General features: G+C 72.9%; 51 protein-coding genes. 17 read left to right on the top strand and 34 right to left on the bottom strand.

Features of this window, described 5'->3' with window-relative positions; genetic code table 11:
* Positions 1 to 168: 168 nt before the first annotated feature.
* Positions 169 to 630 carry an ankyrin repeat domain-containing protein gene (locus tag IEX22_RS11800; RefSeq protein ID WP_188668610.1) on the top strand — a complete coding sequence of 154 codons (462 nt, stop codon included), beginning with the start codon at positions 169 to 171 and terminating at the stop codon, positions 628 to 630.
* Positions 631 to 657: 27 nt separating this feature from the next.
* Here the strand turns inward: IEX22_RS11800 and IEX22_RS11795 are convergent, their stop codons facing one another.
* From IEX22_RS11795 to argC, 6 genes are read right to left on the bottom strand one after another with little or no spacing between them, the layout of a single operon-like run.
* The gene (locus IEX22_RS11795; protein WP_188668609.1) at positions 658 to 1,182 is read right to left on the bottom strand and encodes an arginine repressor; all 525 of its coding nucleotides are present in this window, start codon (positions 1,180 to 1,182) and stop codon (positions 658 to 660) included.
* Positions 1,179 to 2,159, bottom strand: a complete 981-nt coding sequence (argF, locus tag IEX22_RS11790; protein WP_188668608.1) for an ornithine carbamoyltransferase — start codon at positions 2,157 to 2,159, stop codon at positions 1,179 to 1,181. The genes IEX22_RS11795 and argF overlap by 4 nt, the downstream gene beginning before the upstream one ends.
* Before the next feature lie 4 nt (positions 2,160 to 2,163).
* A complete protein-coding gene (locus IEX22_RS11785; protein WP_188668626.1) occupies positions 2,164 to 3,492 on the bottom strand; it encodes an acetylornithine transaminase in 1,329 nt (442 codons plus the stop codon).
* A 47-nt stretch (positions 3,493 to 3,539) separates the two neighbouring features.
* Positions 3,540 to 4,496, bottom strand: coding sequence for an acetylglutamate kinase (argB, locus tag IEX22_RS11780; RefSeq protein ID WP_188668625.1), 957 nt, complete (start codon positions 4,494 to 4,496; stop codon positions 3,540 to 3,542).
* 52 nt (positions 4,497 to 4,548) lie between these two features.
* Positions 4,549 to 5,727 (bottom strand): bifunctional glutamate N-acetyltransferase/amino-acid acetyltransferase ArgJ, encoded by a 1,179-nt coding sequence (gene argJ / locus IEX22_RS11775; RefSeq protein ID WP_188668607.1) that lies wholly within the window; start codon positions 5,725 to 5,727, stop codon positions 4,549 to 4,551.
* Complete coding sequence (argC, locus tag IEX22_RS11770; protein WP_188668606.1) at positions 5,724 to 6,755, bottom strand: N-acetyl-gamma-glutamyl-phosphate reductase; 1,032 nt, start codon at positions 6,753 to 6,755, stop codon at positions 5,724 to 5,726. The genes argJ and argC overlap by 4 nt, the downstream gene beginning before the upstream one ends.
* A gap of 287 nt (positions 6,756 to 7,042) precedes the next feature.
* On the opposite strand from argC, the gene IEX22_RS11765 reads away from it, so the two are divergent.
* Together IEX22_RS11765 and IEX22_RS11760 are read left to right on the top strand one after the other, a co-directional pair.
* On the top strand, positions 7,043 to 8,434 hold the full coding sequence (locus IEX22_RS11765) for an AAA family ATPase (protein ID WP_188668605.1): 1,392 nt from the start codon (positions 7,043 to 7,045) through the stop codon (positions 8,432 to 8,434).
* Between the two features lie 4 nt (positions 8,435 to 8,438).
* The gene (locus tag IEX22_RS11760; protein ID WP_188668604.1) at positions 8,439 to 8,954 is read left to right on the top strand and encodes a hypothetical protein; all 516 of its coding nucleotides are present in this window, start codon (positions 8,439 to 8,441) and stop codon (positions 8,952 to 8,954) included.
* Between the two features lie 33 nt (positions 8,955 to 8,987).
* Here the strand turns inward: IEX22_RS11760 and IEX22_RS11755 are convergent, their stop codons facing one another.
* A complete protein-coding gene (locus IEX22_RS11755; protein WP_188668603.1) occupies positions 8,988 to 10,061 on the bottom strand; it encodes an aldo/keto reductase in 1,074 nt (357 codons plus the stop codon).
* Positions 10,062 to 10,214: 153 nt separating this feature from the next.
* Here IEX22_RS11755 and IEX22_RS11750 point away from each other — a divergent pair, with 153 nt between their 5' ends.
* The 4 genes from IEX22_RS11750 to IEX22_RS11735 all read left to right on the top strand — a co-directional run bounded on the left by IEX22_RS11750 (position 10,215) and on the right by IEX22_RS11735 (position 17,020).
* Positions 10,215 to 11,204, top strand: a complete 990-nt coding sequence (locus IEX22_RS11750) for a quinone oxidoreductase family protein (protein ID WP_188668602.1) — start codon at positions 10,215 to 10,217, stop codon at positions 11,202 to 11,204.
* A gap of 85 nt (positions 11,205 to 11,289) precedes the next feature.
* Positions 11,290 to 13,359, top strand: a complete 2,070-nt coding sequence (locus tag IEX22_RS11745; RefSeq protein ID WP_188668601.1) for a cellulose biosynthesis cyclic di-GMP-binding regulatory protein BcsB — start codon at positions 11,290 to 11,292, stop codon at positions 13,357 to 13,359.
* On the top strand, positions 13,356 to 15,074 hold the full coding sequence (locus tag IEX22_RS11740) for a glycosyltransferase family protein (RefSeq protein ID WP_188668600.1): 1,719 nt from the start codon (positions 13,356 to 13,358) through the stop codon (positions 15,072 to 15,074). The genes IEX22_RS11745 and IEX22_RS11740 overlap by 4 nt, the downstream gene beginning before the upstream one ends.
* A complete protein-coding gene (locus tag IEX22_RS11735) occupies positions 15,071 to 17,020 on the top strand; it encodes a glycosyltransferase (RefSeq protein WP_188668599.1) in 1,950 nt (649 codons plus the stop codon). The genes IEX22_RS11740 and IEX22_RS11735 overlap by 4 nt, the downstream gene beginning before the upstream one ends.
* 13 nt (positions 17,021 to 17,033) lie before the next feature.
* Here IEX22_RS11735 and IEX22_RS11730 read toward each other — a convergent pair whose 3' ends face one another.
* Genes IEX22_RS11730 through IEX22_RS11720 form a run of 3 tightly spaced genes read right to left on the bottom strand, consistent with a single transcriptional unit; the run spans position 17,034 to position 19,840 of the window.
* Positions 17,034 to 17,798, bottom strand: a complete 765-nt coding sequence (locus IEX22_RS11730; RefSeq protein WP_188668598.1) for a class I SAM-dependent methyltransferase — start codon at positions 17,796 to 17,798, stop codon at positions 17,034 to 17,036.
* 4 nt (positions 17,799 to 17,802) lie between these two features.
* Positions 17,803 to 19,428 (bottom strand): putative bifunctional diguanylate cyclase/phosphodiesterase, encoded by a 1,626-nt coding sequence (locus IEX22_RS11725; protein ID WP_188668597.1) that lies wholly within the window; start codon positions 19,426 to 19,428, stop codon positions 17,803 to 17,805.
* Complete coding sequence (locus IEX22_RS11720; protein ID WP_229659985.1) at positions 19,418 to 19,840, bottom strand: DUF7793 family protein; 423 nt, start codon at positions 19,838 to 19,840, stop codon at positions 19,418 to 19,420. Before IEX22_RS11720 ends, IEX22_RS11725 begins: the two co-directional genes overlap by 11 nt.
* A 231-nt stretch (positions 19,841 to 20,071) precedes the next feature.
* On the opposite strand from IEX22_RS11720, the gene IEX22_RS11715 reads away from it, so the two are divergent.
* The gene (locus IEX22_RS11715; protein WP_188668596.1) at positions 20,072 to 21,232 is read left to right on the top strand and encodes a GGDEF domain-containing protein; all 1,161 of its coding nucleotides are present in this window, start codon (positions 20,072 to 20,074) and stop codon (positions 21,230 to 21,232) included.
* A 123-nt stretch (positions 21,233 to 21,355) separates the two neighbouring features.
* Here the strand turns inward: IEX22_RS11715 and pheT are convergent, their stop codons facing one another.
* Together pheT and pheS are read right to left on the bottom strand one after the other, a co-directional pair.
* Positions 21,356 to 23,890, bottom strand: coding sequence for a phenylalanine--tRNA ligase subunit beta (gene pheT, locus IEX22_RS11710; protein WP_188668595.1), 2,535 nt, complete (start codon positions 23,888 to 23,890; stop codon positions 21,356 to 21,358).
* Complete coding sequence (gene pheS / locus IEX22_RS11705; RefSeq protein WP_188668594.1) at positions 23,890 to 24,987, bottom strand: phenylalanine--tRNA ligase subunit alpha; 1,098 nt, start codon at positions 24,985 to 24,987, stop codon at positions 23,890 to 23,892. Before pheS ends, pheT begins: the two co-directional genes overlap by 1 nt.
* 371 nt (positions 24,988 to 25,358) lie before the next feature.
* Here pheS and IEX22_RS11700 point away from each other — a divergent pair, with 371 nt between their 5' ends.
* The 3 genes from IEX22_RS11700 to IEX22_RS11690 all read left to right on the top strand — a co-directional run bounded on the left by IEX22_RS11700 (position 25,359) and on the right by IEX22_RS11690 (position 28,591).
* On the top strand, positions 25,359 to 25,835 hold the full coding sequence (locus IEX22_RS11700) for a hypothetical protein (RefSeq protein ID WP_229659984.1): 477 nt from the start codon (positions 25,359 to 25,361) through the stop codon (positions 25,833 to 25,835).
* Between the two features lie 17 nt (positions 25,836 to 25,852).
* Positions 25,853 to 27,400, top strand: a complete 1,548-nt coding sequence (locus tag IEX22_RS11695) for a DUF5129 domain-containing protein (RefSeq protein ID WP_188668593.1) — start codon at positions 25,853 to 25,855, stop codon at positions 27,398 to 27,400.
* 69 nt (positions 27,401 to 27,469) lie between these two features.
* Positions 27,470 to 28,591: an Rv2578c family radical SAM protein gene (locus IEX22_RS11690; RefSeq protein ID WP_188668592.1), complete on the top strand. Its 1,122-nt coding sequence runs from the start codon at positions 27,470 to 27,472 to the stop codon at positions 28,589 to 28,591.
* A 417-nt stretch (positions 28,592 to 29,008) separates the two neighbouring features.
* Here the strand turns inward: IEX22_RS11690 and IEX22_RS11685 are convergent, their stop codons facing one another.
* Entirely contained in the window at positions 29,009 to 29,464 is a 456-nt protein-coding gene (locus tag IEX22_RS11685) for a (deoxy)nucleoside triphosphate pyrophosphohydrolase (RefSeq protein WP_188668591.1), read from the bottom strand.
* 33 nt (positions 29,465 to 29,497) lie between these two features.
* Between IEX22_RS11685 and IEX22_RS11680 the strand changes: the two genes are divergently transcribed.
* Together IEX22_RS11680 and IEX22_RS11675 are read left to right on the top strand one after the other, a co-directional pair.
* Positions 29,498 to 30,757 (top strand): MFS transporter, encoded by a 1,260-nt coding sequence (locus IEX22_RS11680; RefSeq protein ID WP_229659983.1) that lies wholly within the window; start codon positions 29,498 to 29,500, stop codon positions 30,755 to 30,757.
* 154 nt (positions 30,758 to 30,911) lie between these two features.
* Positions 30,912 to 32,489 (top strand): amino acid permease, encoded by a 1,578-nt coding sequence (locus IEX22_RS11675; RefSeq protein WP_188668589.1) that lies wholly within the window; start codon positions 30,912 to 30,914, stop codon positions 32,487 to 32,489.
* Between the two features lie 100 nt (positions 32,490 to 32,589).
* On the opposite strand, the gene IEX22_RS11670 is transcribed toward IEX22_RS11675, so the two are convergent.
* Positions 32,590 to 33,567: a cation diffusion facilitator family transporter gene (locus IEX22_RS11670; protein ID WP_188668588.1), complete on the bottom strand. Its 978-nt coding sequence runs from the start codon at positions 33,565 to 33,567 to the stop codon at positions 32,590 to 32,592.
* A 170-nt stretch (positions 33,568 to 33,737) separates the two neighbouring features.
* On the opposite strand from IEX22_RS11670, the gene IEX22_RS11665 reads away from it, so the two are divergent.
* On the top strand, positions 33,738 to 34,019 hold the full coding sequence (locus IEX22_RS11665; protein ID WP_188668587.1) for a GlsB/YeaQ/YmgE family stress response membrane protein: 282 nt from the start codon (positions 33,738 to 33,740) through the stop codon (positions 34,017 to 34,019).
* 67 nt (positions 34,020 to 34,086) lie between these two features.
* Here IEX22_RS11665 and IEX22_RS11660 read toward each other — a convergent pair whose 3' ends face one another.
* From IEX22_RS11660 to infC, 4 genes are all read right to left on the bottom strand, one after another.
* Complete coding sequence (locus IEX22_RS11660) at positions 34,087 to 34,941, bottom strand: TrmH family RNA methyltransferase (protein ID WP_188668586.1); 855 nt, start codon at positions 34,939 to 34,941, stop codon at positions 34,087 to 34,089.
* A gap of 92 nt (positions 34,942 to 35,033) precedes the next feature.
* Positions 35,034 to 35,420: a 50S ribosomal protein L20 gene (gene rplT / locus IEX22_RS11655; protein ID WP_076704239.1), complete on the bottom strand. Its 387-nt coding sequence runs from the start codon at positions 35,418 to 35,420 to the stop codon at positions 35,034 to 35,036.
* Positions 35,421 to 35,491: 71 nt separating this feature from the next.
* Positions 35,492 to 35,686, bottom strand: a complete 195-nt coding sequence (gene rpmI / locus IEX22_RS11650; RefSeq protein ID WP_188668585.1) for a 50S ribosomal protein L35 — start codon at positions 35,684 to 35,686, stop codon at positions 35,492 to 35,494.
* Between the two features lie 109 nt (positions 35,687 to 35,795).
* Entirely contained in the window at positions 35,796 to 36,836 is a 1,041-nt protein-coding gene (gene infC / locus IEX22_RS11645; RefSeq protein WP_229659982.1) for a translation initiation factor IF-3, read from the bottom strand.
* A gap of 363 nt (positions 36,837 to 37,199) precedes the next feature.
* Here infC and IEX22_RS11640 point away from each other — a divergent pair, with 363 nt between their 5' ends.
* Positions 37,200 to 37,646 (top strand): DUF1844 domain-containing protein, encoded by a 447-nt coding sequence (locus tag IEX22_RS11640; RefSeq protein ID WP_188668584.1) that lies wholly within the window; start codon positions 37,200 to 37,202, stop codon positions 37,644 to 37,646.
* 56 nt (positions 37,647 to 37,702) lie between these two features.
* Here IEX22_RS11640 and IEX22_RS11635 read toward each other — a convergent pair whose 3' ends face one another.
* The 7 genes from IEX22_RS11635 to IEX22_RS11605 all read right to left on the bottom strand — a co-directional run bounded on the left by IEX22_RS11635 (position 37,703) and on the right by IEX22_RS11605 (position 43,893).
* Positions 37,703 to 39,022: an MFS transporter gene (locus tag IEX22_RS11635; protein ID WP_188668583.1), complete on the bottom strand. Its 1,320-nt coding sequence runs from the start codon at positions 39,020 to 39,022 to the stop codon at positions 37,703 to 37,705.
* Positions 39,023 to 39,066: 44 nt separating this feature from the next.
* Entirely contained in the window at positions 39,067 to 39,972 is a 906-nt protein-coding gene (locus tag IEX22_RS11630; RefSeq protein ID WP_188668582.1) for an SseB family protein, read from the bottom strand.
* Positions 39,969 to 40,739 carry a bifunctional 1-(5-phosphoribosyl)-5-((5-phosphoribosylamino)methylideneamino)imidazole-4-carboxamide isomerase/phosphoribosylanthranilate isomerase PriA gene (gene priA / locus IEX22_RS11625; RefSeq protein ID WP_188668581.1) on the bottom strand — a complete coding sequence of 257 codons (771 nt, stop codon included), beginning with the start codon at positions 40,737 to 40,739 and terminating at the stop codon, positions 39,969 to 39,971. The genes IEX22_RS11630 and priA overlap by 4 nt, the downstream gene beginning before the upstream one ends.
* Before the next feature lie 73 nt (positions 40,740 to 40,812).
* A complete protein-coding gene (gene hisH / locus IEX22_RS11620; protein WP_188668580.1) occupies positions 40,813 to 41,451 on the bottom strand; it encodes an imidazole glycerol phosphate synthase subunit HisH in 639 nt (212 codons plus the stop codon).
* Positions 41,448 to 42,056, bottom strand: coding sequence for an imidazoleglycerol-phosphate dehydratase HisB (gene hisB, locus IEX22_RS11615; RefSeq protein WP_188668579.1), 609 nt, complete (start codon positions 42,054 to 42,056; stop codon positions 41,448 to 41,450). Before hisB ends, hisH begins: the two co-directional genes overlap by 4 nt.
* 138 nt (positions 42,057 to 42,194) lie before the next feature.
* Entirely contained in the window at positions 42,195 to 43,331 is a 1,137-nt protein-coding gene (locus IEX22_RS11610; RefSeq protein ID WP_188668578.1) for a histidinol-phosphate transaminase, read from the bottom strand.
* 67 nt (positions 43,332 to 43,398) lie between these two features.
* The gene (locus IEX22_RS11605) at positions 43,399 to 43,893 is read right to left on the bottom strand and encodes a LysM peptidoglycan-binding domain-containing protein (RefSeq protein WP_188668577.1); all 495 of its coding nucleotides are present in this window, start codon (positions 43,891 to 43,893) and stop codon (positions 43,399 to 43,401) included.
* Between the two features lie 296 nt (positions 43,894 to 44,189).
* Between IEX22_RS11605 and lexA the strand changes: the two genes are divergently transcribed.
* Positions 44,190 to 44,870: a transcriptional repressor LexA gene (gene lexA, locus IEX22_RS11600; protein WP_229659981.1), complete on the top strand. Its 681-nt coding sequence runs from the start codon at positions 44,190 to 44,192 to the stop codon at positions 44,868 to 44,870.
* Here lexA and IEX22_RS11595 read toward each other — a convergent pair.
* Positions 44,867 to 47,017 carry an ATP-dependent DNA helicase gene (locus tag IEX22_RS11595; protein WP_188668575.1) on the bottom strand — a complete coding sequence of 717 codons (2,151 nt, stop codon included), beginning with the start codon at positions 47,015 to 47,017 and terminating at the stop codon, positions 44,867 to 44,869. The genes lexA and IEX22_RS11595 overlap by 4 nt on opposite strands.
* Positions 47,014 to 48,630 carry a GTPase HflX gene (gene hflX, locus IEX22_RS11590; protein ID WP_188668574.1) on the bottom strand — a complete coding sequence of 539 codons (1,617 nt, stop codon included), beginning with the start codon at positions 48,628 to 48,630 and terminating at the stop codon, positions 47,014 to 47,016. The genes IEX22_RS11595 and hflX overlap by 4 nt, the downstream gene beginning before the upstream one ends.
* A 233-nt stretch (positions 48,631 to 48,863) precedes the next feature.
* Between hflX and IEX22_RS11585 the strand changes: the two genes are divergently transcribed.
* Positions 48,864 to 49,469 (top strand): class I SAM-dependent methyltransferase, encoded by a 606-nt coding sequence (locus tag IEX22_RS11585; protein ID WP_188668573.1) that lies wholly within the window; start codon positions 48,864 to 48,866, stop codon positions 49,467 to 49,469.
* A gap of 34 nt (positions 49,470 to 49,503) precedes the next feature.
* Here the strand turns inward: IEX22_RS11585 and dapF are convergent, their stop codons facing one another.
* From dapF to IEX22_RS11550, 7 genes are all read right to left on the bottom strand, one after another.
* Positions 49,504 to 50,535 (bottom strand): diaminopimelate epimerase, encoded by a 1,032-nt coding sequence (dapF, locus tag IEX22_RS11580; RefSeq protein ID WP_188668572.1) that lies wholly within the window; start codon positions 50,533 to 50,535, stop codon positions 49,504 to 49,506.
* Positions 50,536 to 50,686: 151 nt separating this feature from the next.
* Positions 50,687 to 51,595: a tRNA (adenosine(37)-N6)-dimethylallyltransferase MiaA gene (gene miaA, locus IEX22_RS11575; protein WP_229659980.1), complete on the bottom strand. Its 909-nt coding sequence runs from the start codon at positions 51,593 to 51,595 to the stop codon at positions 50,687 to 50,689.
* Positions 51,596 to 51,624: 29 nt separating this feature from the next.
* A complete protein-coding gene (gene miaB, locus IEX22_RS11570) occupies positions 51,625 to 53,172 on the bottom strand; it encodes a tRNA (N6-isopentenyl adenosine(37)-C2)-methylthiotransferase MiaB (protein WP_188668570.1) in 1,548 nt (515 codons plus the stop codon).
* A 32-nt stretch (positions 53,173 to 53,204) separates the two neighbouring features.
* A complete protein-coding gene (locus tag IEX22_RS11565) occupies positions 53,205 to 53,714 on the bottom strand; it encodes a regulatory protein RecX (protein WP_188668569.1) in 510 nt (169 codons plus the stop codon).
* A gap of 136 nt (positions 53,715 to 53,850) precedes the next feature.
* Positions 53,851 to 54,912: a recombinase RecA gene (recA, locus tag IEX22_RS11560; protein ID WP_188668568.1), complete on the bottom strand. Its 1,062-nt coding sequence runs from the start codon at positions 54,910 to 54,912 to the stop codon at positions 53,851 to 53,853.
* Between the two features lie 281 nt (positions 54,913 to 55,193).
* Positions 55,194 to 55,415 (bottom strand): DUF3046 domain-containing protein, encoded by a 222-nt coding sequence (locus IEX22_RS11555; RefSeq protein ID WP_188668567.1) that lies wholly within the window; start codon positions 55,413 to 55,415, stop codon positions 55,194 to 55,196.
* Positions 55,416 to 55,533: 118 nt separating this feature from the next.
* Positions 55,534 to 55,974 (bottom strand): helix-turn-helix domain-containing protein, encoded by a 441-nt coding sequence (locus IEX22_RS11550; RefSeq protein WP_188668622.1) that lies wholly within the window; start codon positions 55,972 to 55,974, stop codon positions 55,534 to 55,536.
* Between the last annotated feature and the right edge of the window lie 424 nt (positions 55,975 to 56,398).

Below are 56,398 nucleotides of genomic sequence, written 5' to 3'. Positions count from 1 at the left end.
CTCGCGCGACGCCGCTCCACGACGGGCGGATCGGCCACCGGCCGGTCCGCCCGTCGCCGTTCCGGCTCCGTTGCCGCGACCCGGCACGCGTCGACAGATGAGGACGGGCCGACGGCCCCGTGTGACACCCGGCTCGGCGAGCCCCACCGCCGATGGAAGAATGGCCGGATGGATGCATCACGCGACGCGGGCCCGATCGAGGGGAGCCAGACCGACGCCGACCTGACCGACGCGGACCTGGAGCTGCTGAACTCCATGTTCGATCTCGCCCGCGACGGGGCGACGGAGCGGCTGACGGCGTTCGTCGACGCGGGCCTGCCGGTGAACCTGACCAACGCCAAGGGTGACACGCTGCTCATCCTGGCCGCCTACCACCGGCACGCCGACACCGTGGCGGCACTGCTCGAGCGCGGCGCCGAGACCGAGCGGGTCAACGACATGGGCCAGACCGCGCTGGCCGCCGCCGTGTTCCGGCAGGACGAGACAGCCGTGCGGGCGCTGCTGGACGCGGGCGCCGATCCGGAGGGCGGGCGGCAGACGCCCGTCTCGGTCGCTGCGTACTTCCAGCTGCCCGCGATGGCGGAGCTGCTGCGCTCCGCCGGGAACGCGTCCGGCGCCGCCGACGGCTGACCGGGCAGGCGCGTCCTGCACGCGCGGTCAGTCCGTGCCGGCGAGCTCGAGGAACCGCGCTGCCAGGTCCGGGCCGCCCGTGGGCTCCCGGCACACCAGCAGCACGGTGTCGTCCCCGGCGATGGTGCCGAGCACGGCCGGCAGCACCGAGTGGTCGATCGCGGACGCGAGGAACTGGGCGGCCCCGGGTGGCGTGCGCAGCACGACGAGGTTCGCCGACGCCTCGGCGGTGACCAGCAGTTCCTCGCACAGGCGAGCCAGCCGCGCGTCGAGCAGTTCCTGGTTCACGTCGCTGCGCGGCGTCCGGTCCGCGCCCACGGACGGCATGGCGTAGACCAGGCCACCGTCGGCCCCGCGCACCCGGACGGCACCGAGTTCGACGAGGTCGCGGGACAGGGTCGCCTGGGTGACGGCGAGCCCGTCGTCCGCGAGCCGCTGCGCCAGCTCGGCCTGGGAGCGCACCGCGGACCCGGCCAGCAGCGCCGTGATCCGCGCCTGCCGGGCCGTCTTCGTCGTGGGACGGGATCGGGCGCCCTCCGCCGCCGCACTCACGAGCGCGAGCCCGAGTCCGGCCCCAGCAACCCGGACCGTTCCATCAGCCAGTGCATGATCGCCTTCTGCGCGTGCAACCGGTTCTCCGCCTCGTCCCAGACGGCGGACTGGGGCCCGTCGATGACCCCGGCGCTGATCTCGTATCCGCGATAGGCGGGCAGGCAGTGCAGCACGACGGCGCCCGGTGCGGCGAGCGCGAGCGCGGCCTCGTCGATCGCGTACGGCCGGAACACGTCGGCCCGGTCGGTCTTCTCGTCCTCCTGACCCATCGACACCCACGTGTCGGTGGCGAGCACGTCGACACCGTCGAGCGCTTCCGCGGCCGACGTCGTCACCAGCACGGAGCCGCCGGTCGCCTGCGCCCGCTCCCGCGCGGCCGCGACGACGGCCTCGTCCGGCAGGTAGCCCTCCGGCCCGGCGACGCGCACGTGCATGCCGGCCGTCACCCCGGCCAGCAGGTAGGAGTTCGCCATGTTGTTGGCGGCGTCGCCGAGGTACGCCAGCGTCAGCCCGGCGGTGCGGCCGTGGTGTTCCCGGACGGTGAGCAGGTCGGCGAGCAGCTGGCACGGGTGGTAGTCGTCGCTCAGGGCGTTGATCACCGGGACCGCGCTGTGCCGGGCCATCTCCTCGAGACCGGCCTGCGCGTACGTGCGCCACACGATCGTGTGCACCATCCGCTCGAGCACCCGCGCGGTGTCCGCGACGGATTCCTTGTGCCCGATCTGCGCTTCCCCCGGGTTGATGATCAGCGGGTTGCCCCCGAGATCGGCGACCCCGGTGGCGAAGGAGACACGGGTCCGCGTCGAGGTCTTGTCAAAGATGACGGCGACGGTCCTGGAAGCGTGCGGGCCGTCACCGGTCGGGGCGGCGTAGGTGCGGTACCCGTACCGGTCGGCCTTCATCGCGGCGGCGAGGTCGAGCACCTCGGCCTGCTCGGCCGGGCCGAGGTCCAGATCGGTGAGGAAATGGCGGGTCATGGGATCACTCCTGGGCGGGCTCGGTCCGGGCAGACCCGGAGGACGGTGCGGACGACGCGGTGGCGGCGCGGGCGGCGTCGAGGATGCCGGGCAGGGCCGTGAGGAAACCGTCCGCCTCCTCGGCCGTCAACAGCAGCGGTGGCGCGAGACGCAGGGTGCGCGGCCCCGGCGCGTTGATGATGAACCCGGCAGCCAGCGCGGCGGTGACGGCGGCGGGCGCGAGCGCGGCCCCCGACGCCGGGTGGGCGTCGGCGTCCAGGTCGAAGCCGATCAGCAACCCCTGGCCGCGCACCTCGGTCACCCCGGGAATCCGCGCGAGACCGTCCCGCAGGTGGCGGCCCACCCGGTCGGCGTTGCCGAGCAGGTCGTCGGACTCGATCACGTGCAGCGTGGCCAGGCCCGCGGCGGTCGCCACCGGGTTGCCGCCGAAGGTGCTGCCGTGCTGGCCGGGGCCGAGCAGGGCGGAGACGGCGGGGCCGACGGTGATGAGCGCCCCGATCGGGAATCCGCCGCCGAGGCCCTTGGCGAGCGTGACGGCGTCGGGCATCAGGTCCGGCTCGTGCTGGAACGCGAACCAGCGGCCGGTGCGCCCGACGCCGGTCTGCACCTCGTCGAGGATGAGCAGTGCCCCGGCCTCCCGGGTGAGCCGGCGGGCCTCCCGCAGGTACCCGGCGGGCAGCGGCAGCACGCCGGCCTCGCCCTGGATGGGCTCGAGCACCAGCGCCGCGGTCTGGTCGGTGATCGCGGCGCGCAGGGCGGCGAGGTCCCCGGCGGGGATGTGGGTGACGCCGCCGGGCAGCGGGGCGAACGGTTCCCGGTAGGCGGCCTTGTGGGTGAGGCTGAGCGCCCCCATGGTCCGCCCGTGGAAGCCCTGTTCGAGGGCGACGACGGTGGGCCGGACCGGGTCCGCGCCGTTGCCGGCGCGGCGGGCCAGCTTCAGCGCCGCCTCGACGGCCTCCGTGCCGGAGCTGGCGAAGAAGACGCGGGATCCCTCCGGGGCGCCGGCGAGGGCGAGCAGCCGCTCGGCGAGGGCCACCTGCGTGGGGCTGGTGAAGAAGTTCGAGATGTGCCCGAGGGTGGCCTGCTGGCTGGCGACCACGCTGGTCAGCAGCGGGTGGGCGTGGCCGAGGACGTTGACGGCGATGCCGCCGAGCAGGTCGAGGTACTCGGCGCCGTCGGCGTCCCACACCCGGCTGCCGGAGCCGCGCACCAGCACCCGCTGCGGGGCACCGAAGACGTTGAGCAGGGATCCGGTGTAGCGCTCGAGCCAGGCGGCGCCGGTCGATTCGCCGGACACCGGGGAGGCCGGGCTCCCGGAGAGTTCGGCGGGCAGGCCGGTGTTGCGGCGGTCCTCGCCCGTCGCGGGGGTCGGTGACGTGGTCACGGCTTCTCCTTCGCGGTCGGGGACGGAGCGGTGGTGGTCGGGGTGGGCTCGGCGGCCGTCACGAGCGTGCCGATGCCCTCGTCGGTGAAGATCTCCAGCAGCATGCTGTGCGGGTTGCGCCCGTCGACGATGTGCGCGGCGGGCACCCCGCCGTCGACCGCGGCGAGCGCGGCCGTCATCTTGGGGATCATCCCGGACTGCAGGGTCGGCAGCATGGCGCGGAGCCGGTCGGCGGACAGCGCGGAGATGAGCGAGGACCGGTCCGGCCAGTCGGCGTAGAGGCCCTCGACGTCGGTGAGCATGACGAGCTTCTCCGCGCCGAGCGCGATCGCGACCGCGGCCGCGGCGGTGTCGGCGTTGACGTTGAGCACCTGGCCGGTCGGGTTGCCGTCGGCGTCGACCTCGGGCGCCACCGACGAGATGACCGGGATGCGGCCGGCGGCCAGCAGCCCCGCGATGTTGGCCGGGTGCACGGTGCTGACCTCGCCGACCAGGCCCAGGTCCACGTCCTCGCCGTCGACAACGGCGCCGGTGCGGGTTGCCATCAGGGTGCCGGCGTCCTCCCCCGACATGCCGACCGCGTACGGGCCGTGCTGGTTGATCAGCCCGACCAGTTCGCGGCCCACCTGCCCGGTGAGCACCATCCGGACGACGTCCATGGCCTCCTCGGTGGTCACGCGCAGGCCGCCGCGGAACTCGGACTCGATGCCGAGGGCGGAGAGCATGGCGTTGATCTGGGGACCGCCGCCGTGCACGACGACCGGGTGCAGCCCCACATGGTGGAGGAAGACGACGTCGGCCGCGAAGGCGCGGCGCAGCTCGTCGTCGACCATGGCGTTGCCGCCGTACTTGAGCACCACCCGGGCCCCGGCGAACCGCTGGATCCAGGGCAGCGCCTCGATCAGGGTGGCCGCCTTCGCGGCCGCCGCGTCGGGGACGGTGCCGGCGGGCAAGGTGGCCGGCGAAGCGGCGGGTGGCTCGGTCGTCGGGTCCGTCACGGCGTCCTCAGCTGGAGTAGGCACTGTTCTCGTGCACGTAGTCGTGGGTGAGGTCGTTCGTCAGGATGGTCGCCGTCGCAGTGCCGGCGCCGAGGTCGATCTCGACGTCGACGTGCCGGCCGGACAGGTCGACGGCCTCCCGCGGCTCCCCGATCCCGCAGTTGCGACACACCTGCACGCCGTTGATGGTCACGTTCAGGTCGCCCGGCTCGAAGACTGCCCTCGTGGTGCCGACGGCGGAGAGCACGCGGCCCCAGTTCGGGTCCTGCCCGAAGATCGCCGTCTTGAACAGGTTGGAGCGGGCGACGGCGCGGCTGACCTCGACGGCGTCGTCCTCGGTGGCCGCGTTCACGGTGCGGACCGCGATCTCGTGGCTCGCGCCCTCGGCGTCGGCGATCAGCGCCCGGGCCAGCTCCGCGCACACGTCGGTCAACGCCGCCGTGAACGCCTCGAGGTCGGGCGTGACGCCGGAGGCGCCGGAGGCGAGCAGGGCGACGGTGTCGTTGGTCGACATGCAGCCGTCGGAGTCGGCGCGGTCGAAGGTGACCCCGGTGGCCGCGCGCAGGGCGGTGTCCAGGGCGTCGGCGGGCAGGTCGGCGTCCGTGGTGAGGACGACGAGCATGGTGGCCAGCCCAGGGGCGAGCATGCCCGCGCCCTTGGCCATCCCGCCGATCGACCAGCCGTCGGTGCTGGCGTGCCCGGCCTGCTTGGCGACGGTGTCGGTCGTCATGATGGCCTCGGCGGCATCCGGCCCGCCGTCGGCGGCGAGCGCGCCGACGGCGGCGGTGATGCCGGCGCCGAGCTGCGGCATCGGCAGCTGCACCCCGATCAGGCCGGTGGAGCAGACGAGGACGTCTCCCGCGCCGATCCCGAGCGCGGTGGCGACCTGCTCGGCGCTGGCGTGGGTGTTGGCGAAGCCCTCGGGGCCGGTGCAGGCGTTGGCGCCGCCGGAGTTGAGCAGCACGGCGTCGGCGCGCCCGTCGGAGACGGCCTGGCGCGACCAGAGCACGGGCGCGGCGGCCACCCGGTTGGAGGTGAACACGGCGGCGGCCGCACGGCTCGGCCCGTCGTTGACCACGAGCGCGACGTCCGGCTTGCCCGAGGCCTTCAGGCCGGCGGTGACACCCGCGGCCCGGAAGCCGGCGGGGGTGGTGACGCCGAGGTCGGTGGTGCTGGCGGCGTTCACGGGGCGACTCCCTGCAGGTCGAGGCCCATCGTCTCGGGGAGGGACAGGGCGAGGTTCATGGACTGGACGGCGCCGCCGGCGGTGCCCTTGGTGAGGTTGTCGATCGCGCAGCAGACGACGACGCGGCCGGCGTGCGGGTCGACGGCGAGCTGCAGGACGGCGTGGTTGGAGCCGATCACCGCGCCGGTGGTGGGCCACTGCCCCTCGGGCAGCAGGTGCACGAACGGCTCGTCGGCGTAGTAGGCGTCCCAGGCGTCCCGCACCGCGGCGGCGTCGACGCCGTCGGCCAGCCGGGCGGTGGCGGTGGTGAGGATGCCGCGCGGCATCGGCGCGAGGGTCGGGGTGAAGGAGATCTGCACGGGCGTGCCGGCGGCGCGGGCGAGGCCCTGCTCGATCTCCGGCGTGTGCCGGTGGCCGCCACCGACGCCGTACGGGCTCATCGAGCCCATCACCTCGGCGCCGAGCAGGTGCGGCTTCGGCGATTTGCCGGCCCCGGAGGTGCCCGACGCGGCGACGATGACGACGTCCTCGGGCTCGAGCAGGCCCGCGTCGAAGCCGGGCACCAGGGCCAGCAGGGAGCTCGTCGGGTAGCAGCCGGGCACGGCGATCCGCTTCGTGCCGCGCAGCTGGTCCCGGGCGCCGGGCAGTTCCGGCAGCCCGTACGGCCAGCTGCCGGCGTGCTCGGAACCGTAGAACCGCTCCCAGGCGTCCGGGTCGGTGAGCCGGTGGTCCGCCCCGGCGTCGATGACGAGGGTGTCGGCCGGCAGCTGCGCGGCGACGGGACCGCTGGCCCCGTGCGGCAGGGCGAGGACGACGACGTCGTGACCGCTCAGGTTCTCGACCGTCGTCTCCTCGACGATCCGGTCGGCCAGGCCGTGCAGGTGCGGGGCGAGCGAGCCGAGGCGGGCGCCCGCACTGCTGTGCGCGGTGACCGCGCCGATGCGGGCCTCCGGGTGACCGGCGAGCAGACGCAGGACCTCGCCGCCGGCGTACCCGGTGGCGCCCGACACGGCGACGGAGAAACTCATGCCGCCCAGCATACAGCAAAGTTATGCAGTGGTCGGGATAGTTATGCAGTCCGGTGCCGGCAGACCGTCAGGAACTGCTGGACAGCTGTCACTAGGGCCACCCGACCCCAGGACGCTGGCCTCGCAGCGCACCCACTAACGCCAAGCATCCGCTCTAGAACGGCCCACTCAAGGACAGCAGAGTTCTCGGCACCGAGCCGCGGAGGTCGCGGCACTCCCCAGAAGCCTCCGGTCCGTACTGCATAATTCTCCGTGGTACGACTTCTCAAAATCATCGAAAGAGGAAGATGGCACGCCGCAAAGGACCTCGAAGGAACAGCAACCTCCCCTTCCGCCCCGGCCCTGACTTCGAGCACTTCGATCTCTACGTTGGTATTCGTGGATTCAAGGCAATTCACGACGAGATTAATGTCCGCATCGCTCCCCTCACAATAATCTCAGGAGCGAACAGTGGCGGCAAGTCGAGCTTCATGCAGCCGCTGTTGCTGATGAAGCAGACGCTGGACGTGGGGTTTGATCCTGGCCCTCTCTTGCTCCACGGCGCCAACGCAAAATTTACTGAGCGCAATCAGACCTTGAGTAAGAGTAAAGCAAGAGATTCGAGAGTTAATGAGTTTAGTGTTGATCTTCGTGTAGGGGAGCATCACAGAAGAGTGGTCTATGCAGACTCACCCGACGGGTTCACAATCGATTCCGATACCTTCGAAGATGCGGAACGATCAATAACACTGAAGCCGAAACTCGACCCCGAGTACGCACGCCAACTTGAGAAACGAGTCTCTGTATTCGCGGAAACGTTTATGCAGCAGATGCGTGACGGAGTATTCGCCGGCGTCGAGAAATTTACGCCTGGAATCTCAACCCGACGGGAACGATGCTTCCTCGAAGGAGTCATTAGCAATAGGGCTGTTTCCGAGTCGCGGATTTTCTTGGGAATCGACGCGTTCGACTCACACACCGATGCGTGGACTCACTTGATAAGCTCAATAATCCATGTGCCGGGCCTCAGGGGCAACCCCGAGCGCGAGTACCCGCGTGCAGCAGTAGGCCAAAACTTCCCCGGTACGTTCGATCAATACGTCGCTTCCGTTATTCTAAATTGGGGAGAAAATCATGATCCGCGCCTCAGCGAACTCTCCAGACAGATGGAACTACTCGGCCTAACTTGGAAAGTCTTTGCACGTAAGAAAAACGATGCGACGGTCGAAGTCCTAGTGGGACGCGTACCCCACGCCCAGCGAGGTGGCGCTCAGGACTTGGTCAGCATTGCTGACGTTGGCTTCGGTGTCAGCCAGACGCTGCCAGTCATCGTTTCTCTTCTCTGCGCCCGACCGGGTCAAATTGTCTACATTGAGCAACCGGAGATCCATTTGCACCCGCGAGCCCAAGTAGTTCTAGGTGACATAATCGTGGCAGCCGCCGCTAACGGGGTAAAGGTCGTCGCCGAGACACACAGTTCCCTGCTCATTCGCTCTATTCAGACACAGATCGCTAGGTCTGCGATCCCAGCTAATCAGGTGAGTCTTAACTGGTTTGGTCGCGACATCGACGGTCATGCCAACCTGTCCGTAGCCGAGGTAGATGCCAAAGGTCGCTTTGGAGACTGGCCGCTTGATTTTGACGACGTTTCGGAGGACGCGGACATCGCGTACATTGAAGCCGTTAGGGCTGGGAGTTAGGGGCGTGAAATACCTTATTATCGATGCAAATATCGCGCGGTCGTGCAACGATCCAGCAGATAATGCAGATGCCGCTAGCTGTTTCTTGTTTCTTCAACATGTGGGTAAGCGAGAAAATTCAACCGGCGTAGTCGTGAACGCGGAGATCGAGCGCGAGTGGGATATACACGCTAATCGCACATTCACTGCCTGGTATGCCAAGATGGAACGAAGAAGCCGTGTGAAGTACGTCGATGTGAAGCATTCCAATGATTATCGCGCCATCATTTCTGCGGTCGACAACGATGGAGTCCGCTCCGCTCTACAGAAAGATGTACATTTAGTTGAATTGGCCCTCTTTGGCCAACATCCCGTTGCATCAAGAGATGACAAACAACGGAGATATGTTCGATCGCTTATTGGGCAATATTCGCTCCTTAGAGGGATCCAATGGGTGAATCCAGTGACCGAGTCCGGCTGGGACGCTTGGCTGAACCGAGGCTGCGATCGGGACGGCTATCTCCTCACAGCAGCTGAGTAGCCCAACAGCCCGCAGTCTGGTGTCGGTGGGCCGTCAGGAACCGGCGGCGTCCAGGGCCCGCTGGTGCTCGGCGTAGAACTCCGCCTCGGCGGGCTCCGGCCGGTCCTGACCGTTGAGCAGGCGGTGCCAGACCGGGTAGTAGGCGGGCAGCTGGGACGCGGCGGTGATCCGGTCCCGCGCGTCGTCCGGCAGGGTCAGCTCCGCCGCCTCGAGGTCCTCGACCAGGTGCTCGTGCCGCCGGGCCGCGACCACGGTGCCGTTGACCCCGGGCCGCGTGAGGATCCAGGAGATCACCACCTGCGGGAGGGACCAGCCCAGGCCCCGGGCGATCTCGTCGAACAGGTCGATCAGGTCGTACGCGCGCTCCCGGTCCACGACGTGCGGCTCGGGCCAGTCGGTGCCCTGCCGGGTGTCCGGCGATGTCGGCCGGCCGCGACGCACCTGGCCGCTGAGCAGCCCCTCCCCCAGCGGGCTCCAGCCGAACGTCGCCAGCCCGAGGTCCCGCGCGGCGGGGATGATCTCGTACTCCACCTCGCGCGCCTCGGGCGTGTAGTAGGTCTGGTGCGAGATCGGGCCCTCGAGCCCGGCGAGCTGGGCCTCGTAGACGGTCTTGGCCAGCTGCCAGCCGTTGTAGTTGGAGACGCCCCAGTAGCGGATCTTGCCGGCCCGGATCAGCTCGTTGGCCGTCGCGATGGTCTCGATGATCGGCGTCTGCCCGTCCCACTGGTGCAGGTACAGCAGGTCGAGGTGATCGGTCTTCAGCCGGGTCAGGCTGTCCTCGACCGCGCGGGTGAGGTGGTAGCGGCCGGCGCCGGCGTCGTTCGGCCCGTCCCCGGTCGCCGTGCGCGCCTTGGAGGTGAGCACGAAGCGGTCGCGGCGCGTGCCGAGCACCTCCCCGAGCACGCGCTCGGCGTCCCCGCCCGAGTAGATGTTGGCGGTGTCGAGGAAGTTGACCCCGTGCTCCAGCGCGGTGTCGAGCTGCCGCTCCGCGTCCTTGCCGTCGACCCCGTCGATCTTCTCCATCCCGCCGCCGGTGCCGAACGGGATGGTGCCCAGCGCCAGGCGCGAGACGTAGAGGCCCGAGCTGCCCAGTCGTGTGTACTCCATGTCGCGCCCCTCGATGATCAGTTCGCTGATGAATACTCTCGCCCATGGTGCCGGGTCGAGCGGTCCCCGTCCACCGGCCCAGCGTGCCCCGCCGGCCCGCCCCGGCGTGTGCCTACGATGGCGTGAGGCCCGTCCCCGGAAGAGGAGCACCGCATGAGCGACCAGCAGATCCCCGCCACCGCGACCGCGATCGTCGCCGAGCAGGCCGGCGGTCCCGAGGTGCTGCGCACCGCGACGGTCGACGTCCCCCGGCCCGGACCGGGCCAGGCCCTGGTGCGCGTCGCGGCGACCGGCGTCAACTTCATCGAGACGTACCAGCGGTCCGGGGTCTACGACGTCGGCTTCCCGTTCACGCCCGGCGCCGAGTTCGCCGGGACGGTCGTCGCCGTCGGCCCGGGCGTCGACGGGATCGCCGAGGGCGACCGGGTGACCACCGCGCACGGCGCGAAGGGCTACGCCCGGTACACCGCCGTCGACGCCGACGCACTCGTCCCGGTGCCGGACGGCATCGACGACGAGACCGCCGCGGCACTGCCGCTGCAGGGCATGACCGCGCACGTGCTCGTCCACTCCACCAAGGACGTCCAGCCCGGCGAGACCGCGCTCGTGCACGCGGGCGCCGGCGGCGTCGGGCTGCTGCTCATCCAGCTGCTCAAGGCCGCCGGGGCCACGGTGTACACCACCGTGTCCACGGACGAGAAGGAGAAGCTCGCCGCGGCCGCCGGCGCGGACGCGGTGCTGCGCTACGACGGCTTCGCCGACCGGGTGCGGGAGCTGACCGACGGTCGCGGCGTGGACGTCGTGTACGACGGGGTCGGCAAGGACACCTTCGACGACTCGCTGGCCAGCCTGCGAGCGCGCGGCCTGATGGTGCTGTTCGGCGCCGCGTCCGGACCGGTGCCGCCGTTCGACCCGCAGCGACTGAACTCCGGCGGGTCCCTCTACTTGACCCGGCCGACGATGATGCACTACACGACGACGGCCGAGGACCGCCGGTCCCGGATGGCCGACCTGTTCGCGCTGGTCGCCGACGGCAAGCTCGACGTGCGGATCGGCGCCCGGTACCCCCTGGCCGACGCCGGCCGGGCGCACGCGGACCTGCAGGCCCGGCGCACCACCGGCAAGGTGCTGCTCGTCCCCTGACGCCGACGCGCAACGGCGCGGCGGGACCGCGGCGGGCGACCGACGCCGTGCGTCGGGAGCCGGGCCGCTGCCCTACGCTGTGAGCATGGTCTCAGGTCTCGACCGGCGCGCCTCCGTGATGCCCGGAACCCGTTCGCGCCCGTTCCGTCGTCGGCGAGGCCCGGCCCTGCTGCTCGCGCTGGCACTGACCGGAGCGGCCTTCGCCGCCCCGACGCCGGCCCACGCGGCGCCGGGGACGCCGCCCATCACGGTGACGGGCGACGCCGTCGCCACGGCCGGGCAGGGCGCCGCGCAGGTGCGGGTTCCCGTGCCCGACGGCGTCCGTCCCACCCGACTGACCGGGACCCTCAGCTTCGCCGGGCAGGCCGCCGGCACCGCGACCGTCCGGGTCGCGGGACGCGACCTGCTCACCCGCAAGGGCCCCCAGTCCGGCCCGGTGAGTGCGGACCTGCGCCCGTCCGACGTCGCCGACGGCGCCGTGACGGTGAGCGTCTCGTACGCCACCGGCACCGGCAACGCGTTCTGCCCGGCCGGTGACGTCACCGACACCGCGACCCTGACCGGCGTGGAGGTCGCCGGCACGGGCAGCGAGACCGCTCCGACGTCGATCGCCACCTTCTTCGCCGCGGACGTGCCCGCCGTCGCCGTCGTCGTCCCGGACGAGACGGGCGACGGAGCGGCCGCCCGGTCCACCGCCGAGCCCGCGCTCGCCCTCGTCGCGGCGATGACGCACCGCTACCCCCGGGCCGCCGTCAGCGTCGTGCCCGCCGCCCGCGCGGCCGACACCACGGCCGGCCTGCCCCCGGGCAGCCGGGCGGTCCGGCTGCAACCCGGCGACGGGGACGCGGTCAGCCGCGTCGGGACCACCGGCACCGTGCCCACCCTGACCCTGTCCGGCGGCACCGAGAGCCTCACCGCCGCGGCCACGGCGCTGGGCCAGGACCGGGCCACCGCGCTGGCCTCCGGGGCCGAGGCCACCCGGCTCGAGGCCGCGCTGCCGGGCACCGGAGGCCTCACCCAGGACCTCGCGGGCCTCGGCGCCGAGACCGTTCGCCTCGCGGGCTACGGCCAGCACAGCCAGTACATCGGCGTCGACCAGAGCCGGTTCGGCGGCCCCGTCTCCGCCGTGACGGTCGACCTGACCGGCACCCACACCGCGGTGCCCGAGGGAGCCCGCGCCGACCTGTCGGTGTACTGGAACGACGCGCTGATCGACTCGCAGCGCCTCGGCGACGGGCACGATCTGCACGTGCGGGCGGAGGTGCCCGCGTCGGCCCTGCGCAGCGAGAACGGCCTGCGGCTCCAGCTGTCCGCGACCCCGCCCGGCGGCGCGTGCACCGCGACCGGCACGGCCCTGCCGATGCAGGTCTCCCTCGACCCGACCGCCAGCACCCTGACCGGCACGCGCGGCACCGCCACGGCCCCCGGGTTCGACCGGTTCCCCCAGGCCCTGGGCGCCGAGCTGCCCGTGGTGCTCGACGACGGCGCGACCACCGCGCAGAACGTCGCCGACGGCGCCGCCCTGATCGCGGCCCTGCAACGGAAGACCCCCACCCAGCTGCGCGTGAGCACCGTGTCGGCCGACGACTTCGCCGGCTCCTCGACCTCCGGGCTCGTGGTCGGCGCGACGGCCGCCACCGCCGAACGGCTGCGTGCCCCGCTCCGGCTGGCGCAGTTCCGCACCATCGGCGAACCCGGCGCCGGCTACGGCGCTTCCTCCGACGCCCCGTTCGCCGCGCTCGAGGCGTTCGAGCACGGTGACCGCCAGGTGCTGCTGCTCGGCGCGTGGTCGACCGACGACGCCGCCGGCCGGAGCCGCAGTGCCGCCCTGCGCGCGAGCCTGGCCCGGTACCCGGCCGGGCAGGACGCCGGCTGGAGCGCCCTGTCCCGCAACCTGCTGGTCACGGCGCCCGGCGCGGAGCCGGTCCTGCTGGACAGCAACGGGATCGTGCCCCAGGACGCGGTGACCGACGACTACGGCGTCTACGTCTGGTGGGCGGCCGGGATCGTGCTCGTGCTGCTGGCCGCCGCAGCGCTCGGGTGGGTCCGCGCCCGCCGGCGGAAGCGACGGGTCATCGCGTACGTCGACGCCGAACAGCGGCTCGACGCTGCCGAGCACGAGCGGGTCCGCGAGCGGAGCGAGCCGGACCGGTGACCGCCGCCGCCCCGCCGACCGGCGCGCACCCGGTCCTGGCCGCGCCGACGAACCCGCCCGCGGACCGCCACCGGGACCGGATCCGGCGGCTGCGCGACGCCGTCGCCGGCAGCACGGACGAGCGGCCACGCGGCCGGCAGGTGCCCGGGACCGCGGCCGTGCTGGTCCTCGCCGCCGTCGTCGGGCTCGCGGTCTGCGTCTACACGACGGGCAACGGCTCCAACCTCGCGTACTCGGACGCGCAGAGCCACCTGACCATCGCCCGGCGCCTGCTCGACAGCAAGGCACCCGGCTTCCAGCAGCTCGGCACCGTGTGGCTGCCGGTCCCCCACCTGCTGCTGGCCCCGTTCGTCCAGTCGCTGTGGCTGTTCAGCACCGGCTGGGCGGCGGCCCTGCTCGGCACCCTGGCCCTGATGGCGACGACGGCGGCCCTGTTCCGCACCGCGGCGCGGCTCGGCCTGAACCGGTGGGGCCGGTGGGCCGCCGTGCTCCTGCTGCTGACCAATCCGAGCGTGCTGTACACGTACACCACCGCGCTCACCGAGCCGGTGCTCATCATGGGCCTGACCGCGGGCACGGCCGGGCTGGCCCACTGGGCGGTCAGCCGCCGCCGCGTCAGCGCCGGGGAGCTGGCGGTGTTCGCCGGGATCCCGTCCGCCGGGGCGGTCCTCTCTCGCTACGAGGGGTGGGCCCTCGTGCTGACCGGCACGGTCGTCGTCGCGGTCATCACCTGGCGCCGCGCTCGCACCGTCCGGGAGACCGTCACGATGGCCGTCGCCTTCGCGGCGCTGCCCGCGGCCGCCGTCCTGTGGTGGCTGGCGTACAACTGGGGTGTCTACGGCAACCCGCTCGAGTTCATGTTCGGGCAGTACTCCGCCTACGCGCAGCAGAGCGGCATCTCCACGTCGGGCCTGCTGACCACGAAGGGCAACCTCGGGCTCACCCTGTGGACCTACCACTGGTCGCTGCTCGAGACGGCCGGGACGGCCGTGCTCGTGGCGGCCCTGGCCGGCGCCGTCGTGGCCGCGTTCCGTTGGCGGCTCGGCACCGAGACTCTGCTCCTCGCCGTGGCGGGCAGTGCCTGGGCGTTCTCCCTGGTCAGCCTCTACCTCGGGCAGACCGCCATCAACAACGACCACTCGCTGCCGACGACGTGGTGGAACAACAGGTTTGCGCTGACGGCGATGCCGCTCGTCGCCCTCGGCGTCGCCACCGCCGTCGACGCCCTCACCCGGCGGGCCCGGTGGCGGCTGGTCGCCGTCCCGGCCGTCCTCGCCCTGCTGATCGGGCAGAACGCGTGGTTCCTCGCCGACCTCGGAGGCCGCTCCGCGATCGTCGCCGAGGGCGAGATGTCGGCGGCGTCGACGACCAACTCGACGGCCGCCGCCCGCTGGCTGCACGCGCACTACGACGGCGGCGGGATCCTCATGGACGAGAGCGCGCGCGGCAACGCGATCCTGCCCACGCTGGGCATCCCCCTGCGGGAGATCGACAACCGGGCCGCCGGCGGGTCGTTCGAGCGGGCGCTGGCCGACCCCGCGGCGCACGACCGGTGGATCCTGGTCAACGTCGAGGGCGCCGGCGCGAAGGCCGACACGGGCCCCTCCGATCTGGTCTTCCGGGCCATCGACGCCCGCCCCGACTTCGGGGTGCAGTACCGGCTGGTGTTCCGCACCGCGACCCACTGCGTGTACGAGCGGGTGGAGGCCCGATGACGACGACGGTGCCCGGACCCGCGCCCGACGGCCGGCGGGTCAAGCAGCTGGGCCGCGCCCTCGTGGACGACGGGCTGATCACCGAGGACCAGCTGGCCACCGCGCTGGCGGCGGCGAGGCGCGAGGGCGGGCTGCTGGGGCGGCACATCCTCCTGCACACCCCGATCACCCGACGCCAGATGTACGGCGCGCTCGCCGCCCAGTGGGACGCGCCGCTGGTCGACCTGGTCTCGGACCCGCCGGACCCGGACCTGCTCACCGGCCTCGAGCGGGACGTGTGGACCGACCTCGGCTGGCTGCCGTGGCGCCTGACGGACGGCACGCTGACCGTCGCCACCGCGGTCCCGCCGACCCCCGCGCTGACCGCCGAGGCCGCCGACCGCTTCGGCGCGTCGACGGTGCACTTCCGCACCACCACCGACTGGGACATCAACCAGACCGTGCAGCGCTCCTTCCGCGCCCGCCTGCTGTACGACTCGGCGGAGCGACTGGCGACGGAGAAGCCGCACGAGTCCGCGCGGGTGGCCCTCACCCGGTGGCAGTCGCTCCTGCCCGCCGCGCTGGTCCTCCTCCTGGTCGCGCTGTTCGTCTGGGACGTGCGCACCGCCGTCATCGTCCTGCTCACCGTCGCCAACGCGGTGTTCCTCGTCAACATCGGCTTCAAGACGCTGGCCAGCCTGCGCCAGCCGTGGGACGTGTGGCAGAGCCGGCGGTGGAGGACCGCGGTCGACGCCGAGCGGGCCCGGCGCGGCCTGCCGAAGGAGACCGGGGTGCGGGTTCCCGACGACGAGCTGCCGGTCTACACGATCCTCGTGCCCGTGTTCCGCGAGGCGAACATCGTGCAGAAGCTGCTGACCAACCTCGGAGCGCTGGACTACCCGAAGTCCAGGCTCGACGTCCTCGTCCTGCTCGAGGAGGACGACGTCGAGACCATCGCGGCGGCCAAGGCGTCCGCTCCCCCGGAATACGTGCGCATCCTCGTCGTCCCCCGCGGCGACCCGCAGACGAAGCCGCGGGCCTGCAACTACGGGCTCACCTTCGCCCGCGGTGAGTTCGTCGTCATCTACGACGCCGAGGACCGGCCCGACCCGGATCAGCTGCGCGTGGCCATCGACGCGTTCCGGTTCGCGGAGCGGCAGCGCGCCACCGTCGATCCCGGCGCGAAGCCCCTGATCTGCGTGCAGGCGTCGTTGAACTACTTCAACGCGGAGCAGAACGTGCTGACCCGCATGTTCGCCGTCGAGTACTCCCACTGGTTCGACTCGATGCTGCCCGGGCTCGAGGCGTCGCACATCCCGCTGCCGCTGGGAGGCACGTCGAACCACTTCCGCACGGAGGAGCTGCGCGCCCTCGGGGCGTGGGACCCGTGGAACGTGACGGAGGACGCGGACCTCGGGTTGCGGGCCTCCGTCGAGGGCTTCCGGGTGGGCGTGATCGACTCGACCACCTGGGAGGAGGCGTGCTCGCAGGTACCCGCGTGGATCCGGCAGCGCACCCGGTGGATCAAGGGCTACATGATCACCTCGGCCGTCAACACCCGCAACGCCGTCCGGTTCGTCCGGCACACCGGCGTGATGGGGGCCGTCGGGTTCGTCGGGTTGATCCTGGGCACCCCGCTGGCGTTCCTCGCCTACCCGCTGGTGCTGGGCTTCACCGTCGTGACCTACGTCGGGGTGCGGTTCATCGGCCTCTACCTGCCGGAGTGGCTCGTCCAGGGTGGCGTCGTCTCGATGCTGTTCGGCAACGCCATGATGATCGTCGTCTCGGGCATCGCCGCGTGGCGGCGTTACAACTGGCGGGTGGCGATCTTCGCCCTGCTCAACCCCGCGTACTGGGTGCTGCACTCGGTCGCCGCCTGGCGTGCCGCCTGGCAGATGCTCACCACCCCGCACCGCTGGGAGAAGACGCCGCACGGCCTCGACGAGGAGGAGTGGGACACGGCCTGACGGGCCGGCATGTTCAGCGGCGGGGCTGCAGGACCGCCCAGTAGGCGTCGACCTCGGAGCCGCCGGCCAGCCCGAGCCGAGCCGGCCCGTCCGCGAGCAGGTCCCAGTCCGGGGCCGGGAACAGCGCGGCGCGTTCGGCGGGCCCCACGTGCCCGGGCCGCGGCAGGGTCCGGATGGCCTGGGCGAGCGGGCCGGGGATGCCGCCGGCGCCCGCGCCGGCGGCGGTCAGGTAGTCCAGCGGACCCCCGCCCACGTTCGTCTCTGCCAGGTAGAGCCGCCCGCTGCCCCCCAGCAGGATCCGGATCGCGGCGACCAGCGCGCGCTGCTGCGTGGCCGCGAGCACGTGCAGGACACCGCGGACGACGACGTGGCAGTCCCCCAGCTCGGCGTGCAGCGCGGCGGCGGTGGCCGGGTCGGTCAGGTCGGCCGTCTCGAAACGGGCCACGCCGGGGTGGGTGCGGCGGGCGAGCGCGATGGCGTCGGGAGCGACGTCGACCCCGATCGTCGGCGCGTGGGTGCGAGCCAGCGCCGCCGTCAGCCAGCCGGTGCCACAGCCGACGTCGAGCACGGCCGGCCCGGGCCCGACCCAGGGGGCGACGCGCTCGAGGTGCTCCTGCGCCTCCGCGTCGACGCGGCCCTCCCAGAGCACCGGCTCGGTCAGCTCGCCGTCGGCGATGCCGGCCCAGAACCGCGTCCAGGCACCGTCCCGGTTCCGGGACGCGCGAGGACGCAGGCGGGCAACACGCGCGATCAGGCGCAGCCGGTCGGGCAGGCGCACCCGGTCAGGCCCACCGCGCGTCGTCGGCGGCGGCAGCCAGCTGGCGCGCACCCGTGAGGTACTCCCGCATGGTCTCCGCCGGCACGGGACGACTGAAGTAGTACCCCTGCGCGTACTCGCACCGCAGGCTGCGCAGCAGGTCGGCCTGCCCGCGCTCCTCCACGCCCTCCGCCACGGCACCCATGCCGGCCGTGTGGATCAGGTCGAGGATCGCGCTCACGAACTGGCGCTGCTGGTCCTCGACGAGCAGGCCCTGGGTCAGCGACCGGTCGATCTTGGCGTTCTCCGCGGGGAGGGACTGCAGGTAACTGATCGAGGAGTAACCCGTCCCGAAGTCGTCGATCTCCAGCGGGATCCCGATGGCGCGCAGCGCCTCCATGTTCCGGTCGACGACATCGCCGCGGGTGACGAGCAACGACTCGGTGATCTCCAGGGTCAGCCGCCAGCCCTCGACGCCCTGCTCCTGCAGCAGACGGGTCGCGAACGCGGCGAGATCGCCGTGCCGCAGTTCCGAGGGCGAGATGTTCACGTGCACGCGGAAGTTCTCCGGCAGCTCGAGTTCGCGCGTCCAGCGCCCCACCTGCCCGACGACGTTGCCGAGCATCCATCGCCCGAGCTCGACCATCAGGCCGCCCTCCTCGGCGGCGTCCAGGAACGCGTCGGGGGCCAGCAGCCCGCGTTCGGGGTGCCGCCACCGCACCAGCGCCTCCGCGCCGGCCACCCGATCCGTGCGCAGGTCCACGATGGGCTGGTAGAACGCCTCGAGCTGGTCCGCGGCCAGGGCGCGGCGCAGTTCGGAGACCAGGTGCATCCGTTCCCGCGCGGCCTGGTGCATCGCGGGGGTGAAGATGGAGACTCCGCCCTTGCCCTCGCTCTTCGCCTGGTTCATGGCGGTGTCGGCGTCGCGCAGCAGGTCCTCCACCGGGATCCCGGCGCCGCCGCACCGGACGCCGGCGGTCGCCTCGACGCCGACGTGGAGCGGGCCGATCATCACGCGTTCCTCGAGCACCTCGAGGGCGCGCCGCGCGACGGCGAGGGCCGCGTCGACACCGCCCTCGGGCACCATGATGGCGAACTCGTCGCCGCCGAGCCGGGCCACCAGCTGCCCGGGCTGGACCACCCCCCGCAGCCGGTTCGCCACGTGCAGCAGCACGGCGTCACCCACGGAATGGCCCAGGCTGTCGTTGATCAGCCGGAAGTCGTCGAGGTCGAGGACGACGAGGGCGGGATCCGCGGTCGCCGACCCGTACACGGCCTCGCCGAGGCGCTCCAACAGGAGCCGCCGGCTGGCCAGCCCCGTCAGGTCGTCCGTGTCGACCAGCCGCTGCAGCTCCGCGCGGGCCCGCTGCAGTTCGATGGTGCGCTCGGCGACCCGGTTCTCCAGGTCCGCGTAGATCGACTGCAGCTCGTCGGCGAGCAGGTTGATGCCGACCGTGAGCGCGTCGATCTCGTCGCGGGCGTCCGAGACGGGCAGCCGCGCGCCGAGGTCGCCGGAGGAGATCCGCACGATGCCGTCGACGAGCGCGTCGAGGCGACCGTTGCCCGGGTCCGCGGCGTTGCCCGGGTCCGCGGCGTCGCCCGGGTCCGCGGCGTCGCCCGGGTCCGCGGTGTTGCCCGAGTCAGCGGTCATGTCCGGCGTCCTTCGACCGGTCGACGGTCGCGAGCAGCCAGCCCTGCGCCTGGTCCGCCTCCCGGAAGAACCGGGTGGGCACGGGCGCGGAGTTGAGGCCGAGGAAGAAGTTGGCGAGCACCCGGTCCACGGCCGAGGCGCCCAGCAGGGCGATGGCGGCCGCGGCGCACCGCTTGGTGAAGACCTGGCGGGCGGCCCGGTCCACCGAGGCGGTTCCCGCCATGTGGATCAGCAGCGGCGTCGGCCTCGTCCCGCACTGCGCGTTGACCAGGTCCATGGCGTGCTGCGCGCGGGGACCGTCGATCGCGACCCCGTCGCGCCACACCAGGTGCAGCACGCCGGCGTCGTCGAAGGACAGGCTGGTGATCCCGGTGTCCGAGCCGGGCGTGCCGTCAGCGGATCGTTCCGTCATCGTTCACCTCGTTCCGTCGCGTCGTCCCGCGAATTCCGCGCGCGGGCCAGGCTGGTCCCACACCCGTGGAGCATATCGTGAGCGCGACCGCCACGAGCGGTGAGGACCGCCTCACCTGCGACGTCGGCGTTTCGCGCTTGGTGTGTCGCACCACCGTCTGGAATGATCGATGATCGGCCGACTGTCGCGGCCGTGATGGGTGCGGTTCTGGGGGCCGCCGGTGGAGGTCTCATGCTGCAGCTCGACACGATGACGATGATGGTCGTCCTCGCCGCCGTCTCGTTCGCCAAGCTGCTCATCTTCTATCTCGACTCCTACCGCCGGACCCGCACCGATGTGGCCCGCTGGTGGTGCGCATCGGTCGCCTGCTTCTGCGCGGCGTCGGTCTGCTACACGATCGGCCAGGCCGAGGGCGTGAGCTGGCTGATGTCCGTGGGTAGCGGTGTGATGGCGGTCGCGGCCGGCTGCATGTGGATCGGAGCCCGCCGGATGCGTGGCCGTCCCGCCCTGGTGTGGCCCCTGTTCGTCGTCGGCGCGCTCACCACCGTGGTCTCCCTGGCCGGCCGCAGCGTCGGCGACACCGCACCCGGGCAGGCCGCCTGGCTGACCGCCATGGGCGTCGCCATCGCCGCCGCGGCCGTCGAACTGCGGGTGCGGCACTCGTCCCAGTGGCGCGACGTGCGGTCCTTCGCCATCATGGCCGCCCTCGCCGCCGGCTACTTCCTGGCCCGCGCCGTCGGCGTGCTCCTGCTCGGCCCCCGCGACCCGCTGTTCCTGTCGCTGTTCGGCAACGGCGTGTCGTTCCTGGTCGCGATCCTCCTGCTGGTGTCCGCGACCTCGTCCATGACCGCGTTGAACAACGCCCAGCGCACGGCGCAGCTGCGGGAGCAGGCGACCCTGGACGGGCTCACCGGGCTGCTCAACCGCACCCGGTTCATCGAGCAGGCGGAGGCACTGCTGCGCCGCTCCCGGGACAGCAACACCGTCTGCTCGGTGGTGATGGCGGACCTGGACCGATTCAAGGCGATCAACGACGAGTTCGGCCACATCACCGGCGACGCCGTGCTGCAGGCCTTCGGGGACGCGTGCCGGATGACGGTGCGCACCTCCGATCTCGTCGGCCGGTACGGCGGCGAGGAGTTCATCATGCTGCTGCCGTCCTCGACCGCGTCGGAGGCGGTGCGGGTGGCCGACCGCATCAACGTCGTGCTCGCCGAGACCGGCCCCCTGCGTGGTACCGGCCGGATGGCGACGGCGAGCTTCGGCATCGCCGACACCTCCGGCGGGTGTGCGGGGCTGACGGACCTGATCGCGCGTGCCGACCGGGCGCTGTACGCGGCGAAGGACCAGGGCCGCAACCGGACCATGATCGGCGACGGCCAGGCCGCCTGACCCGACCCCCCTCCTCCGCCGCTCCACCGCAGCTCGTCAATAGATGCACGAAAACCCCGGAAATCCGGGGTTTTCGTGCATCTATTGACGACCTGGCGATGGGGACAGGGTCGGGCGCGCGAGTCAGCGCTGGGCGGCGCCGAACCGGTCGGCCGCGACGGCGACGGCGGCGGCGCGGGCCGCCGACGCCTCGTCCGCGGTCAGCGTCCGGTCCGGGGCACGGAACCGCAGCGTGAACGCCAGGGACTTCCTGCCCTGCCCCACGGCGTCGCCCGTGTACACGTCGAACAGGTCGATCGACTCGAGCAGCTCCCCGGCGCCCTCGGTCAGCGCCTCCCGCAACTGACCCGCCGTGACGCCGTCCTCGACGACGAGCGCGACGTCCTGCGTGGCCATCGGGTACGTGGAGAGCGCGCCGGCCGTGACCAGGTCCGGGGCAGCGGCGTACAGCGCGTCCAGGTCCAGTTCGGCCGCGACCGTCCGCGCCGGCAGGTCGGACGCGGCGAGCAGCTGCGGATGCAGCTCTCCCGCCCACCCGACCGGCGTGCCGTCGGGCAGGCTCAGCGCGGCGGTCCGGCCCGGATGGAACGCCTGGTGCCGGCCGGCGGTCACGGTCAGCTCGACGCCGACGACCTGGGCGGCCAGCAGCGCCGCGTCCAGGGCGTCGGCCCAGTCGAACACGCGCGCGTGCTTGCCGGTGCCCGGCTCGTGCCCCGTGAGCACGACACCCAGGTGCGCCGGCTGGGCGGGCAGGCCCGCCTGCAGGTCGGCGAGCACCGCCGGCTCCGGCAGCGCCCCGATCGGCGGCACGCTCGCGGAGCCGTGCTGCCCCGCCGGCAGGAACACGGCCCCGGTCTCGAACAGGGCCAGGTCCCGGAAACCGCGGGAGACGTTGCGCCGGGTGGTGTCGAGCAGCCCGGGCAGCATCGACGTGCGCAGCCACGCCTGCTCGGCGCTGATCGGGTTGGCCAGCCGGACGGTGTCCTGCTCCTGCCCGGGCACCGGCACCCCGAAGGTGGCGTTGGCCCGCTCGCTGACGAACGGGTAGCTGAGCACCTCGGTCAGCCCGGCCGCGGCGAGCGAGGTCGCGAGCCGACGGCGCTGCTGCTGGACCCGGGTGAAGCCGCGGCCCGGCGGGGCGACGGGCAGCCGGGACGGGATGTTCTCGTACCCGTCGAGCCGGGCGACCTCCTCGGCCAGGTCGGCCGGGATGGCCAGGTCGGGCCGCCAGGACGGGGGCAGCACCCGCCAGCCGGAGACGCCGTGCGCGTCGTCGTCGGTCACGATGGCGCCGAGCTCGGTGAGGCGGCCGGTGACGGTCGCGTCGTCGTAGGCGCGGCCGATCAGCCGGTCGACGAACCCGCGGGGCAGGAAGATCTCGGTCGCCTCGACCGGGATCCGCTCGTCGGTCAGCTCGCTGGTGGCGGTACCGCCGGCGAGGTCGACCAGCAGGTCCACGACGCGCTGCGCCGCCGCCGCCGCGACCTCCGGGTCGACGCCGCGCTCGAACCGCTTGGCCGCCTCGGAGGGCAGCTTGTGCCGGCGCCGGGTGCGGGCGATGCTGACCGGGTCGAAGGTGGCGGCCTCGATCAGGACGTCGACCGTCGCGCCGGAGCACTCCGTCGACGCCCCGCCCATCACCCCGGCCAGGCCGATCGGCCCGGACTCGTCGGTGATCAGCAGGTCCTCGGGGTCCAGCGTGCGCACCTTGTCGTCGAGGGTGCGCAGGGTCTCCCCCGCGCGCGCCCGCCGGACGGTGATGTCGCCGGTGACCGTGGCGGCGTCGTAGGTGTGGATCGGCTGCCCGAGCTCGAACATCACGTAGTTGGCGATGTCGACGGTCAGGGAGATGGACCGCACGCCGCACAGCCGCAGCCGGGAGGCCATCCACGGCGGGGTCGGCCGGGTCGGGTCGATGCCGGTGACCCGGCGGGTGAGGAACCGCCGGGCGCCGGGCTCGCCGTGGATGGGGGCGTCGTCGGCCAGGTGCACGCCGATGCCGCCGCCCACCCGGGTCGGCGGGACCGGCAGGGTGGCCGGGTCGGTGAAGGAGGTTCCGGTGGCGTGCGCGTACTCCCGGGCGACGCCGCGGATGGAGAAGCAGTACCCGCGGTCCGGGGTCACGTTGATCTCGGCGGCCTCATCGGTGACGCCGAGCAGCGTCAGCGCGTCGGTGCCGACCTCGGGGTCCAGGCCGAGGGAGGAGAGCACGAGGATGCCGTCGTGGTCCTCCCCGATGCCGAGCTCGCGCACCGAGGCGATCATGCCGTCGGAGATGTGCCCGTAGGTCCTGCGGGCGGCGATCCGGAAGTCCCCGGGCAGCACCGCGCCGGGCAGGGTCACGACGACCTTGTCTCCGGGCACGAAGTTGTGGGCGCCGCACACGATGCCCCGCACGTCCGCGCCGCCGTCGGCGGCCTGCTGCCCCTCGGGGGCGACCCGCACCTGGCACCAGTTGATGGTCTTGCCGTTGGAGTGCGGCTCCTTCTCGGCGGTGAGCACCTGGCCGACGACGACGGGGCCGTGCAGCGCGTCGGAGGGACGGTGGACGTCCTCCTCCTCGAGGCCGACGGTGACGAGGTCCGCCATCACGTCCTCGGCGGTGGCCCCGGCGGGGACGTCGGCGTACTCACGCAGCCATGACAGGGGAATGCGCATCAGATCTCCATCCCGAATTGCTCACTGAACCGGACGTCGCCCTCGATCATGTCGTGCATGTCGGGCACGCCGTTGCGGAACATCAGCGCCCGCTCGATGCCCATGCCGAACGCGAAACCGGAGTACTCGTCCGGGTCGATCCCGGCGGCGCGCAGGACGTTGGGGTTGACGACGCCGCAGCCGCCCCACTCGATCCAGCGGGCGCCGCCCTTGGCGCCGGGGTGCCACACGTCCATCTCGGCGCTGGGCTCGGTGAACGGGAAGAAGGCCGGGCGCAGCCGGATCCTCGCCTCCGCGCCGAACATCTGCCGGGCGAAGTGCTCGAGGGTGCCCTTCAGGTCCGCCATGGACAGGCCCTTGTCGATGGCCAGGCCCTCGAACTGGTGGAACACGGGGGTGTGCGTCGCGTCGAGCTCGTCGGTGCGGTACACGCGGCCCGGGCACAGCACGTAGAGGGGAAGGTCCCGTTCCAGCATCGACCGGACCTGGACCGGTGACGTGTGGGTGCGCAGCACGAGGTTCGCCTCGGGCGGGTCGACGAAGAAGGTGTCCTGCATCTCGCGGGCCGGGTGGTCCGGCGCGAAGTTGAGGGCGTCGAAGTTGAACCACGCGGACTCGACCTCGGGGCCCTCCGCGATCTCCCAGCCCATGCCGACGAAGATGTCGCTGACCGCCTCGATCTGGGTGGAGATGGGGTGCCGGCCACCGGCACGGCGTCGGCGGGGGGCGGCGGTGACGTCCACGGCCTCCTCGACGAGGATGCGCTCCTCCCGCTCGGCCTCCAGCACGGTGGTGCGCTGGGCGATGGCCTGGTTGACGAGGCCCCGGGCCGGGCCGACGAGCTTGCCGGCGACGGCCTTGTCCGCCTTCTCCAGCGAGCCGATGCGCCGGTTGGCGAGGGCCAGCGGGGACCGCTCGCCCGTGTGCGCGATCCGCACGGCCTTCAGCTCGTCCAGGTCGGCGGCGCCGGCGACGGCGGCCAGCGCCGCGTTCACGACGGCGTCGACGGCATCCCGATCCGTGGGGTCGGGAACCACCGGCTCGGGCACAGCCGGCTCGACGGGCACGGCGTCGTCCGTCTCGGTCGTCTCAGGCATGATGCAAAGTCCTCGCGCGTCCTCGGCAGTGGTGTTCAGCAATGGGGTTCGGCAGTACTGGTGCGGCCTTCGGCCGCCGGTGGTGCGCCGTCGATCCGGCACCCGTCACGCGGCGATGAAGGCCCAGACCAGTCTAGGCCAGCGCCGTCGAGCCCCCGGGACCGTGACCTCCCCGGGACACCGGTGGGCACACGGTCGCCGGCTGCTCACTGGTCAGTTGCCGCCGGTTCCGGACGCCCCTGACGGCGAGAACGGTCGGGGAGTGACCAGTGAACCTGGCGGATCCTCTCCGGGCCGGGCCGGGCGGACGGGCGCCGGGGTGCCGTCCGGGCCGGGACGGGCCGGGCCGGGCCGGGCCTAGGATGACCGCCATGACGCGAGGCAGGACGACGGACCTGACGCGCCGGCAGCGGCTCCGCCGGGCGGCGAACTGGGTGAACCTGTCGACGCCGCTGGGCCTCGGCGTCGCGGCACTCACCGGCACCCCGGTGCGACGCGGGCCGCACGGGCTGTACGTGGGCACCGGATATCGGCCTCCCCTGCCGGTGGCCGGCGCCTTCACCGTGGGCAACGTCGTGCTGGTGCGCGGCCGGGCGCCGGGCGACCTGCCGCTGACCGCCGCCCTCTCCCCCGACCTGCTGCGGCACGAGGCCGCCCACGCCACCCAGTACGCGGCGCTGCTCGGGCTGCCGTTCCTGCCCGCCTACGCCCTCGCCGCCGCGTGGTCACTGCTGCGCACCGGGGACCCGGCGTCCCGCAACGTGTTCGAGCGTCGCGCGGGCCTGCGGCTCGGCGGGTACCGGGAGCGGCCCGTCCGGACCCTGCGCGCCTCCCGCCGGCGCGGCTGACGTGGCACGCTGAGGGCATGACGGACCTCGGCCGTGTCCCCACCGGCTCCGCCCCCGCTCGTCCACGACGCCGACCCCACCGGCCGGCCGGTGCGGGGGGCCGCCGCCTGCTGCGGGCGGCCCTGATGCTGCTCACCCTCGCCCTGGTTGCCGGGCCCACCGCGCCGGGCCTCCCGTCCGCGCGGGCACTGGCCTCCGGCGACCTGGTCGTCGAGGACACGGCGGGGGTGCTGTACCGGCCCCAGCTGGAACGGGACCTGCGGGACGTCGACTTCTACCAGCCGACCCGGGTGGCGGTCTACACCGTGCGCGGGACGTCGTCCGGCAATCTCAACGAGCAGACCCTGGCCTTCGCCCGGAAGCAGCACCCCGAGTGGATCAGCGACGACGGGCAGAAGTGGGCCGACGGCTGGTTCATCCTCGCGGTCGACCCGCAGGGGCGGCACGTGGGCACGTACACCGGCGAGGACCGGAAGCTCTCCGAGGACGAGCAGGCCGACGTGCAGGAGGCCACGAAGGACCTGTTCCGGCAGGCGCAGTGGACGGACGGAACCGTCGCCGGCGTGGTCAAGGCCGCGGCGTTGATCGAACGGCCCTGGTACCGCAACCCGGGCCTGATCGTCCTCGGGGTCGCCGCCGTCGTCGTCGCCCTCGGCGCCCTGGTGGCTCGGGCCGTCGCCCGGGCCGGACGCCGGCGCCGGTTCGAGGAGGCGCTGGCCCGCGGGAACGACTCCTACGCCTCCGTGACCCGGGACCTGGAGGTCACCGAACTGCACGCCAACACCATCCCGGCGTCGTCACGCCACGGATCCCGCATGCTGGAGCGGTGGAGCTCCTTCCTGGACGACTACCACGGCCTGACGACGGTCAGGTCCCGGCTCGACGGGCTGTCCCCTCGGGACCGAGCCCGGAAGGAGCAGGTCTCCGCCGCCCAGGACTACGAGCGCGGGATCGTCCGGCTCGACGGGCTGGACGACGCCATCGCCGACGCCAATGCCCTGCTCAATCACGACGGCGGCTGGGAGGCGGCGTGGCAGCGGCAGAGCGGGGAACTGCTCGGGCAGCTCGACGAGGCCGAGGCGATGATCGACACGCCGGAGACCGCGGGATCGGAGGAGTCGCGCGGCGCGATCCGGGCGCTCGCCCGCCGGGTCCGCGCCGACGTCGAGACGTGGGCCGCGGGACTGCGCGACGGGTCGCTGACCGGTGACGACGCCCTGGACCGGCTGGCCGCCGCCCAGCGCGACCTCGGCACGCGCCTGGACGTCCACGCCGACGCCGTCATCAGCGACCGCACCCGCGACGAGAAGGAGGCCGACCTGATGCGTTCCGCCCTGGAGGACAGCCGGCGCGGCCGCGGTCCCCAGCGGCGCAGCTCCAGCATCGTCCGGTACAGCACCGCGGACCTGCGCGGCTTCCCCGTCTGGATGTACGTGGCCGGCCTCCACGCCGGCCAGAGTTCCGTCGACCACGCGCGCAGTTCGTCCTCCTCCGGCGGCAGCACCACCGGGTACGGCGCATCCGGCGGCAGCTTCTCCGGCTCGGGCAGCTCGTCCAGCTTCTGAGCGGGAACGGGCGCGCCGCGACACGGCTCCTGCTTGCGCGCTCATTCGAACGTGTGTTCGAATGAGCGCATGCGCTGGGACGGACAGACGATCGCGGCCGACGCGGCAGCCGTCGAGGCCGCGCGGTCGCCTGGGCGGGCCGGGGCCGACGCCGTGCCCGCCCCCGCGCTGCTGCCGCTCGCGGGCCTGCAGCGGTCGGTGCGCACGCCGGAGTTCGCGGGCATCACGTTCCACGAGGTGCATGCGAAGAGCCTGCTCAACCACGTCCCGGCGACGTCGGCCATGCCGTTCGCCTGGACCATCAATCCCTACCGCGGCTGCTCCCACGCCTGCGTGTACTGCTTCGCCCGCAAGACGCACACCTACCTGGACCTGGACGCCGGGCCGGACTTCGACAGTCAGCTCGTCGTCAAGGTCAACGCCGTCGAGGTGTTGCACGCCGAGGTGCGCCGCCGGTCCTGGGCGCGCCCGCACGTGGCGCTGGGCACCAACACGGACCCGTACCAGCGGGCCGAGGGGCGCTACCGGTTGATGCCCGGCATCATCCGCGAGCTCGCCGGCTCCGGCACCCCGTTCTCCATCCTGACCAAGGGCACGCTGCTGGCCCGGGACCTGCCGCTACTGACCGCTGCGGCGACGGACGTCCCGGTCGGGGTGGGCATCTCCCTGGCCATGGTCGACCCGGCGCTGCAGCGGCGCGTCGAACCGGGGACGCCGACGCCGGCCGCCCGGCTCGATCTGATCCGTCGGCTGGGCGACGCCGGACTGCCGTGCGGCGTGATGGCGATGCCGATCCTGCCCTGGCTGACCGACACGGACGAGGCACTGGACACGCTGTTCGGCGCGCTCGCGGCGGCGGGCGCGAGCGGGGTCACCGCCGGCGCGCTGCACCTGCGCCCGGGCGCACGCGAGTGGTGGTTCAGCTGGCTCGCCGCCGAACACCCGCAACTCGTGGGCCGGTACCGCCGGCTCTACGGCAACGGCACGTATGCGAGCAAGGACTACACCACCTGGCTGGCCGGCCGGCTCCGCTACTTCCGGCGTCGGCACGGCCTGGGCTCATCCGCCCGGTTCTTCCGGAACGAGCCCGAGTCGGCGGTCGCCGCCGGTGCCGACGGCGACCGCCGACCGCACGACGCCGCATCGGCGTCGTCCGCGTTGTCAGCGCCCGAGCAGCCGGTGCTGTTCTGAACCGCTTTGAGGCGCCACCTCGCTGAGACAGCCGGTTCCGCCCGAGAGCGGGGCTCGCCACTGCTGAGTTAGCGGGTTCCGCCCGAAAGCGCGCCCGTCCACCGCTGACTTAGCGGGTTCCGCCCGAAAGCAGGGCTCTCTGAGCACCCCTTTCGGGCACGAACCGCTAACTCACGGATGGACCACCCACCGGCCGGCATCGCCACGACGCCGCCGACTCCGTCCATCGCTGAGTTAGCCGGTTCCGCCCGAAAGCGCGCCCTTCCACCGCTGAGTTAGCCGGTTCCGCCCGAGAGCGGGGCTCTTTGAGCACACAATTCGGGCGTCAACCGCTAACTCACGGATAGAGATTCCGAAGCCGGACGAACAGCCCACGGACAGCCGCCGGGCGGCCGGACAGCCACGGCGGCCCGACGCCTACTGAGCGACGCGCAGGGCGGTGAGCCGCCGCAGCAGGGCCTCGACGATCGGCAGGTCGGCCGGGATCCAGGGCAGCGCGGTGACGGCGGCGGGGTCGTCGACGTCCACCCAGCGCAGCTCGTCGTGGTCCTGCAGCGCCCGGGGCACGTCGTCGGTCGTCGCGATCCACACCCGCATCGTGGCGGTCCCGGTGAGGGGCCAACCGTCCTCGAGCGGACCCGGCAGCTCCTCGTGCAGCACGACGTCGATACCCAGTTCCTCGTCGAGCTCGCGGACGAGCGCGACGTCCCCGGTCTCCCCGGGTTCGACCTTGCCGCCGGGGAACTCCCACCGCCCCGCGAGCGCCGGCGGCGCCGTGCGGCGAGCCGCCAGCAGGCGGCGCGGCGACGCGGCGTCGTCGACCAGTGCCGCCCCGACCACCCGGGTACGGTGAGGTCGCTCACGATCGGTCATGGCGCCAGTGTAGGGCGACCTAGAATGCTGCCGGTGACCCCGCCAGCTCCGCAGAGCGCCGACCAGACCACCGCCTCCCCCGCTCCCCGCACCGGATCCCATCCCGTGGTCCGTGCGCCGCAGCCGCGAGTCCTGCGCAACGCGATCCTCGCCCTCGCGGTGGGCGGCTTCGGCATCGGCGTCACCGAGTTCGCCATGATGGGCCTGCTGCAGAACGTCGCCGACGACATGGCGGTGAGCATCTCCGACGCCGGTCACGTCATCTCCGCGTACGCCCTCGGCGTCGTCGTCGGCGCTCCCGTTCTCGCCACCCTGGGCACGAGGATCCCCCGCAAGCACCTGGCCGTCTGGCTGATGGTGCTGTTCACCGTGGGCAACCTGAGCGCGTTCTTCGCCCCCACCTACCCGTGGCTCGTCGTCACCCGCTTCATCGCCGGGCTTCCCCACGGGGCCTACTTCGGCGTCGCCGCCCTGATCGCGGCGTCGCTCGCGCCGGCCACGCGCCGCGCCCACGCCATCGCGATGGTGATGATGGGCCTGTCCGTCGCCAACGTGATCGGGGTGCCCATCGCCACCTGGCTCGGCCAGGCGCTCGGGTGGCGGACGATGTTCGTGTTCGTCGCCGCGATCGGCGCCCTCGCCGTCGTGCTCATCGCCCGGATCGTGCCGTTCCTGCCCGCGGACCCGAACGCGAGCCCGCTGCGCGAGCTCGGCGCCCTGCGCCGGCCGCAGGTGTGGTACGCCCTGCTCACCGGCGTCGTCGGCTTCGGCGGCTTCTTCGCCATGTACTCCTACATCGGGCCGATCATGACGACGGTGACCGGGCTCGACGCCGCCTGGCTCCCGCTCGTCGTGGGCCTCTACGGGCTCGGCATGGTGCTCGGCAACCTGGTCGGCGGACGGCTGGCCGATCGGTCCGTGGTCGGCGGCATCGTGCTGGGCCTGATCGTGACGTGCGCCCTGCTGGCCGTGTTCGCGGTGCTGGTCCACTGGCCCGTGCCCGCCCTGCTCATGGTCTTGCTGATCGGCGCGAGCGGCTCGGTCCTCGTGCCCGGTCTGCAGGCGCGGTTGATGGACGTCGCCGCCGACGCCCAGACCCTGGCCGCGGCGCTGAACCACTCGGCCCTGAACATCGCGAACGCCCTGGGCGCCTTCCTCGGCGGCGTGGTGATCTCCCTCGGGCTGGGACTGGTCGCCCCCATCGTGATGGGCGCGATCCTCGCCGCCGCCGGCCTGCCCGTCATCGGGCTGAGCGTGCTGCGGCAGCGCCGACGCGGCAGCGCGACCGCCTGAGGGCGCGCACCGCCGGTACGCGCGCGACGGCCGAATTCACCCCGCGGAAACGCGTCGCACTTTCGCCGCGCTGGCGACGGGACTAGCGTGGGCGCCATTCCGCGGCCGGGTCGGCTCGTCCGGCGGCTCATCACCACGACGAGGAGGCAGCACCATGGTTGATCGACCTCAGGCCGACCGGCACCACGACTTCGCCGATTCCCTCGAGAACCAACGGGAACTCACCGGCGACGCCCTGATGTCGGTCCGCGACTTCAGCAGCGAGGAGGAGGGTTACCACAAGACCCTCTCGCCCCGGCAGATCCAGATGATCGCCATCGGCGGCGCCATCGGCACCGGCCTGTTCATGGGCGCCGGCGGCCGGCTCGCCAGTTCCGGTCCCGCCCTCGTGCTCGTGTACTTGGTGTGCGGGTTCTTCGCATTCCTCATCCTGCGGGCGCTGGGCGAACTCGTCCTGCACCGCCCGTCGTCGGGCTCGTTCGTCTCCTACGCCCGCGAGTTCTACGGCGAGAAGATGGCGTACGCCGCCGGTTGGCTGTACTGGCTGAACTGGGCGTTCACCTCCGTCGTGGACACCACCGCCGTCGCCCTCTACGTCAAGTTCTGGGCCCAGTACTGGTCCCCGCTGCAGTCCGTCCCGCAGTGGGCGATCGCCCTGGTCGCGCTCATCGTCGTGCTCGCGCTCAATCTCGTGTCGGTGCGCATGTTCGGCGAGATGGAGTTCTGGTTCGCCCTGATCAAGGTGGCCGCACTGGTCGCGTTCCTCGTCATCGGCATCATCTTCCTGGTCTCGGGCGCACGGACGGACGTCGGGGCGACCGGCTTCTCGATCTGGAACGACAACGCCGGGTTCTTCCCCGTCGGCAGCGTCGCCCCGCTGCTGGCCGTGAGCGGCGTCGTGTTCGCCTACGCCGCCATCGAGCTGGTCGGCATCGCCGCGGGCGAGACGGAGAAGCCGCGGGAGGTCATGCCCCGGGCCGTGAACACGGTCATCTTCCGGATCGCGATCTTCTACGTCGGCTCGGTGCTGCTGCTGTCCCTGCTGCTGCCGTTCACGTCGTACCAGGCGGGCGTCTCGCCCTTCGTGACGTTCTTCTCGCACATCGGCAACCCCGAGGCCGGCGTGATCTCCGCGTCGGTGATGAACTTCGTGGTGCTGACCGCGGCCCTGTCCAGCCTGAACGCCGGGCTGTACTCGACCGGCCGCATCCTGCGGTCGATGTCCCTGAACGGCTCCGCCCCGAAGTTCACGGCGGCGATGAGCTCGCACGGCGTGCCCTACGGCGGCATCCTGCTGACGGCGGTCGTGACGCTGCTCGGCGTCGGGCTCAACGCGCTGGTGCCGTCCCAGGCGTTCGAGATCGTCCTGGAGATCTCGGCGCTGGGCATCATCGGCGGGTGGGCCACGATCATGCTGTGCCAGATGAAGCTGCATCGCCTCGCCCGCGCCGGGCTGCTCGAGCGGCCCTCGTTCCGCCTCTTCGGGGCCCCGTTCACGGCCTGGTTGACCCTGGCGTTCCTGCTCTTCGTGCTCGTGACGATGGGCTTCTCGGAGACCGGGCGCTGGGTGCTCGCCTCCGTCATCGTGCTCATCCCGCTGCTGGTGCTCGGCTGGTATCGCGCCCGCGACGGCATCTACGCCGCCGCCGCCGAACGGGAGGGCGTCACCGGGCGCCACCCGGTGCTGGCCAACCGTCCCGCGGTCGATCGCAACCGGCGGCCGGAGGCCTGACCTGCCGGGAGACCGGACACGAGGGAGGACGCGTTGCCACGGCGGCGCGTCCTCCCTCTAATGATTGTGACCGTCCGTTTCGCGGCCACGGACTTCCGCGTCAGGGAGCGGCGGGCGCCTCGCCCGACGCCACCGCGCTGGCTCCGGTGTCGCGGCCACCGTCCGGGGTGTGCTGGATGTCCGGTTCCAGGTAGATCACCCGGGCGATCGGGACGGCCTCGCGGATCCGCACCTCGGCGGCATCGATCTCGGCCGCGACCTCCGCGCCGGTGGCGGACGCGGCGACCCCGATCTTGGCGGCCACCAGCAGCTCCTCCGGACCCAGGTGCATGGTCTTGAGGTGGATGATCCGGGTGGCGTCGTCCGCCTCGATGGCGCGCTCGATCGCGGCGACGTCCTCCCGGCTGGCGGATTCGCCCAGCAGCAGGGACTTCGTCTCGACGGCGAGGACGACGGCGACGGCGACGAGCAGCAGGCCGATCAGGGCGGTCCCGGCCGCGTCCCACAGCCCGTTGCCGGTCAGCAGCGTCAGGCTCACGCCGCCGAGGGCGAACACCAGGCCGAGCAGCGCGGCGGTGTCCTCGAGCAGGATCACCGGCAGTTCCGGCGCCTTCGCGGTCCGGATGAACGCCCACCACGAGCGGTCGCCGCGGGTGTGGTTCGACTCGCGGACCGCGACGGAGAAGGAGCGGCCCTCGGCGATGATGGCGCCGACGAGGACGGCGAGCGGCACCCACCACCACGGGCCCTCGATCGGGTGCGGGTCGTGAGCCTTCTCGTACGCCTCGAACAGCGCGAACAGACCGCCGACGCTGAACAGGATGATGGAGACGATGAAGGCGTAGAGGTACCGCTCGCGGCCGTAGCCGAAGGGGTGCTGCGGGCTCGCCTGCCGGGCGGCGCGCTTGCCGCCGATCAGCAGCAGGACCTGGTTGCCGGAGTCGGCGACCGAGTGGATGGCCTCGGCCAGCATCGACGACGACCGGGTCAGCAGCCAGGCCAGCAGCTTGAGCGCGGCGATGGTCAGGTTGGCGACGAGCGCCGCGATGATGGCCGTGTTTCCACCCTTGGTGGACATGGAGTGCTCCTTGTGGGTCCCGTGATGAGCGGCTGCGTCCGCGTTCTCCGGCGCGTCGAGAGGGAGCGTAACTCATCACGTCGGGCGCGCCGCGTTGGGCGGATACCCTCAGTATGATTAGCGTTGGGGCGTCACACCCGCATCAGAACTATAGTTCGGAGGCTAACAATATGATCGGCAACATCATCGCGTGGATCATCATCGGCCTGCTGGCCGGCGCCATCGCCAAGCTCATCCTTCCCGGCCGTCAGGGCGGTGGCTGGATCGCCACCCTGGTTCTCGGCCTGGTCGGTGCGCTGCTCGGTGGCTGGATCGGCAGCGCGTTGGGCTTCGCGCCCAACCAGCAGGCGTTCTCCTGGGCGACGCTCATCTGGGCCATCATCGGCGGTGTCATCGTCGCCTTCATCTGGCAGTGGATCCAGGGTCGGCGGGGCGCAGGCACCCGTCGCTGACGACACGTCCACACACGTAGAACGGCCCGGGCCACATGGCCCGGGCCGTTCTGCGTGTCGGGGTGCGTCAGCGACGCTGGGCGCGCGCCGACGCGTAGAGACACACCGTGGCCGCCGTGCCGACGTTCAGGCTCTCGGCCGCGCCGTACACCGGCACCCGGACCCGCGCGTCGGCCGCGGTCAGCTCCTCCTCGGCCAGGCCGTGCGCCTCGTTGCCGAACAGCCACGCGGTCGGCGCCTCCAGTCGCGGCCCGGTCCCCTCGTCGTCGGGGGCCGAACCGGCCAGGCGCCGGGCCGCCGAGGCGTCCTGGAGCGCATCCAGGTCCGCGTCGCCGTGGCCGTCCGCCGCGAGGACGGCCACGCCGGCCTCCCGCAACCGCACCGCGAGGTCCGCGAAGGGCACCCCCAGCACCACCGGCAGGTGAAACAAGGAGCCGACGGTGGAGCGGACGGCCTTCGGGTTGTAGAGGTCGACGCTGCCGTGGGTGAGGATCACCGCGTCCGCGCCGGCCGAGTCGGCGGCGCGCAGGACGGTGCCCGCGTTGCCGGGGTCCCGCACCTGGCACAGGACGGCGATCAGGCGCGGTGAACCCGCCAGCACGTCGTCCAGGCCGACGTCGAGCATCCGGCACACGGCCACGACCCCCTGCGGGGTGACGGTGTCGCTCATGGCGGCGAGCACGTCGGCCGTCACGCGCCGCAGGGTCACGCCGTCGGTGGGCTCGGCCAGCTCGGGGTGGCGCGCCAGCGCCTCGTCGGTGGCGAAGACCTGCTCGACGGTGGGGGTACCGGACCGGTGCCGGCGCAACGCCTCGCGCACGGCCTGCGGCCCCTCCGCGAGGAACGACCGCCGCTTCGAACGCGCGGAGCGCCCGGCCAGTCGCGCCACGTCCCTGACCCGGTCTGCTCCGGGGTGGGACATGACGGCGCTGTCCGGGCGCTCCGTCGGCGGGGGTGGCGTGAGACGGTCCGGCGTGCTGCCGGGGCCTCGTTCCGCCCGCGAGATGGGGTGCCTCAGGCCGCGGTGGCCGGCGCCGACGTGTCGGCGGGCAGGGCGTCCTTGGCGAGCGCGACGAGCGCCGTGAAGGCCGCCTCGTCGTTCACCGCGAGTTCGGCGAGCATGCGGCGATCGACCTCGATCTCCGCCAGGCGCAGGCCCTGGATGAAGCGGTTGTAAGTGATGCCGTTCGCGCGAGCCGCCGCGTTGATGCGCTGGATCCACAGCCGGCGGAAGTCACCCTTCCGGGCACGACGGTCCCGGTAGCTGTAGGTGAACGACTTGGTGACCTGCTCCTTGGCCTTCCGGTACAGGCGGGACCGCTGACCGCGGTAGCCGCTCGCCCGGTCCAGGGTCTCCCGGCGCTTCTTGTGGGCGTTGACCGCCCGCTTCACACGTGCCACGTGCTTACTCCTTCAGATCTGTGGTGAGGACGAACCCCACCGAGAATGGTGGTCTCGAGCGGGTCTGACGGTCAGAGACCCAGCATCCGCTTGATGGTCCTGGTGTCCGCTGCCGACACGTCCTTGTCCGCGGACAGGCGCCGGGTCAGGGTGCTGGGCTTGCGCTCGAAGTTGTGGCGCATGTTGGATTGCTGGCGGCGCAGCTTGCCGCTGCCGGTGACCTTGAATCGCTTCTTGGCCCCGCTGTGGGTCTTCTGCTTCGGCATCTGCCGTCTCCGTTCTCTCGTGCAGCCGCGACGGGTCGCGGCGCGTTCCTCGGGGCCGGTCAGGACCCGTTCGTGCGTGGCCCGGCGGTGTCGCCGGGCGGGTTGGTGACTACTTCCGCCCGCCCGGCGTGGGGCCGGGCTTCGGGGCCGACGGCCGGGGAGCTCCCGGCTTCGGCGCCGCGGGCTTGGGCGACGCGGTGCCGGCCGAGGCGGCCGGTCGCGGCGTCGCCGTGGGCTTCGGCGCCGCAGCGGCCGGCTTGTGCGCGGCGGGCGTCGCCGGCTTCGGCGCTGCCTGCCGGGGCGCTGCCGCGGCGGGCCGGGGGCTCGACGCCGGACGGGGCGCCGTCGTCGCGGGCTTCCGCTCGGGGGCGGGCTCCTGCGGCTGGGCCGGCGTCGCGGTCTCGACCGGAGTCGACTCGGCAGCAGCGGCCTCGGGGGCCGCCGTCTCCACGGGCGCGGTCGCGGCGGGAGCCGACTCGGCAGCGGCCGTCTCGACCTGCGGGGTCTCGACCTGGCTCGCCGCGACCGTGTCACTCTCGGCGACCTGGCCCGCTCCGGCGGACCGGAGCGCATCGCCGATGCTCTGCGTCATCGGGGCCTGCTCGCTCGTGTCCACCCGCTCGTCCGGACGCCGCTTCGACTCGCGGCGTTCCTCGCGCTGCGCGGCGCGACGCTGGTCGGCCTTGTTCTTGAGCGGACCGATGACCATGACCATGTTGCGTCCGTCGATGCGGGGCGTGGACTCGACCGAGCCGACCTCGGCGACGTCCGTCGCGAGCCGGTCGAGCAGCCGGATGCCCATCTCGGGGCGCTGCTGCTCACGGCCACGGAACTGGATCATGGCCTTGACCTTGTCGCCCGCACCGAGGAAGCGCAGGGCGTGGCCCACCTTGGTCTCGTAGTCGTGCTTGTCGATCTTCAGCCGGAACCGGATCTCCTTGAGCACGGTGTTGGTCTGGTTCTTGCGCGCCTCGCGCGCCTTCACCGCCGCCTCGTACTTGTACTTGCCGAAATCCATCAGCTTCGCGACGGGCGGCTTGGCCTGCGGCGCGACCTCGACCAGATCGAGATCGGACTCTGCGGCCAGTCGGAGGGCGTCCTCGATGCGGACGATTCCCACCTGCTCACCGGCAGGCCCGACGAGCCGCACCTCGGGGACGCGGATACGATCATTGATTCGGGGATCGCTAATGTGGTGCTCCTGTGGTCGATGGGTGATTCACGCCGCGAGGACGTGAGGACCGCACACACACGAAAAGCCTCCGTCTGCGTGTGCACACGGAGGCTTCGTCGAACTGCGCCGGGACCACTGCGAAGCGACGACGAGACAACGCGAGAGGACGTCGATCGACGACGTCGCACCGCTGCTGTGCCCTGCCGATCCGCAGAACGTGGTGCCCGACCGGAACCCGGCGGCCGCACTCATGAAGACGGGCCGTCGCGGGTGGGAGAAGCCTCCGCTTGCAATCGGCCCGCGCGAAACGGGCCGGTGGTCTGTGTCAAGCTTACCATCATGACCTTTCCGGACCCGAATTCCTCCACGCCCGCCCCGCACGATCACGACGACCGGCACGTCTTCCCCGGCTCCGACGGCGCGGATGACGCCGCCGGCCCCGGCGAGTCCGACCACGTGCAGCAGCAGATGCGGGACATCGCGGAGGTGCCGGCCGTCGAGGTGATCACGACGGCGGCCGTGCACCTGATGAGCGCGGCCGCGGTCAAGTGCGGGCTCGCGGACGGCCCCGACGCGGCCGAGCTGACGGACCTGGACGAGGCGCGGAAGCTGATCACCGCCCTCGCCGGCTTCGTCACCGCAGCGGCGCCGGAGATCGGCAGCCAGCACGCCGGGCCGTTGCGGGACGGCCTGCGGTCGCTGCAGCTGGCCTTCCGCGAGGCCTCGGCCATCCCCGACAAGCCCGGTCAGGGACCGGGTGAGAAGTTCACCGGCCCGGTCAACTGAGACCGGTCACCTGACCCCGGTCGCCTGACCGGGGTGACGTCACTGCCCTCCGGCGATCAGGAGGGGCGCCGCGTGCGGGCCCGGGCGCTCACCAGCCCCAGCCCCAGCAGCGCGAGGACCAGCGCCACGCCGCCCGCGCCGACGAACCCGGCGCCGGGCCCGAAGACGTCGATCGCGATGCCGATCATCGGGGAGCCGAGCGCGCTACCGGCCGTCAGAGCCGAGCCGTACCAGCCCATCGCCTGGCCGCGCCGGGCCTCCCCCACCAGGTCGGCGACCCGCTCGCTGCAGGCCGTCAGCGTCGGCGCGCACAGCAGGCCCGGCGGGATCGCCAGCAGGCCGAGGGTCAGCGGGTCGCTGGCCAGCGCCATCGGGATGGTCAACAGGCTCATCCCGGCCAGCAGGAGCATCGGCGGGATCGGCCGGTCCAGCACGCCGTAGATCAGGCCGCCCACCACCGAGGCGAGGCACCAGAAGGCGAAGACCACGCCGAGGGAGTCCACCTGGTCGGTCTCCCGCAGCACGGCCACGAAGCTGACGTCGCTGCCCGAGAGCAGCAGCCCGACGGCGGCGGCGGCACCGAGGACGGCAACCACCGCCGGCGTCATCCAGCCCAGCCGCGCACGCCGGCCGACGACGCGCTGTGCCGAGGTGACCAGCGGCAGGGACGAGGTGATCGCGTCGGTGGCGGAGGCGACCTCGGCCGGGGCGATCGTCTGCACCGCCTCGGCGTCCTGCCGGCGGTTCCGCTCGCTCTCCGCCGCGTCGTGGCGTGCACCGAGCTGGCTGGACCGGGTGGGCGGGTTGAACCACATCAGCAGCACCCCGGCCAGCGCGGAGCAGACGCCGACGAGGACGAGCCCGATCTGGGTGTGCAGGGTGGTGGCCAGCACGACGCCGGTGGCCGGGCCCACGATGAAGACGAGCTCCGTGGCCATCGAGTCGACGGCGTAGGCGGTGCGCCGCTGCTCCTCGGCGACGAGCACGGCGAGGGACTGGCGGACGACGGAGAAGACGGGCAGGGCGAACAGGCCGCCGAGCACCGCGGCGGGGATCAGCAGCTCGTACGGCAGGAACGGGGCGATCGACCAGATCACGGCCTCGGCCACGACGGACGGCAGGAGCGCGCGGCGCAGCCCGACCGTGTCCACCCGGTGCCCGCGCCAGGGGGCGCCGACCGCCAGGCCGACGGTGATGGCGGTGGCGACGATGCCGGCGGCGGTGTAGCCACGGGCGAGGGCGTCGACCACGTGCAGGGTGAGCAGCACACCCGCGGCGGCGTGCGGGACGCGGGCGAGCATGCCCACGAGCACCAGGCGGCGGATCGGCGGCTGGGCCAGCAGCTCACCGTAGCGGGCGAACGTCGTCGTCCTCATCGCGGACTTCGTCCTGTCATCTCGGCCCGGCACGCGGCACGGGGTCAGGCGGGCGCGGCGACGATCCGCAGCTCGATCGAATCGACGCCGTCGGCGAACACGGGGTCGGCGGCCAGCCGCTCCTGGATCCGGCGCACGGTGGCGTCCAGGTCGCGCCGGTCGAGGCCGGCGCGCAGGGTCAGTTCGATGCACAGTTCGGGGCCGGGGCCACCCCCGGCGATCTCCGTGCCGTCGCGGGCGACGCTGGCCACACCGCGGCCCGCTGCACAGCCGACCCGGCGGACAGCGGCCTCGCTCACCGTAGCACCGCGCGCGGCGGCGGCGACGGCCGGATCGGTGTAGGACGGTGCCCACGGTCGCTGCTGGGCGAGCGACCACAGCGCGGGCCGGCGGACCACGAAGCTGAGGTCCGCCCCGGGGTCGAGGACCATCAGCTGGGCATCCTCCGCCGCCGCGGCGAGCGCGGCGCGCGGCGCCCAGGTCGGGATCGGCCGCGCGTCCGGATGCCAGGCGCGCAGGGCGTCCACGGAGGTGAACACGGGCAGGGCGGTGCGGCCGTCCGGCGCGGCGACCGTCACCAGCGACAGGTCCGCCTCCTTGTCGGAGACCGCTGCGTGCTCGCCGTCGGCCGACGCGTCGGTGGATGCGCCGTCCGGGCCGGAATCCGAGCCGACGTGGGCGTGGCCGGCGACGCTGGCAACCAGCGGGACGAAGATCCGGGCGTCCCGCAGGGCGTCGACGACGGCGTCCTCCCCCGCGCGTCCGGCTCGCAGGGCGTCCAGGGCCGCGGTCACGGCTGTGTCGGCCAGGCCGTCGTCGCCGGCATGCTCCGCCGTCGCCGGCACCGAACCGGCCAGGTCCCGGCCCGCCCACGGGATCCCGGCGGAGTCGGCCGGACCGCCGGCGGCGTCCAGCAGCGCCCGGATGTGCCCGGGGAGCTCGCGGCTCACGGGCGGCCGGCCACGTCCAGCGCCTCGGGCAGCGTGAACGCGCCCGCGTACAGCGCCTTGCCCACGATGGCCCCCTCGAGGCCCTGCGGGACGAGGGTGCGCAGTGCCCTCAGGTCCTCCAGGGAGGAGATGCCGCCGGAGGCGACGACGGGCTTGCCGGTCCGCTCGAGCACCTCGCCGAGCAGGTCGAGGTTGGGGCCGCGCATGGTGCCGTCCTTGGTCACGTCCGTGACGACGTAGCGGGCGCAGCCGGCGTCCTCGAGCCGGGCCAGCACCTCCCACAGGTCGCCGCCCTCGCGGGTCCAGCCGCGGGCGGCCAGGGTGGTGCCGCGCACGTCGAGGCCGACGGCGATCGCGTCGCCGTACTTCTCGATCGCGGCCGCGGTCCAGGCGGGGTTCTCCAGGGCGGCGGTGCCGAGGTTGACGCGGGTGGCGCCGAGCTCAAGGGCCTGGTCGAGGGAGGCGTCGTCGCGGATGCCGCCGGACAGCTCGATCTTGACCTCCAGGTTCTCGACCACGCGGGCGAGCAGGTCGCGGTTCGAGCCGCGGCCGAACGCGGCGTCGAGGTCTACCAGGTGCACCCACTCGGCGCCGGCGTCCTGCCACTGGCGGGCGGCGTCGACCGGGTCCCCGTAGGCGGTCTCGCTGCCGGCCTCGCCCTGGACCAGGCGCACGGCCTGCCCGTCGGCGACGTCGACGGCGGGCAGCAGCACCAGCCGGTCGACCGTGGCGGTCTCGGCGCCGGGGGCCTCGGGGGTGGGGGTCATGCGGATCCTCGTCTTCTCCGGCGGTGCCGGTGGTGGGGTGCGTTCGTCGTGTCGCCGGGGCCGGTGCCGTGGGCTAGAGCGTGCCGAGCCAGTTGCGCAGCAGCTGCGCGCCGGCGTCGGCGGACTTCTCGGGGTGGAACTGGGTGGCGGACAGCGGCCCGTTCTCGACGGCGGCGATGAACGGGGCGCCGTGGCGGCTCCAGGTCACGCGCGGGGCCGCCATCGCCGGGATGGAGACGTCGAAGGACCAGTCCTGCACGCCGTAGGAGTGGACGAAGTAGAACCGCTCGTCGGCCAGGCCCGCGAACAGCGTGCTGTCGGCGGGGGGTTCGACGGTGTTCCACCCCATGTGCGGGACGACGTCGGCCGCGAGCCGCTCGACGGTTCCCGGCCACTCCCCGAGGCCGGCGGTGGGAACGCCGTGCTCGACGCCGCGATCGAACATCACCTGCATGCCGACGCAGATGCCGAGCACGGGGCGATTGCCGGCGATCCGGCGACCGATCAGGCGGGGCCCGTCGACGGCGCGCAGCCCGGTCATGACCGCGTCGAAGGCACCGACGCCGGGCACGACCAGCCCGGCGGCCTCGGTCACGTCCTTCGGGTCGCGGCTGAGCGTGACGTCCGCGCCGACGCGTTCGAGCGCGCGCACGGCCGAGCGGATGTTCCCCGATCCGTAGTCCAGGACGGTGACGCGCCGGCGGGCGCTCACAGCGCGCCCTTGGTGGACGGGATGCCGCTCACCCGCGGGTCCGGTTCGACCGCCGCGCGCAGGGCACGGGCGAGGGCCTTGAACTGCGCCTCGACGATGTGGTGGGGGTCCCGGCCGCCGAGCACCGTCATGTGCAGGCAGATGTGGGCGTGCAGGGCGAGGGCCTCGAACACGTGCCGGGTCAGGGAGCCGGTGAAGTGGCCCCCGATCAAGTGGTACTCCTGGCCGGCGGGCTCGCCCGTGTGCACGAGGTAGGGGCGGCCGGAGATGTCGACGACGGCGTGGGCGAGGGCCTCGTCCAGCGGGACGGTGGCCTCGCCGAAGCGGCGGATGCCGGCCTTGTCGCCGAGCGCCTCGCGCAGCACTTCCCCGAGGGTGATCGCCACGTCCTCCACGGTGTGGTGGACGTCGATGTGGGTGTCACCGGTCGCCTGCACGGTCAGGTCGATCAGCGAGTGCTTGGCCAGGGCCGTCAGCATGTGGTCGTAGAACGGCACGGACGTGTCGATCCGGGCCTCACCGGTGCCGTCGAGGTTGACCTCGACCGTCACGGACGACTCGCTGGTCGTGCGTTCGCGGCGGGCGGTCCGGGATGGGGTGCTCATGGCAGTCCTTCGTGGTCACGCAGGAGGTGACGGGGTCGGAGGGGACGGGTCGAGTCTATCGAGCGGCGCGGGACGGCGCTGGGGGGCCGGTGGCGGCGGGCGCCCGCGGGCGGCGGGGCGGAGGGCCGGTGGCGGTGCTCAGGGGGCCGGGATGGCGACACCGGCGGCGGCCAGCTCGACCATCCGGTCGAGGAAGGCCGTGGTCTCCGCCTCGGTGCCGGCGCTGACCCGCAACCGTCCGCGCAGGCCGATGTCCCGGATGATCACGCCGGCGTCGAGCAGGCCGTGCCAGACCGCGGTCGGGTCGGCGAGCGGCCCGAAGAGGACGAAGTTGGCGTCCGACGGGGTCGGCGTCAGGCCCAGCCGGTCCAGTCCGGTGACGATCCGGTCCCGCTGCGCCTTGATGTCCTCGACCGTGGCCAGCAGGGCGTCGGCGTGAACGAGGGCGGCGAGGGCGACGGCCTGGGTGACGGCCGAGAGGTGGTACGGCAGACGGACCAGGCGCAGGGCATCGGTCACCTCGGGGGCGGCGGCCAGGTAGCCCAGCCGCGTCCCGGCCATGCCGAAGGCCTTGCTCATGGTGCGGGAGATGACCAGCCGCGGGCGGCCCGGCAGCAGCTCGAGGGCGCTCGCGGTGCCGGTGTGCGCGAACTCGGCGTACGCCTCGTCGACGACCACGATCGAGCGCGTCGCCTCGGTCGCCGCGTAGACCGCCTCGATCACGTCCAGACCCGTGGCGGTGCCCGTCGGGTTGTTGGGCGTGCAGACGATGACGACGTCCGGCGCCTGCTCGCGGACCTGCGCCGCGGCGTCGTCCGGCCGCAGCGTGAAGTCCGGCCCCCGGGTCCCGGCCACGTACCGGGTGTCCGTGCCGGCGGCCAACAGCGGGTACATGGAGTAGGTCGGCGGAAAACTCATCAGCGTGCGCCCGGGTCCGCCGAACGCCTGCAGGATCTGCTGCAGCACCTCGTTGGACCCGTTGGCCGCCCACAGGTGATCCGCGTCGAGCCCGTGCCCGAGGTACCGGGCGAGGGCCGCCCGGAGGGTGGTGAACTCCCGGTCCGGGTACCGGTTGAGGGTCTCGAGGGTGCCCTCGACGCCGGCCAGGATCGCCGCACGGACCTCGGCCGGGAGGGGATGGGTGTTCTCGTTGACGTTCAACTGCACCGGCACGTCGATCTGCGGCGCTCCGTACGGTGACGCGCCCCGCAGATTCTCCCGTAGCGGCAGCGCCGCGAGGCGCTCCAGTCGTCCCTCGGCGCTGTTCGGATTCACCGTTCCATTCTAGGAATCCGGCCCGCCGGGCCGCGAATCGGCACCCCGTTCGCGGCCCGCGAGCGGCTCAGGAGCCGAGCGGCACGTACAGCTTGCGGCCGGACTCGATGGCGTCCCCGCGCAGTCCGTTCAGTTCCACGATCTGGGCGACGACGTCGCGGGTGTCCCGGCCGTGCGCGTTCGCGGCGGCGAGCTCCCACAGGGACTCGCCCGGCCGGACGGTGACCTGGACGGCCGGGGTGGACGGCACGGCGCGGACCCCCTGCTCGGCGGCGGCCGGCGCGGTGGTGAAGACGCCGACCACCGTCAGCAGCAGCGCGGTGGCCAACAGGACGGGCAGGCCCACGAACACGAGCCGGCCTCGGCGGGTCAGGTGCAGCGGCGAGCGCCGCGGGCTGCCGACACGTGCGGCACGGGGTGCGGACGCCGCCGGGCGGACGGAGGCCGGACGCACGGGCGTGCCGGCCTGCCGCGAGGCAGGACGGGGATTGCGGACGGCCGTCCGGTGGGTGCGGCGGACGGGAAGGGTGAAGCTCGGTGCGTGCAGGACGTGGGTCGACATGCCAGCCTCCTCGGTCAGGGATCCGAGACGGTTCGCCGGTGAGCGGGGTCGGTCGCCCCTCCACACGCGGGTTCGAACACATCTTCGAATCCGTTCTGGTCCTTTTCTAGCACTGATCATCGAACGATGTCGAGACTCGCTAGAACATGTGTTTGAAAAGGGTCCCCGGCTCCCCTACCGTGAGGCGCAGGAGCCGGTTCGGTCTCCAGTGCACCAACCGCCACCGACAGAACTGCCAGAGCCGACTCCCGCCGTCACCGTGCGGCGCGAGATCGGAACGTGAGAGGACACAGCGCGTGCAGCGAAGCGCAGGGACCCGGGGCCTGACCGCCCGGCAGCAGACGATCCTCGAGACCATCCAGCGCTCCGTCACGGCCAAGGGCTATCCGCCGTCCATGCGGGAGATCGGCGACACGGTGGGACTGGCCAGCCTCTCCAGCGTCACCCACCAGCTGGGTCAGCTCGAGCGACTCGGCTACCTGCGGCGCGACCCGAAGCGGCCGCGAGCCATGGAGGTGCTGATCCCGCTCACCCTGGCCGAGGGGCCGGCGGCCGAGACCGACGACCCGGTCGTCCCCACGCCGCTCGTCCCCTCGGCGACCGACACGGCGATGGTGCCGCTGGTCGGCCGGATCGCCGCGGGCGGGCCGATCCTGGCCGATCAGCAGGTCGAGGACGTGATGCCGCTGCCGCGCCGGTTGGTGGGGCACGGCGAACTGTTCATGCTGCAGGTCTCGGGCGACTCGATGATCGACGCGGCGATCTGCGACGGGGACTGGGTGGTCGTGCGCCGCCAGAACGCGGCCGAGAACGGCGACATCGTCGCCGCCCTCCTCGACGACGAGGCGACCGTCAAGACCTTCCGGCAGCGCGACGGACACACCTGGCTGCTGCCGCAGAACACCCGGTACGAGCCGATCCTCGGTGACCACGCGACCGTGATGGGCAAGGTCGTCTCCGTGGTCCGCGCCCTCTAGCCCGCGGCCACCTCCGACGCACCACTCGTGGCGGCCGCGAGCCTGCCCAGCGCGGCGAGGGCGACGTCGCGGTCCGTGGTCGTCCAGAACGGCGGCAACGAGGCCCGCAGGAACCCGCCGTAGCCGGCGGTCGCGAGCCGCGAGTCCAGGACGGCGACGACGCCCCGGTCGCCGCGGCTGCGGATCAACCGACCCGCCCCCTGGGCGAGCCGCACGGCCGCGTGGGAGGCGGAGACCGCCATGAAACCGTTACCGCCGGCGCCGGCGACCGCACGCGTGCGGGCCGTCGACAGCGGGTCGTCGGGGCGCGGGAACGGGATCTTGTCGATCACGACGAGCCGGCACGCCGGCCCGGGCACGTCGACGCCCTGCCACAGCGACATGGTGCCGAACAGGCACGTGTCGGGGTCGGCGGCGAACTGCTCGATCAGCGCGGCGGTGCCGCCTTCACCCTGGCAGAGGATGGGTACGTCGAGCCTCTCCCGCAGTGCGTCGGCCGCCTGCTCGGCAGCCCGCCGCGCGGAGAAGAGGCCGAGCGCCCCACCGCCCGAGGCCCGGATCAGGGCCTCCAGTTCGTCGAGGGCGGCCGCGGAGATGCCCGGGCCGGGCCGCGGCAGATGCTTCGCCACGTACAGCACGCCCTGCCGGGGGTAGTCGAACGGGGAGCCGACGTCCACGCCGGTCCAGGACGGCGCACCCGCCCCCTGGAGCCCGAGCGCCCCGGCGACCGGTTCGAACGCGGATCCGATGGCCAGCGTGGCCGAGGTGAGCACCACCGTGCGATCCGCGAAGAGCCCCTCCCGGAGCCGGCCGGCCACGGACAGCGGGGCGATGGTCAGGGTGGCCGGATCGGTCGGGTCCGCCTCGGCGTAGCCGCTCTGCGGCGACCAGTGGCCGGGGCGCGACACCCAGACGGCGTCGGTGGCCGGTGCCGCGGCGAGCAACCGCTCGGCGACGTCGTGCACCTGCGTCAGCCGGGAACGCGCCAGCTGCCGACCCCCGTCGGCCGCCGCGCCCTGGCCGGGTTTCGAGTCCGAGAGCGCGGCCCGCGTGGCAGCGAGCACGCGGTTGACGGCGGTGGCGGCGTCCTCGTCCAGCCCGCGCGCCAGCAGCCCGGTCGGCGCGCCGGCCAGCGCGGCGTCGAGGCCGTCGGCGGCCTCGTGCAGCGCGGTGGTGTCGATCGCGGTGTGCCGACGGGCTGCGGTCGCGGCGGTGCGCACCATGGCGGAGGCGAGCTGGCCGGTGACGGCGCCGGTGACGCGGTCGGCCAGCTCGTGCGCCTCGTCGATGACCGCGATCTCGTAGTCGGGCAGGACGGCCAGGCCCTCGAACGCGTCGATGGCGAGCATGGCGTGATTGGTGACGACGAGGTCCGCCTCGGCGACGCGCTGACGAGCCCGTTCGCTGGAGCACTCGGCCGCCACCGGGCACTTCTGGGCGCCGATGCACTCCATGGCGCTGACCGAGACCTGTCGCCAGGCACGCTCGGAGACGCCGGGCCGCAGCTCGTCGCGGTCACCGGTCTCCGTCTCGGCCGCCCATTCCCGCAGCCGGGTGACCTCCCGGCCCAGGGCGCTGACCGGCCCGTCGGCCCGCTGCTGGTCCCGGACCGGCCCGCCGGGGTGCGGCGCCGCGGTGTCCGCGGCGAGGCTGAACAACGTGTCTGCCGGGTCCTCCTCGACGGGGAACCCGCCGTCGAGCTTGTGCCGGCACACGTAGTTGCCGCGCCCCTTGACGAGGGCGACGTCGATCGTGCGGTCCAGCTCGGGGGCGAGCGCCTCGAGCAGGCGGGGCAGGTCCCGGCCCACGATCTGGGCCTGCAGGGCGAGCGTCGCGGTGGCCACGAGCACGGGCCGTTCGGCCGCCAGGGCGTGCCGGATCAGCGGCACGAGGTAGGCCAGGGACTTGCCGGTGCCGGTGCCCGCCTGCACGAGCAGGTGCCGCCCGTCGGCGATGGCGGCCTCGACGTGGTCGAGCATGGCGCGCTGACCGTCGCGGTGTTCGCCGCCGAGACCGGCGACGGCCGCGTCGAGCAGCGCCGTCGCCGGGGCTGCCGGGGTCGCGGCGAGTCCGGTGTCCGCGCCGGTGCCCGCCCGCTGCGTGCCGGCCGCGCCCCTCCCGTTGCGCGGGGCGGGACCGGCGCTCATGAGGTCACGACGAAGGGGTCGAGCAGGGGCCGCAGCCCCGCCCGGACCCGGACCGTCAGGCGCGTGCCCTCGGGATCGTGGTGCAGCGTGACGATCTGCGCGTCGGGCCCGTGCAGCCGGGAGAGGACGTCGCCCCGGTCGTAGGGGACGAGCAGGTCCAGCGCCTGATCGGGCCGCGGGATGGCCGCGCTGATCCGCTCCTTGAGCTCGTCGACGCCCTTCCCGGTCCGGGCGGAGACGACGATGCTGGACGGCTCGCGACGGCGCAGCCGCTCGAGGGCCAGGGGGTCGGCGGCGTCCGCCTTGTTCAGGACGATGATCTCCGGGACGTCCCGGGCGTCCACGTCGGCGAGCACCTGGCGGACCGCCGCGATCTGCCCCTCCGGGTCCGGGTGCGAGGCGTCCACGACGTGCAGGATGAGATCCGCGTCGGCGACCTCCTCGAGCGTGGACCGGAACGCCTCGACGAGCTGGGTGGGCAGCGAGCGGACGAACCCGACGGTGTCGGCCAGCGTGTACCCGATGCCGTCGTCGGTCTGTGCCTTCCGCACCGTCGGATCCAGGGTGGCGAACAGGGCGTTCTCCACCAGCACCCCGGCGTCGGTGAGCCGGTTGAGCAGCGAGGACTTGCCGGCGTTGGTGTAGCCGGCGATGGCGACGGACGGCACCTCGTTCCGGCGCCGGTTGCCGCGCTTGGTGACGCGGGCGGGCTCCATCGCGGCGATCTGCCGGCGCAGCTTGGCCATCCGGGTGCGGATGCGGCGACGGTCCAGCTCGATCTTCGTCTCACCGGGTCCACGGGAGCCGATGCCGCCGCCGGCGACGCCGACGCGGCCACCGGCCTGACGGGACATCGACTCGCCCCAGCCGCGCAGGCGCGGCAGCAGGTACTCGAGCTGGGCGAGTTCGACCTGCGCCTTGCCCTCCCGGGACTTGGCGTGCTGGGCGAAGATGTCGAGGATCAGCGCGGTGCGGTCGATGACCTTGACCTTGACGATGTCCTCCAGTCCGCGGCGCTGCGACGGGGAGAGCTCGGAGTCGACGACGACGGTGTCGGCGCCGGTCGCCGCGACGATGCTCCGCAGTTCCTCGGCCTTGCCGGAGCCGAGGAACGTGCCGGGGTCCGGGGTGAGGCGGCGCTGGACGATGCCGTCGAGCACCTCGGAGCCGGCGGTCTCGGCCAGGGCGGCGAGTTCGCGCAGCGAGTTCTCGGCGTCGGCGGCGGTGCCGTCTGTCCACAGACCGGCCAGCACGACCCGCTCCAGGCGCAGCTGCCGGTACTCGACCTCGGTGACGTCCTCGAGTTCGGTGGAGAGGCCGGCGACGCGGCGCAGGGCCCGCCGGTCCGCGCGGTCGTCCTGGTCGCCGTCGTAGTCGGTGCGGCTCTCCTCGCCCTCGGCCAGGGCCAGCGCGCGCCGATCGAGGATGCGAGCGGCGACGTCCACGCCGGTGCGCGGCGTGCCGTCCTCGGCGGCCCGCGTGGTCCGGACGCGGTCACCGGCGTCGGTGACGGCGTCCTCCCGGGCGAGGATGCGGTCGATGACGCCCTGCATGTCCTCCGGGCCGAGTTCGCGGGCCGGGGAGGAGGGACGGGGCTGTCGTGGGTGGGTCATGGTCTCCTTGGTGCTGCGGGGTCCGCGCACGTCGCGGTCCGCGCGTCGTGCGCTTCCCGGGTGCGTCGGGGTGTCTCCATGGTAGTCGCCGCCCCCGTCGGAGCGGCTGGATCGTCCACCATGGTCAACATCGTCGGCGCGTCGTCTCTTCCCCGACGGCCGGCGCGGGCGGCTGGTCCCGACGCCGGTGCGCGGGTCCCGTCGGTCGGGCGGGGGTGGCTAGGCTGGGACGGATGTCCGAGCACTACTTCTCCGCGCAGCCCTCCGGCCCGCTGACGGTGCGGCCGCTGACGGTCACGCTGGCCGATCGCACCGTCACGGTCAGCACCGCCGGCGGGGTTTTCAGCCCCGACGCCGTCGACAAGGGCACCGCCGTCCTGCTCCGGAACGCGCCCGAGCCACCGGCCACGGGGCGGTTCCTCGATCTGGGCTGCGGCTGGGGTCCGGTCGCGCTGACGCTCGCGCTGCGCTCGCCCGAGGCCGAGGTGGTCGCCGTCGACGTGAACCAGCGGGCCCTCGAGCTGGTGCGGCGCAACGCCGCCGCGCTGGGGCTGGCCGGGCTCCGGGCGGCCGAGCCGGGCGACGTCGACCCGGCCCAGGGGTTCGACCTGATCTGGTCCAATCCCCCGATCCGGGTCGGCAAGGAGGTGCTGCACGGTCTGCTGACCACGTGGCTGCCGCGGCTGAATCCCGGTGGCACCGCGCTGCTCGTGGTGCAGAAGAACCTCGGGGCGGACTCGCTGCAGCGGTGGCTGGCCGGCACCCTCGGGGAGGGTTTCACCGTCGACCGGGCCACCACCGACAAGGGCTTCCGGATCCTGCGGGTCGTACGGACCTGACCGGTACCCGGTCCTTCCGCCGTCGGGCCGGTGGTCAGGACGCCGGCGGCGCCGGGAGCAGGGTGACGTTGCCGACGAGTGCCGCGGGACCGCTCAGCTCGACGTGCTCGGCACCGTCCGGGCCGGCCACGAAGGCCACGCCGACGACGCCGCCGGGCACGGTCACGGTGTAGCGGTCGGGCGCTCCGGCGCCGGCCCAGAAGCGGACGGCGGCGGCCGCGGCGCAGGCACCGGTGCCGCAGGACTGGGTCTCCCCCACGCCGCGCTCGTGCACGCGCATGGTGACGGAGGCGACGCCGTCGGGCCCGACCAGCGGGTCGGCCGGGACGACGAACTCGACGTTGGTGCCCTCGGGCGGCAACGGGGTCACGGTCGGCGCGCGGACCAGGGCCAGCTCCTCGAGCTCGGCGACGGAGGCCAGGGCGACCACGGTGTGGGGATTGCCCATGCTGATCGAGACGGCGGGCCGGTCCACGTCGACGCCGTCGGTGCGGACCAGGGCGTCCGTGCCGCGGGTGACCGCCGTGTCCGCGTCGATGAGGGTCCACGGGCCCATGTCGACGGAGAACCCGCCGTCCACGACCCGCACGTACTTGACGCCGCCGCGGGTGCCGACCGGCAGCACCTCGCCGGGGGCCACCGTGGCCAGGCCCTCGCGGACGAGGAAGGCCGCGAAGACGCGCACGCCGTTGCCGCACATCTCCGACAGCGACCCATCGGCGTTGCGGTAGTCCATGAACCACCGGACGCGGGGCTCGACCGCCAGCAGCGCACGGCCCTCGGGCAGGGCCGCCGAGGGAACCGCGCGGATGAAACCGTCCGCCCCGATTCCCCGGTGCCGGTCGCACAGCGCGGCCGCGGTCGCCGCGTCGACCGGTCGCTCGTCGTCGGAGTCGGCCAACAGGACGAAGTCGTTGCCCGTGCCGTGCCCCTTGGACAGCGTGACGCCGGTCCAGCGCTCGGCGGCGCGGGCCAACGCGTCGTCGTGCACGCCGTTCTGGGACGGGGCGGCTCCCGTCGCGCCGGAGTCGGCGGGCAGGGCGGAAGCCGGGGTGGCGGAGGGCATGGATCCAGCCTAACGCCCACCGTCTTCCGCCAGCTCGTCAATAGATGTTCACCGGAGCCCGGATCGTGGCCGGATGGAGCATCTATTGACGAGCTGGCGGGGGTGGGCTGGCGGGGGTGGGCTGGCGGGGGTGGGGTGGGGACGGGTGGGCTCAGGCGAGGTGGGCGAGCGCGGCGTCGAGGAGCGCGGGGCCGGCGAGGCGGTCGACGTCGAGCCAGTGGATCCGCGGATCGGCACCGAACCAGGTGCGCTGGCGCTTGGCGAACCGCTGGGTGGCGGTGACGGTGTCGGCGATCGCGTCCGCCTCGCTCATGGCCCCGTCGGCGACGGCCAGGAACTGGGCATAGCCGATGGCGCGGGAGGCGGTCCGACCGCGGCGCAGCCCGGCGGCGTCGAGCCGGGCGACCTCGGCGGCCAGGCCCGCCTCGACCATGGCGTGCACCCGCGCGGCGAGCCGGTCCCGCAGCGCCGGGGTGGGCAACCGCAGGCCCAGCTGGACGGTGGGGCGCACGTACCGCCGGTCGGGCATGAAGGAGCTGAAGGGCCGGCCGGTGAGCTCGTGCACCTCCAGCGCCCGGATCAGGCGGCGCGCGTCGTGCACGCGTCCCGCGGCGACCGGGTCGACGGCGGTGAGCCGGGCGCGCAGGGGCCCGAGGCCTGCTGTCTCCGCCTCCGCCTCGAGCCGGGCCCGGACCACCGGGTCGGTGCCGGGCAGGTCCAGGTGATCCAGGGCCGCCCGCACGTACAGCCCGGAGCCGCCGACGAGGACGGGCCGGCGGCCGCGGCCGATGACCGCGTCGATGGCGTCCCTGGCCTGGCGCTGATACGTCGCCACGGACGCCTCCTCGGTCACGTCGAGGACGTCGAGCAGGTGGTGCGGCACGTCGCGCCGCTCGGCGACCGGCAGTTTCGCGGTGCCGATGTCCATGCCGCGGTAGACCTGCAGGGCGTCCGCGTTGACGACCTCCCCGCCGAGGGCCAGCGCGAGGTCGACGGCGAGGTCGGACTTGCCGGTCCCGGTGGGCCCGACGACGGCGATCACCGGCTCGGCGGGGGGCACGGGTCGATCCGTCCGGGTCACCGACCCGCTCAGACCCGCACGGGCAGCCCGGGCATGCCGAGCGCGACGGCGCCGGAGCGGGCCGCGCTGCCCGCCCCGGGGGTCCCGGCCGGCACCCCGCAGGACTCCGCCTGGGCGCGGTCCCACGCGTCGCCGGCGCGGGTACGGCGCAGGTCGTACCGGCCCGCCGCGGGATCGGCGATCAGGTGGTAGGGCGCCGCCGCGGTGATCGGGACCGTGACCATGTCGCCCGGCCGCGGGCCCCGGGCGCCGGCGGGCACGGCGACGTGCACGAGCCGGTTGTCGCGGGCGCGACCGGAGACGCGGCCGGTGGCGTCGGCCTTCGCCCCGGTCGCCGCGGTGATCATCACCTCGGCGGTGCTGCCGACCAGGGCCCGGTTCTCCTCGCCGCTGATGCGCTCCTGCAGGGCGGTCAGCCGCTCGTACCGTTCCTGCACGACGGCCTTGGGCACCTGGTGCGGCATCGTCGCCGCGGGTGTCCCGGGCCGGATCGAGTACTGGAACGTGAACGCGGAAGCGAACCGGGAGGCCTCGACGACGTCGAGCGTGGCCTGGAAGTCCTCCTCGGTCTCGCCCGGGAAGCCGACGATGATGTCCGTGGTGATGGCCGCGTGCGGAAGCCGGTCGCGGACCTTGTCGAGGATGCCGAGGAACCGGGTGGAGCGGTAGGAGCGGCGCATGGCCCTGAGCACGGTGTCGCTGCCGGACTGCAGCGGCATGTGCAGTTGCGGCATCACGGTGGCCGTCTCGGCCATGGCGTCGATCACGTCGTCGGTGAAGGCCGCCGGGTGGGGACTGGTGAAGCGGATCCGCTCGAGCCCGTCGACGGTGCCGCAGGCCCGGAGCAGGTCGGCGAAGGCGCCGCGTTCGCCGAACTCGACGCCGTAGGAATTGACGTTCTGGCCGAGCAGGGTGACCTCGACGGCGCCGTCGACGACGAGGGCACGCACCTCGGCGAGGATGTCGCCGGGCCGGCGGTCGCGCTCCTTGCCGCGCAGGGACGGCACGATGCAGAAGGTGCAGGTGTTGTTGCACCCGACCGAGATGGACACCCAGCCGGAGTGCACCGACTCGCGCCGGGTCGGCAGGGTCGACGGGAACACGTCGAGCGACTCGAGGATCTCCAGCTCGGCCTGCCGGTTGTGCCGTGCTCGGTCCAGCAGCGTCGGCAGGGAGCCGATGTTGTGGGTGCCGAACACGACGTCAACCACGGGGGATTTCGCGAGGATGGTGTCCCGATCCTTCTGCGCGAGGCAGCCGCCGACGGCGACCTGCATCCGCGGGTTCGCTCGCTTCGCGCCGACGAGCTGGCCGAGATGACCGTAGAGCTTGTTGTCCGCGTTCTCCCGCACCGCGCAGGTGTTGAAGACGACGACATCCGCCTCGCCCTCGCCCGCGCTCTCCGGGACGGGCACGTACCCGGCGGCGTCCAGCAGGCCGCTGATCCGTTCGGAGTCGTGGACGTTCATCTGGCACCCGAACGTGCGGACCTGGTAGGTGCGCGGTGCCTCGGCGTCGAGGCTGACGGGCAGGGCGGTGGACACGGTCGAACTCACCGCACCAGCGTACCGGGCACCCGGGCGCGGGCTCAGACGCCCAGTTCCGCGGCGTCCGGGTCCGCCCCGTCCCCGTCGTCGCCGAGCACCTCGGTGACGGCGCGGAACGCCGTGCCCGGGGGGTAACCCTTGCGGGCGAGCATGCCGACGAGCCGGCGCACGAGGCGCTGCCGGTCGCCGTCCGGGGCGGCCAGGTCCCGCCGGTCCGCGGCGGTGACCTTGCGCCGCAGGAGCGCGAGCGCGCCCGCGTACTCCTGGTCGTCGGTGACGTCCGCGAGGGCGTCCTCGACCGTGTCGCGGTCCACGCCCTTGAGGGAGAGCTCACGCCGCAGCGCGGACCGGCCCAAATGGCGGTACTCGACCCGGCTGCGCACCCACGTCCGGGCGAACTCGGCGTCGTCGACCAGGCCCAGGTCCTCGTAGCGGTCCAGGACGGCGGCCGCGGCCTCCGCCGGCACGTCGCGGTCGGCGAGCTTCTTTTCCAGTTGCGCCCGGCTCTTGGCCGACCCGGTCAGCTGCCGCAGCACGATGCTGCGGGCCACCTCCTGCGGGTCGGCCTCGGGGTCGGGGGCGTCCGACCGGGAACTCCGGTCCGCGCCCGTTCGTCCGGCCGGGCGACCAGCCGTGCCCGTGCCGGACGTGCCGCTGCCCTGCCGACGGCGGCCCGCGCCGCGTCGATCAGAAGCCGTCGTCGTCTCCGACCGCCTTCAGCTGCGGGCCGTCCTGCTCGTCCTCGGCGGGCCGGACCCCGATGCCGAGCTTCTCCCGGATCCGCCGCTCCAGCTCGTCGGCCAGCTCGGGGTTGTCCTTGAGGAACTGCCGGGCGTTCTCCTTGCCCTGCCCGAGCTGGTCCCCGTCGTACGTGAACCAGGCGCCGGACTTCTTCACCAGCGCGTGTTCGACGCCCATGTCGATCAGGCCACCCTCGCGGGAGATGCCGTGGCCGTAGAGGATGTCGAACTCGGCCTGCTTGAACGGCGGGGCCATCTTGTTCTTGACGATCTTGGCGCGCGTCCGGTTGCCGACCGGGTTGGCCCCGTCCTTCAGCGTCTCGATGCGACGCACGTCGATCCGGACGGACGCGTAGAACTTCAGCGCCTTGCCACCGGTGGTGGTCTCCGGGCTGCCGAAGAAGACGCCGATCTTCTCGCGGAGCTGGTTGATGAAGATGGCCGTGGTCTTGGTCTGGTTCAGGCGGCCGGTGATCTTCCGCAGCGCCTGGCTCATCAGCCGTGCCTGCAGGCCGACGTGGCTGTCGCCCATCTCGCCCTCGATCTCGGCGCGGGGCACGAGTGCGGCGACGGAGTCGATGACGATGATGTCCAGCGACCCGGACCCGACGAGCATGTCCATGATCTCGAGCGCCTGCTCACCGGTGTCCGGCTGGGACACGAGCAACGCGTCGGTGTCGACGCCGAGCTTCTGGGCGTAGTCCGGGTCGAGGGCGTGCTCGGCGTCGATGAAGGCCGCGATGCCGCCGTTGCGCTGGGCATTGGCGACGGCGTGCAGGGCGACCGTCGTCTTGCCGGAGGACTCCGGCCCGTAGATCTCCACGACGCGCCCGCGGGGCAGCCCGCCGATGCCCAGCGCCACGTCCATCGCGATGGAGCTGGTCGAGATGGTCTCGATGGGGGCGCGGGTCTCGTCGCCCAGGCGCATCACCGAGCCCTTGCCGAACTGCTTGTCGATCTGGGCGAGGGCGGTCTCGAGTGCTTTCTGGCGGTCGGCTGGTGCCGGCATGTTCCACCTCTTCGGTCGTGGCCGCGGTGGCCGGACGGACGGATGCGGACCCGGGGCGGATCCGATGTCTTCAACGCTAGGGGCCGGCACCGACAAAAGCCCGGGAGCCGTTCCGCCTGTGGACAACGCGGGCTCGCCACCCGTTCGGGGACCGAACCGGGTGCACCACGACGCCGTCGTACGTTCTGCCTCGAGCCTACTGCGATCCGAACAGATATTCGAAGGACCGCCACGGCGTGTTGCCGCGGGGTTGCCGCCGTCCGCGGCCGGTGCCGCCGGGCTCAGCGCCGCGGCGGGATGTCCCGGCCGAGCCGGCGCGACTCGGGCACGTCCTGGGCGTCGCACACGGCCAGCCACACCTCGCGCGGGTCGGCGCCGCCGTCGAGGGCGTCCACGACGCTGCGGCCACCCAGGCGCGTGAGCACCAGGTCGCGCGCCAGCACGCGGGCGTAGGCGACGCCGAACTCGTCCTCCATCAGGCGCCAGAACTGACTGCTGCGCACGAAGCCTCCTGTCGGGACGGGCACACGCCCGGCGTGACGATGGGGCCCGCCGGACCGGCCGGCGAGCCCCATCGGGGTGGATCGGGGCCGGCTCACGCCGCCACCGAGAATGGCGTCCTCAGACGCGCCCGGAGTACATCGGGCGGGTGAACTGCTCGGGCACCTCGTCCGGGATCTCCGCGACGAACTCGCGGGACAGGTCGCTCGGCACCGTGTCCGGGATGGTCACGCCGTCGGCGAGGGCCAACCGGTCGCTCACCTCGCGCAGCAGCAGGGAGAGCGGCACGTCGAGGGCGGAGCAGATGGACGAGAGCAGTTCCGAGGAGGCTTCCTTCTGGCCCCGCTCCACCTCGCTGAGGTATCCGAGGGACACGCGGGCGTCGTGGCTGACCTCCCGGAGCGTCCTGCCCTGGCGTTGACGGACATCACGCAGCACATCACCGATCTCGTGGCGCAAGAGAACCATCGTGCGCTCCTTCTGGTCGTGTTTCGTCGCTTCGGCCAGACCCACTTCGCGCCAACGGACGACGCCGTTCACGGTAACGGGTTCCTTCACCATCTGTGTCGTCAACTCCTGTTCGGGGTGGACCCCGCGCTGCTGCGGCCTCACGGTGGTCCCATGCTACCGGCGCCGTCGGCGTCGGTTCACTGGTGACAACCGTCTGACGTCATGTTTTGTTCCGCCCCCCGCGGGGATCGACGGAGCCGACGCGCCACGCACCGGGTGTCTCCAGGTGCTGTCCAGCCTAGGTGCCGGGGCTGAGGGTGGACTGACGCGCAGCTGGGGGCCGACTGAGCGCGGCTGCCGCACCGGTCCCGCGCGACGGGCGGCCGGCGCCGGCCCGTGGTCGATCAGGGCGTCAGCCGGTCTCGACGGCGTCGAGCAGGGCCGCCAGCGCGGCGTCGCGAGCGGCGGCGCGGATGCCGTCCCGGTCGCCGGCGAACCGGAAGAGCGTCGCGCGGGCGCCGGCGGCGGTGGCGAC

This window comes from Tersicoccus solisilvae (genome assembly GCF_014643255.1).
GTDB lineage: Bacteria > Actinomycetota > Actinomycetes > Actinomycetales > Micrococcaceae > Tersicoccus > Tersicoccus solisilvae.
The sequence above is the reverse complement of the archived record's forward strand: the minus strand, read 5'-3'. Positions and strand labels throughout refer to the sequence as shown.

Excerpts from the sequence above, each read along its gene's own strand:
- IEX22_RS11800 (WP_188668610.1), top strand. The coding sequence starts at position 169 with ATGGATGCATCACGCGACGCGGGCCCGATCGAGGGGAGCCAGACCGAC.
- argF (WP_188668608.1), bottom strand. The coding sequence starts at position 2,159 with ATGACCCGCCATTTCCTCACCGATCTGGACCTCGGCCCGGCCGAGCAG.
- argC (WP_188668606.1), bottom strand. The coding sequence starts at position 6,755 with ATGAGTTTCTCCGTCGCCGTGTCGGGCGCCACCGGGTACGCCGGCGGC.
- IEX22_RS11765 (WP_188668605.1), top strand. The coding sequence starts at position 7,043 with ATGGCACGCCGCAAAGGACCTCGAAGGAACAGCAACCTCCCCTTCCGC.
- IEX22_RS11755 (WP_188668603.1), bottom strand. The coding sequence starts at position 10,061 with ATGGAGTACACACGACTGGGCAGCTCGGGCCTCTACGTCTCGCGCCTG.
- IEX22_RS11750 (WP_188668602.1), top strand. The coding sequence starts at position 10,215 with ATGAGCGACCAGCAGATCCCCGCCACCGCGACCGCGATCGTCGCCGAG.
- IEX22_RS11745 (WP_188668601.1), top strand. The coding sequence starts at position 11,290 with ATGGTCTCAGGTCTCGACCGGCGCGCCTCCGTGATGCCCGGAACCCGT.
- IEX22_RS11735 (WP_188668599.1), top strand. The coding sequence starts at position 15,071 with ATGACGACGACGGTGCCCGGACCCGCGCCCGACGGCCGGCGGGTCAAG.
- IEX22_RS11725 (WP_188668597.1), bottom strand. The coding sequence starts at position 19,428 with ATGACCGCTGACTCGGGCAACACCGCGGACCCGGGCGACGCCGCGGAC.
- IEX22_RS11720 (WP_229659985.1), bottom strand. The coding sequence starts at position 19,840 with ATGACGGAACGATCCGCTGACGGCACGCCCGGCTCGGACACCGGGATC.
- IEX22_RS11715 (WP_188668596.1), top strand. The coding sequence starts at position 20,072 with ATGCTGCAGCTCGACACGATGACGATGATGGTCGTCCTCGCCGCCGTC.
- pheT (WP_188668595.1), bottom strand. The coding sequence starts at position 23,890 with ATGCGCATTCCCCTGTCATGGCTGCGTGAGTACGCCGACGTCCCCGCC.
- pheS (WP_188668594.1), bottom strand. The coding sequence starts at position 24,987 with ATGCCTGAGACGACCGAGACGGACGACGCCGTGCCCGTCGAGCCGGCT.
- IEX22_RS11700 (WP_229659984.1), top strand. The coding sequence starts at position 25,359 with ATGACGCGAGGCAGGACGACGGACCTGACGCGCCGGCAGCGGCTCCGC.
- IEX22_RS11695 (WP_188668593.1), top strand. The coding sequence starts at position 25,853 with ATGACGGACCTCGGCCGTGTCCCCACCGGCTCCGCCCCCGCTCGTCCA.
- IEX22_RS11690 (WP_188668592.1), top strand. The coding sequence starts at position 27,470 with ATGCGCTGGGACGGACAGACGATCGCGGCCGACGCGGCAGCCGTCGAG.
- IEX22_RS11685 (WP_188668591.1), bottom strand. The coding sequence starts at position 29,464 with ATGACCGATCGTGAGCGACCTCACCGTACCCGGGTGGTCGGGGCGGCA.
- IEX22_RS11675 (WP_188668589.1), top strand. The coding sequence starts at position 30,912 with ATGGTTGATCGACCTCAGGCCGACCGGCACCACGACTTCGCCGATTCC.
- IEX22_RS11670 (WP_188668588.1), bottom strand. The coding sequence starts at position 33,567 with ATGTCCACCAAGGGTGGAAACACGGCCATCATCGCGGCGCTCGTCGCC.
- IEX22_RS11665 (WP_188668587.1), top strand. The coding sequence starts at position 33,738 with ATGATCGGCAACATCATCGCGTGGATCATCATCGGCCTGCTGGCCGGC.
- IEX22_RS11660 (WP_188668586.1), bottom strand. The coding sequence starts at position 34,941 with ATGTCCCACCCCGGAGCAGACCGGGTCAGGGACGTGGCGCGACTGGCC.
- rpmI (WP_188668585.1), bottom strand. The coding sequence starts at position 35,686 with ATGCCGAAGCAGAAGACCCACAGCGGGGCCAAGAAGCGATTCAAGGTC.
- IEX22_RS11640 (WP_188668584.1), top strand. The coding sequence starts at position 37,200 with ATGACCTTTCCGGACCCGAATTCCTCCACGCCCGCCCCGCACGATCAC.
- IEX22_RS11635 (WP_188668583.1), bottom strand. The coding sequence starts at position 39,022 with ATGAGGACGACGACGTTCGCCCGCTACGGTGAGCTGCTGGCCCAGCCG.
- priA (WP_188668581.1), bottom strand. The coding sequence starts at position 40,739 with ATGACCCCCACCCCCGAGGCCCCCGGCGCCGAGACCGCCACGGTCGAC.
- hisB (WP_188668579.1), bottom strand. The coding sequence starts at position 42,056 with ATGAGCACCCCATCCCGGACCGCCCGCCGCGAACGCACGACCAGCGAG.
- IEX22_RS11605 (WP_188668577.1), bottom strand. The coding sequence starts at position 43,893 with ATGTCGACCCACGTCCTGCACGCACCGAGCTTCACCCTTCCCGTCCGC.
- IEX22_RS11595 (WP_188668575.1), bottom strand. The coding sequence starts at position 47,017 with ATGAGCGCCGGTCCCGCCCCGCGCAACGGGAGGGGCGCGGCCGGCACG.
- hflX (WP_188668574.1), bottom strand. The coding sequence starts at position 48,630 with ATGACCCACCCACGACAGCCCCGTCCCTCCTCCCCGGCCCGCGAACTC.
- IEX22_RS11585 (WP_188668573.1), top strand. The coding sequence starts at position 48,864 with ATGTCCGAGCACTACTTCTCCGCGCAGCCCTCCGGCCCGCTGACGGTG.
- dapF (WP_188668572.1), bottom strand. The coding sequence starts at position 50,535 with ATGCCCTCCGCCACCCCGGCTTCCGCCCTGCCCGCCGACTCCGGCGCG.
- recA (WP_188668568.1), bottom strand. The coding sequence starts at position 54,912 with ATGCCGGCACCAGCCGACCGCCAGAAAGCACTCGAGACCGCCCTCGCC.
- IEX22_RS11550 (WP_188668622.1), bottom strand. The coding sequence starts at position 55,974 with ATGGTGAAGGAACCCGTTACCGTGAACGGCGTCGTCCGTTGGCGCGAA.